The 57,311-nt window shown below is 73.5% G+C and carries 49 protein-coding genes, 1 tRNA gene and 1 pseudogene; 36 read left to right on the top strand and 15 right to left on the bottom strand.

Going from position 1 to position 57,311, the window contains the following annotated elements; all coding sequences use genetic code 11:
- The 15 genes from ACFVXJ_RS24055 to ACFVXJ_RS24125 all read left to right on the top strand — a co-directional run.
- Positions 1-635: phosphopantetheine-binding protein (locus ACFVXJ_RS24055; protein ID WP_389664571.1), on the top strand; the 635-nt coding region annotated here is incomplete at its 5' end.
- Positions 632-1,423, top strand: coding sequence for a thioesterase II family protein (locus ACFVXJ_RS24060; RefSeq protein ID WP_389664573.1), 792 nt, complete (start codon positions 632-634; stop codon positions 1,421-1,423). The genes ACFVXJ_RS24055 and ACFVXJ_RS24060, both read left to right, overlap by 4 nt.
- A 59-nt stretch (positions 1,424-1,482) precedes the next feature.
- Positions 1,483-2,523, top strand: coding sequence for a TauD/TfdA family dioxygenase (locus ACFVXJ_RS24065; protein ID WP_389664575.1), 1,041 nt, complete (start codon positions 1,483-1,485; stop codon positions 2,521-2,523).
- 5 nt (positions 2,524-2,528) lie between these two features.
- Positions 2,529-4,370 carry an amino acid adenylation domain-containing protein gene (locus ACFVXJ_RS24070; protein WP_389664577.1) on the top strand — a complete coding sequence of 614 codons (1,842 nt, stop codon included), beginning with the start codon at positions 2,529-2,531 and terminating at the stop codon, positions 4,368-4,370.
- Between the two features lie 10 nt (positions 4,371-4,380).
- Positions 4,381-9,594 (top strand): condensation domain-containing protein, encoded by a 5,214-nt coding sequence (locus tag ACFVXJ_RS24075; protein ID WP_389664771.1) that lies wholly within the window; start codon positions 4,381-4,383, stop codon positions 9,592-9,594.
- A gap of 221 nt (positions 9,595-9,815) precedes the next feature.
- A complete protein-coding gene (locus tag ACFVXJ_RS24080; RefSeq protein ID WP_389664579.1) occupies positions 9,816-16,904 on the top strand; it encodes an amino acid adenylation domain-containing protein in 7,089 nt (2,362 codons plus the stop codon).
- Positions 16,901-17,107, top strand: a complete 207-nt coding sequence (locus ACFVXJ_RS24085) for an MbtH family protein (protein WP_389664580.1) — start codon at positions 16,901-16,903, stop codon at positions 17,105-17,107. Before ACFVXJ_RS24080 ends, ACFVXJ_RS24085 begins: the two co-directional genes overlap by 4 nt.
- Positions 17,108-17,292: 185 nt before the next feature.
- On the top strand, positions 17,293-17,775 hold the full coding sequence (locus tag ACFVXJ_RS24090; RefSeq protein WP_389664582.1) for a cobalamin B12-binding domain-containing protein: 483 nt from the start codon (positions 17,293-17,295) through the stop codon (positions 17,773-17,775).
- Complete coding sequence (locus ACFVXJ_RS24095) at positions 17,772-19,094, top strand: methylaspartate mutase (RefSeq protein ID WP_389664584.1); 1,323 nt, start codon at positions 17,772-17,774, stop codon at positions 19,092-19,094. The genes ACFVXJ_RS24090 and ACFVXJ_RS24095 overlap by 4 nt, the downstream gene beginning before the upstream one ends.
- A gap of 68 nt (positions 19,095-19,162) precedes the next feature.
- Positions 19,163-20,146, top strand: coding sequence for an asparagine synthetase A (locus ACFVXJ_RS24100; protein ID WP_389664586.1), 984 nt, complete (start codon positions 19,163-19,165; stop codon positions 20,144-20,146).
- Positions 20,143-21,432 (top strand): glutamate synthase-related protein, encoded by a 1,290-nt coding sequence (locus ACFVXJ_RS24105; protein WP_389664587.1) that lies wholly within the window; start codon positions 20,143-20,145, stop codon positions 21,430-21,432. The genes ACFVXJ_RS24100 and ACFVXJ_RS24105 overlap by 4 nt, the downstream gene beginning before the upstream one ends.
- Positions 21,429-21,791 (top strand): hypothetical protein, encoded by a 363-nt coding sequence (locus ACFVXJ_RS24110; RefSeq protein WP_389664589.1) that lies wholly within the window; start codon positions 21,429-21,431, stop codon positions 21,789-21,791. Before ACFVXJ_RS24105 ends, ACFVXJ_RS24110 begins: the two co-directional genes overlap by 4 nt.
- Positions 21,792-21,889: 98 nt before the next feature.
- Complete coding sequence (locus ACFVXJ_RS24115; RefSeq protein WP_389664590.1) at positions 21,890-23,152, top strand: MFS transporter; 1,263 nt, start codon at positions 21,890-21,892, stop codon at positions 23,150-23,152.
- Between the two features lie 13 nt (positions 23,153-23,165).
- Complete coding sequence (locus ACFVXJ_RS24120; RefSeq protein WP_389664592.1) at positions 23,166-23,888, top strand: 4'-phosphopantetheinyl transferase family protein; 723 nt, start codon at positions 23,166-23,168, stop codon at positions 23,886-23,888.
- A gap of 391 nt (positions 23,889-24,279) precedes the next feature.
- Positions 24,280-24,594, top strand: coding sequence for a hypothetical protein (locus tag ACFVXJ_RS24125; protein ID WP_389664594.1), 315 nt, complete (start codon positions 24,280-24,282; stop codon positions 24,592-24,594).
- Positions 24,595-24,609: 15 nt separating this feature from the next.
- Here the strand turns inward: ACFVXJ_RS24125 and ACFVXJ_RS24130 are convergent, their stop codons facing one another.
- Both ACFVXJ_RS24130 and ACFVXJ_RS24135 read right to left on the bottom strand, forming a co-directional pair.
- Positions 24,610-24,840, bottom strand: a complete 231-nt coding sequence (locus ACFVXJ_RS24130) for a hypothetical protein (protein ID WP_389664596.1) — start codon at positions 24,838-24,840, stop codon at positions 24,610-24,612.
- Positions 24,841-24,983: 143 nt separating this feature from the next.
- Positions 24,984-26,966, bottom strand: a complete 1,983-nt coding sequence (locus tag ACFVXJ_RS24135) for an amino acid transporter (protein WP_389664597.1) — start codon at positions 26,964-26,966, stop codon at positions 24,984-24,986.
- Positions 26,967-27,193: 227 nt separating this feature from the next.
- Here ACFVXJ_RS24135 and ACFVXJ_RS24140 point away from each other — a divergent pair, with 227 nt between their 5' ends.
- Entirely contained in the window at positions 27,194-28,561 is a 1,368-nt protein-coding gene (locus ACFVXJ_RS24140) for an MFS transporter (protein WP_389664599.1), read from the top strand.
- On the opposite strand, the gene ACFVXJ_RS24145 is transcribed toward ACFVXJ_RS24140, so the two are convergent.
- Positions 28,502-29,383: a class I SAM-dependent methyltransferase gene (locus ACFVXJ_RS24145; protein WP_389664601.1), complete on the bottom strand. Its 882-nt coding sequence runs from the start codon at positions 29,381-29,383 to the stop codon at positions 28,502-28,504. The genes ACFVXJ_RS24140 and ACFVXJ_RS24145 overlap by 60 nt on opposite strands.
- Positions 29,384-29,681: 298 nt before the next feature.
- Here ACFVXJ_RS24145 and ACFVXJ_RS24150 point away from each other — a divergent pair.
- The 3 genes and pseudogenes from ACFVXJ_RS24150 to ACFVXJ_RS24160 all read left to right on the top strand — a co-directional run.
- A pseudogene (locus ACFVXJ_RS24150) lies at positions 29,682-30,298 on the top strand (serine/threonine-protein kinase); the annotation flags it as partial.
- 155 nt (positions 30,299-30,453) lie between these two features.
- Entirely contained in the window at positions 30,454-30,900 is a 447-nt protein-coding gene (locus ACFVXJ_RS24155) for a hypothetical protein (RefSeq protein ID WP_389664603.1), read from the top strand.
- Entirely contained in the window at positions 30,900-31,202 is a 303-nt protein-coding gene (locus ACFVXJ_RS24160; RefSeq protein WP_389664605.1) for a hypothetical protein, read from the top strand. Before ACFVXJ_RS24155 ends, ACFVXJ_RS24160 begins: the two co-directional genes overlap by 1 nt.
- Before the next feature lie 48 nt (positions 31,203-31,250).
- On the opposite strand, the gene ACFVXJ_RS24165 is transcribed toward ACFVXJ_RS24160, so the two are convergent.
- Positions 31,251-31,838, bottom strand: coding sequence for a TetR/AcrR family transcriptional regulator (locus ACFVXJ_RS24165; RefSeq protein WP_389664607.1), 588 nt, complete (start codon positions 31,836-31,838; stop codon positions 31,251-31,253).
- Positions 31,839-31,989: 151 nt separating this feature from the next.
- Between ACFVXJ_RS24165 and ACFVXJ_RS24170 the strand changes: the two genes are divergently transcribed.
- Entirely contained in the window at positions 31,990-32,952 is a 963-nt protein-coding gene (locus ACFVXJ_RS24170; RefSeq protein ID WP_389664609.1) for an alpha/beta hydrolase family protein, read from the top strand.
- A gap of 75 nt (positions 32,953-33,027) precedes the next feature.
- On the opposite strand, the gene ACFVXJ_RS24175 is transcribed toward ACFVXJ_RS24170, so the two are convergent.
- The gene (locus tag ACFVXJ_RS24175) at positions 33,028-33,846 is read right to left on the bottom strand and encodes a TrmB family transcriptional regulator (protein WP_389664611.1); all 819 of its coding nucleotides are present in this window, start codon (positions 33,844-33,846) and stop codon (positions 33,028-33,030) included.
- 250 nt (positions 33,847-34,096) lie between these two features.
- On the opposite strand from ACFVXJ_RS24175, the gene ACFVXJ_RS24180 reads away from it, so the two are divergent.
- Positions 34,097-36,079, top strand: coding sequence for a putative Ig domain-containing protein (locus tag ACFVXJ_RS24180; RefSeq protein WP_389664612.1), 1,983 nt, complete (start codon positions 34,097-34,099; stop codon positions 36,077-36,079).
- Between the two features lie 71 nt (positions 36,080-36,150).
- On the opposite strand, the gene ACFVXJ_RS24185 is transcribed toward ACFVXJ_RS24180, so the two are convergent.
- A complete protein-coding gene (locus ACFVXJ_RS24185; protein ID WP_389664614.1) occupies positions 36,151-36,561 on the bottom strand; it encodes a hypothetical protein in 411 nt (136 codons plus the stop codon).
- 473 nt (positions 36,562-37,034) lie between these two features.
- Here ACFVXJ_RS24185 and ACFVXJ_RS24190 point away from each other — a divergent pair.
- The 3 genes from ACFVXJ_RS24190 (at position 37,035) to ACFVXJ_RS24200 (ending at position 37,956) form a co-directional block, all read left to right on the top strand.
- Positions 37,035-37,109 (top strand) — tRNA-Trp (locus ACFVXJ_RS24190).
- 130 nt (positions 37,110-37,239) lie between these two features.
- Positions 37,240-37,560, top strand: coding sequence for a DUF6087 family protein (locus ACFVXJ_RS24195; protein ID WP_389664615.1), 321 nt, complete (start codon positions 37,240-37,242; stop codon positions 37,558-37,560).
- Between the two features lie 30 nt (positions 37,561-37,590).
- Positions 37,591-37,956: a MazG-like family protein gene (locus ACFVXJ_RS24200; RefSeq protein ID WP_389664616.1), complete on the top strand. Its 366-nt coding sequence runs from the start codon at positions 37,591-37,593 to the stop codon at positions 37,954-37,956.
- A 92-nt stretch (positions 37,957-38,048) separates the two neighbouring features.
- Here the strand turns inward: ACFVXJ_RS24200 and ACFVXJ_RS24205 are convergent, their stop codons facing one another.
- Complete coding sequence (locus ACFVXJ_RS24205; RefSeq protein ID WP_389664618.1) at positions 38,049-39,014, bottom strand: pirin family protein; 966 nt, start codon at positions 39,012-39,014, stop codon at positions 38,049-38,051.
- A 106-nt stretch (positions 39,015-39,120) separates the two neighbouring features.
- Between ACFVXJ_RS24205 and ACFVXJ_RS24210 the strand changes: the two genes are divergently transcribed.
- The 7 genes from ACFVXJ_RS24210 to ACFVXJ_RS24240 all read left to right on the top strand — a co-directional run bounded on the left by ACFVXJ_RS24210 (position 39,121) and on the right by ACFVXJ_RS24240 (position 44,124).
- Complete coding sequence (locus ACFVXJ_RS24210) at positions 39,121-39,510, top strand: tetratricopeptide repeat protein (protein ID WP_389664619.1); 390 nt, start codon at positions 39,121-39,123, stop codon at positions 39,508-39,510.
- Positions 39,511-39,638: 128 nt separating this feature from the next.
- Positions 39,639-40,868 (top strand): methyltransferase, encoded by a 1,230-nt coding sequence (locus tag ACFVXJ_RS24215; protein ID WP_389664772.1) that lies wholly within the window; start codon positions 39,639-39,641, stop codon positions 40,866-40,868.
- A 39-nt stretch (positions 40,869-40,907) separates the two neighbouring features.
- Positions 40,908-41,774 (top strand): MerR family transcriptional regulator, encoded by an 867-nt coding sequence (locus tag ACFVXJ_RS24220; protein ID WP_389664621.1) that lies wholly within the window; start codon positions 40,908-40,910, stop codon positions 41,772-41,774.
- 108 nt (positions 41,775-41,882) lie between these two features.
- Positions 41,883-42,545 (top strand): DUF6230 family protein, encoded by a 663-nt coding sequence (locus tag ACFVXJ_RS24225; RefSeq protein ID WP_389664622.1) that lies wholly within the window; start codon positions 41,883-41,885, stop codon positions 42,543-42,545.
- The gene (locus ACFVXJ_RS24230; RefSeq protein ID WP_389664624.1) at positions 42,536-43,033 is read left to right on the top strand and encodes a DUF6114 domain-containing protein; all 498 of its coding nucleotides are present in this window, start codon (positions 42,536-42,538) and stop codon (positions 43,031-43,033) included. The genes ACFVXJ_RS24225 and ACFVXJ_RS24230 overlap by 10 nt, the downstream gene beginning before the upstream one ends.
- A complete protein-coding gene (locus ACFVXJ_RS24235; protein ID WP_389664626.1) occupies positions 43,030-43,680 on the top strand; it encodes a hypothetical protein in 651 nt (216 codons plus the stop codon). The genes ACFVXJ_RS24230 and ACFVXJ_RS24235 overlap by 4 nt, the downstream gene beginning before the upstream one ends.
- A gap of 135 nt (positions 43,681-43,815) precedes the next feature.
- Positions 43,816-44,124: a DUF2087 domain-containing protein gene (locus ACFVXJ_RS24240; RefSeq protein ID WP_389664627.1), complete on the top strand. Its 309-nt coding sequence runs from the start codon at positions 43,816-43,818 to the stop codon at positions 44,122-44,124.
- Here the strand turns inward: ACFVXJ_RS24240 and ACFVXJ_RS24245 are convergent.
- The 6 genes from ACFVXJ_RS24245 to ACFVXJ_RS24270 form a co-directional block, all read right to left on the bottom strand.
- A complete protein-coding gene (locus tag ACFVXJ_RS24245; protein WP_389664629.1) occupies positions 44,097-44,861 on the bottom strand; it encodes a metallophosphoesterase in 765 nt (254 codons plus the stop codon). The genes ACFVXJ_RS24240 and ACFVXJ_RS24245 overlap by 28 nt on opposite strands.
- Before the next feature lie 100 nt (positions 44,862-44,961).
- A complete protein-coding gene (locus ACFVXJ_RS24250) occupies positions 44,962-46,392 on the bottom strand; it encodes a dihydrolipoyl dehydrogenase family protein (RefSeq protein WP_389664630.1) in 1,431 nt (476 codons plus the stop codon).
- Positions 46,393-46,434: 42 nt separating this feature from the next.
- Positions 46,435-46,857 (bottom strand): thioredoxin family protein, encoded by a 423-nt coding sequence (locus tag ACFVXJ_RS24255; RefSeq protein ID WP_389664631.1) that lies wholly within the window; start codon positions 46,855-46,857, stop codon positions 46,435-46,437.
- Between the two features lie 80 nt (positions 46,858-46,937).
- Positions 46,938-48,377 carry an aldehyde dehydrogenase family protein gene (locus tag ACFVXJ_RS24260; protein WP_389664632.1) on the bottom strand — a complete coding sequence of 480 codons (1,440 nt, stop codon included), beginning with the start codon at positions 48,375-48,377 and terminating at the stop codon, positions 46,938-46,940.
- Between the two features lie 169 nt (positions 48,378-48,546).
- Positions 48,547-49,746: a thiolase family protein gene (locus tag ACFVXJ_RS24265; protein WP_389664633.1), complete on the bottom strand. Its 1,200-nt coding sequence runs from the start codon at positions 49,744-49,746 to the stop codon at positions 48,547-48,549.
- 205 nt (positions 49,747-49,951) lie between these two features.
- Entirely contained in the window at positions 49,952-50,929 is a 978-nt protein-coding gene (locus ACFVXJ_RS24270) for a LacI family DNA-binding transcriptional regulator (protein WP_389664635.1), read from the bottom strand.
- 480 nt (positions 50,930-51,409) lie between these two features.
- On the opposite strand from ACFVXJ_RS24270, the gene ACFVXJ_RS24275 reads away from it, so the two are divergent.
- Positions 51,410-52,225 carry an MFS transporter gene (locus ACFVXJ_RS24275; RefSeq protein ID WP_389664637.1) on the top strand — a complete coding sequence of 272 codons (816 nt, stop codon included), beginning with the start codon at positions 51,410-51,412 and terminating at the stop codon, positions 52,223-52,225.
- A 147-nt stretch (positions 52,226-52,372) separates the two neighbouring features.
- Positions 52,373-53,068, top strand: a complete 696-nt coding sequence (locus ACFVXJ_RS24280) for an alpha/beta fold hydrolase (RefSeq protein ID WP_389664638.1) — start codon at positions 52,373-52,375, stop codon at positions 53,066-53,068.
- A gap of 311 nt (positions 53,069-53,379) precedes the next feature.
- Here the strand turns inward: ACFVXJ_RS24280 and ACFVXJ_RS24285 are convergent, their stop codons facing one another.
- Positions 53,380-54,132 (bottom strand): MerR family transcriptional regulator, encoded by a 753-nt coding sequence (locus ACFVXJ_RS24285; protein WP_389664640.1) that lies wholly within the window; start codon positions 54,130-54,132, stop codon positions 53,380-53,382.
- Positions 54,133-54,179: 47 nt separating this feature from the next.
- Here ACFVXJ_RS24285 and ACFVXJ_RS24290 point away from each other — a divergent pair, with 47 nt between their 5' ends.
- From ACFVXJ_RS24290 to ACFVXJ_RS24300, 3 genes are all read left to right on the top strand, one after another.
- Positions 54,180-54,626, top strand: coding sequence for a DUF6194 family protein (locus ACFVXJ_RS24290; RefSeq protein WP_389664774.1), 447 nt, complete (start codon positions 54,180-54,182; stop codon positions 54,624-54,626).
- Positions 54,627-55,075: 449 nt separating this feature from the next.
- Positions 55,076-55,537, top strand: coding sequence for a nuclear transport factor 2 family protein (locus tag ACFVXJ_RS24295; protein ID WP_389664642.1), 462 nt, complete (start codon positions 55,076-55,078; stop codon positions 55,535-55,537).
- 63 nt (positions 55,538-55,600) lie between these two features.
- Positions 55,601-56,077 carry a type II toxin-antitoxin system PemK/MazF family toxin gene (locus ACFVXJ_RS24300; protein ID WP_389664643.1) on the top strand — a complete coding sequence of 159 codons (477 nt, stop codon included), beginning with the start codon at positions 55,601-55,603 and terminating at the stop codon, positions 56,075-56,077.
- Between the two features lie 86 nt (positions 56,078-56,163).
- On the opposite strand, the gene ACFVXJ_RS24305 is transcribed toward ACFVXJ_RS24300, so the two are convergent.
- Positions 56,164-57,309, bottom strand: coding sequence for a hypothetical protein (locus tag ACFVXJ_RS24305; protein ID WP_389664645.1), 1,146 nt, complete (start codon positions 57,307-57,309; stop codon positions 56,164-56,166).
- Positions 57,310-57,311: the final 2 nt, after the last annotated feature.

Here is a 57,311-nt window from a genome sequence, read left to right on the forward strand (position 1 = left end):
CCGACACCCAAATCAAAATCCGCGGCTTCCGCATCGAACCCACCGAAATCGAAACCGTCCTCACCACCCACCCCCACATCACCCAAGCCACCCTGTCGACCCACCTCGACCACCACAACACCCCGCAGCTCAGCGCGTACGTGGTCGCCACGGACCCGGAGCTCGCCCCGCAGGACGTACGGCTGTGGCTGCGCACCCTGTTGCCCGACCACATGGTCCCGGCCTTCGTAGTCCTGCTCGACCGACTTCCGCTGACGCCCAACGGCAAGATCGACAAGCGGGCCCTGCCCGCCCCGCAGGCGGTGTTGAAGGCCGGCGGCCGCACCCCGCGCACTCCGCTGGAGCAGCAGGTGCACTCGTACTTCGCGGAGGCGCTGAACACCTCGGCCCCGCTGTCGATCGACGACGGCTTCTTCGACCACGGCGGCCACTCGCTGCTCGCCGCCCGCCTCACCAACCGCATCTCCACCACCCTCGGCGTCACCCTCACCCTCCGCGACGTCTTCCAGCACCCCACCCCCGCCACCCTCGCCGAGCGCATCGAGACCCTGCGCCGGTCGGCGCCGGAAACGCCCCGGCGGGCGAGGCCCGCGCTGCGCCGCCGCACCCCCGACCAGGAACGGAGTTCCTCATGAGCCACGACCAGTACCCCGACGCCACGCCCGCACCCGACGACGTGGTCTGGGACCTGCCGGGCGAGGGCCCGCAGCGCACCTCGCTGCTCGTCCTCCCGCACGCAGGCGGCAACGCCCACGCCTACGCCGAATGGCGCGCCCACCTCCCCTCGGACGTACGGCTGCTCATCGGCCAGTACCCGGGGCGCGGCGCCCGCTTCGCCGAGGACCTGCCGCGCGATGTCGCCGACCTGGCCGGGCCCGTCGTGGCCGCCCTGCCCGCCGGTACCACCGACGACCTGGTGGTCCTCGGACACAGCATGGGCTCGTTGGTGGCGTTCGAGGTCGTCCGGGCCCTCCAGGCGTCCGGCCGCACCCCCCGGGCGCTGGTGGCCTCCGCCTGCCGGGCCCCCTACCTGGCCAACCCGTGCGCCGTGTACCCGGAGCGGCTGGACGACGACGAGCTGGTGGCCGCCATCAAGCAGCGTGGCGGCACCGACGACGGCATCCTCGACGAGCCGGAGCTGCGCGAGATCATCCTGCCGTCCATCCGTGCGGACTTCGCCATCGACGACGTCTACCGCTGCGCGGAGTCGGCCGCCCGGGTGGACTGCCCGGTGACGGTGATCGGCGGGGACGCCGACCCGGTCGCGCCGGCCGCCTCGTTGGGCCGCTGGGCACAGATCACCGACCACGGGTTCGCCTCGTACGTCCTTCCGGGCGGCCACTTCTACTTCCAACAGCAACTGCCGCAGTTCTTCGCCGTGCTGGCCCGGGTGGTCGGCGCGCCGGCCCCCGCCGCCGTCTGACCGCGCCCCGCCCGGCCGCTCCGGTCGTCCCCGACTCCGCACCGTTCTAAGGACCTTCCATGACCACGTTCGCTGACGTCCCCACCGCGACCGGTATCGACCCGGTGCGCGAGCCCGGCAAGCCCGTCGTCGTCCACACGCCGGCCGGCGCCGACCTCGCCTCCGCCGTGGCCTGGCTCACCGCCCACCGGGCCGACATCCAGGCCGAGTTGCACCGTAGCGGCGCCGTCCTCCTGCGGGGGCTCCCGGTCGAGGACGCCGCCTCCTTCGCCGCGGCGCGTGACGCCCTGATCGAGCGGCGCGCCGGCTACAAGGAGAAGGCCACGCCGCGCACCGACTTCGGCGAGGGCGTGTTCTCCTCCACCGACCTGCCGGCCGTGCAGCCGATCCGGCTCCACAACGAGAACAGCTACACCCTCGACTTCCCGGGCGTGCTCCTCTTCGGCTGCGTGATCGCCCCCGAGGAGGGCGGTGCGACGACCGTCGGCGACATGCGCGAAGCGCTGCGCCTGCTGCCGCCGGAGCTGGTGGAACGCTTCGCGCGGGCCGGCTGGCTGCTCGTGCGCAACTACTCGGAGCTGGCCGGACTGCCCTGGTACAAGACGTTCGCGACTAAGGACAAGGCCGTCGCGGAGGCGTACTGCGAGGAGAACACGGTCGGCTACGAGTGGGTCGACGAGGACGACTCGATGATCACCCGGCAGCGTCGTTCCGCGATCGTCACGCACCCGGTGACCGGCGAGAAGACCTGGTTCAACCACTTCGCCTTCTGGAACAGCCGCACTCTGGACCCGGACGTCCGCGACGTGCTCGTGGAGACCTACGGGGAGGACGGCCTGCCGTTCAACACCTACCTGGGCGACGGCTCCCGGCTCACCGACGCCGAGGTCGACGCGATCAACGCCGTCTACGACCGGGTCACCGTACGGGAGACCTGGCAGCAGGGCGACCTGATGATCGTGGACAACATCCTGTGCGCACACGGCCGGGAGGCCTACAAGGGCGACCGGAAGATCCTCGTCGCCATGGGCGAGCCGGTCGCGCTGGCCGACTGCTCCCCCGAGACCCAGCCGTCCACCACCGTTTTCGCCGGGGAGTGACCACCGTGACCGCCGTACTTCCCGAGCGTCCCGGTACCTTCGAGGGCCCGGACGCCCCCGCCGATCTGCTGGCCCGCCTCGCGCTGGCGCCCGCCGCGCGCACCGCCGTCGTCGCCGGTGACCGTGAACTGACCTTCGGCGCGCTGCGCGCGGAGGCGATGCGCGTCGCCGGGCGGCTCGCCGCCCGCGGCATAGGGCCGGAGAGCGTGGTCGCGCTGTGCCTGCCCCGCGGCGCCTCGCTGGTCGCCGCGCTGATCGGCACCCTGACCGCCGGGGCCGCCTATCTGCCCGTCGACCCGAAGCTGCCCGCCGAGCGGCGCCGCTACCTGGTGGAGGACTCGGGCGCCGACCTGGTCGTCCTGGCGGACGCGGCGGACGAGCCGCCCGCGCCCGGCGTGCCGGCCGTGACGGTCGCCGAACTGACCGCGAAGGAGGGGGAGAACGGCCCGGACCGTGCGTTCGCCCCCGTGCCGGTGACCGGTGACACCCTCGCCTATGTCATCTACACCTCCGGCTCCACGGGCCGCCCCAAGGGCGTCGAGATCGGCCGGGCGGCGGCGTCCGCGCTGCTGGCCGAGTTGGAGGGCGCGGGCATCGCCGTCACCGAGGGGGGCCGGGTCGGCTGGAACGCCTCGCCGTCCTTCGACGCCTCCGTGCAGCAGTGGGTGCGCGTGTGCCGTGGCGACACGCTGGTGATGATCGACGACGAGACCCGCGCGGACCCCGCGCTGTTGGCCGCGCTGATCGACGAGCAGGCGCTGACCGATCTGGACATCACGCCCTCCCACGCCGATCCGCTGCTGGACCTGCTCAGCGCCGACGGCGGCCCGCGCCCGCTGACGCTGCTGGTCGGCGGCGAGGCGATCGCGCCCGCGCTGTGGCGGCGCCTCGGCGAGGCGGGTGCGCGGGGGGTGTTGCGTACGGTCAACCTGTACGGGCCCACCGAGTGCACCGTCGACTCCACGGCGGGCTGGGTGGACCCGGCCGACGCGCCGCACATCGGGAGCGTGCTGCCGGGCCTGCGGATGCGGGTGCTGGATGAGAGGCTGAACCCGGTGGGCGAGGGCGGGAGCGGCGAGCTGTACCTCGCCGGCCCGCGCGTCGGCCGCGGCTACCGGCGCCGCCCGGGGCTGACGGCGGAGCGGTTCGTGGCGGACTCCGGGGCGGGCGCCGCGTACGGCGGACGGATGTACCGTACGGGTGACCTCGTACGACTCCTGCCGGGCGGCCGGCTCGGCTATCTGGGCCGGGCCGACGGACAGGTCAAGCTGCGCGGCCACCGCATCGAACTCCCCGAGATCGAAGCGGCGTTGACCGCCATGCCGGAGATCGCCGAGGCCGCTGTCCTGCTCCGGGACGACGTCCACGGCGCGCCGGGCCTGGTCGCCTACCACCGCGGCCGGGTCACCGCGGGCGAACTGCGCTCCCGACTCGCCTCCGCGCTCCCGGCCTACATGGTCCCGGCCGCCTTCGTGGCCCTGGACCGCTTCCCCACCACCACCAACGGCAAGCTGGACCGGGCCGCGCTGCCCGACCCGACCGGGACCGCGGAGGGCGCGCCCACCGAGGCGGCGACCGAGGGCATGACCCGCTCGCAGGAGCTGATCGCCGCGGTGTGGGCGAGCGTGCTGGGCGCGTCCCGGATCGGTCCGGACGACAACTTCTTCAAGCTGGGCGGCCATTCGCTGCTCGCGATCAAGCTGGTGTCGCGGGTCCGCGCCGAACTGCGCGTCGCGCTGCCGGTGAAGGCCGTGTACGCCAACCCCCGGCTGCGGGACCTCGCCGCCCACATCGACACCCTCGTGGAGGCGACCGCGACGCCGGTCGCCGAGCGCCAGGACGGATGAGGACATGACCGTGATCCCGTTGTCGTTCGCCCAGCGGCGGCTGTGGTTCCTGGGCCGGCTGCACGGCCCGTCCGCCGCCTACAACGTCCCCGTCGTGCTGCGCCTCGACGCCGAGCCCGACGCCGACGCCCTCCGCGCGGCCCTCGCCGATGTGGTGGAGCGGCACGAGGTGCTGCGCACCGTCCTGCCCGCCGGCGCGGACGCGGAGCCGTACCAGCGGGTGCTGGACGCGGCCGTCGTGCCGGGGCTCGCCTCGGTGCGGTGCGCGGCGGCCGAACGGGACACGGCCGTAGCCGCCTTCGTCCGCGAGACGATCGACATCACGGCCGAACCGCCGCTGCGCGCAAGGCTGTTCACCTCCGGTGACGGGAGCCCGGTTCTCGTGCTGCTGATCCACCACGTGGCCACCGACGGGCTGTCCGTACGTCCTCTGCTGCGGGACCTGGCCCTGGCGTACGAGGCCCGGCTCGCCGGCCGGGCCCCCGGCTGGGAGCCGCTGCCCGTGCAGTACACGGACTACAGCCTGTGGCAGCACGAGCTGCTCGGTGACCCCGCCGACCCGGACAGCCTGGCCCGGGAGCAGCTAGACCACTGGCGGGCCGTCCTCGACGGCGCGCCGGCGGTGATCGACCTGCCCGCCGACCGGCCGCGCCCCGTCGAGCCCTCGGGCCGGGGCGGCCTGGTGACCGGCCGCGTCGACGCGGCGGCGCACGGCGGGCTGCTCGCCTTGGCCCGAGGTGCGCGGGCGAGCCTGACCATGGTGGCGCGGGCGGCGCTGGCCGGCGCGCTGTCCGCCTGCGGGGCGGGCGCGGACGTGGTGATCGGCGCCCCGGTGGCGGGACGCCCGGACGAGGACCTGTACGACCTGGTCGGGTTCTTCGTCAACTCCCTGGCGCTGCGTACCGATCTGTCGGGGGACCCGTCCGTCGGGGAGCTGGTGGGGCGGGTCCGGGACGCGGACCTTGCCGCGTTCGAGCATCAGGAGTTGCCCTTCGACCTGCTGGTCGAGCACTTGGCGCCCGAACGGGCCCTGGGCCACCACCCGTTCTTCCAGGTGATGCTCACCGTGGAGGCCGGCGACGGGGCGGCCGGGCGGGTGCCGCTCGGCGGTGGGGTCGGCGCCCGGCTCGCGGACGTCGGCCTGGACTCCGCCAAGTTCGACCTCACCTGGTACTGCGCCGAACGGCACACCGCGGACGGGCGTCCGGACGGGGTCGAGGTCTCCCTCCAGTACGCCCGCGACCTCTTCGACGAGGCGACGGCCCGGCTGCTGCTGGAGGTCTACGTCCGGGCCCTGGAGGGCTTCGCCGCCGACCCGCTGCGGCGGCTGGGCGGGCTGGGGCTGCCGGGCACCGAGGAGTCGGCGGTCCTGGCCCGGCGGCCGGCGCGGACGGCCGCCGTCGCCCGTCCGGAGACCGGCGCCCCGGAGCCGGCGCGGCGGGACGTCCGGTCGCCCCGCGAGGAGATCCTGTGCGGGCTGTTCGCGGAGGTGCTGGGCCGGGAGGAGCTGGCCGCCGACGCCAACTTCTTCCGCAACGGCGGGCATTCGCTGCTCACCGGCAAGCTCGTCAACCGGATCAGGGGCGTGCTCGGCCTGGAGCTCGGCATCCGCGACCTGTTCCTCGCCCCGACCCCGACCGCCCTTCACCGGCGCCTGGCCGAGCGGGGGGCGGTGGCCGCGGCCCGTCCCCCGCTGGGCGCCGTGCCCGACCGGCCGGAGCGGGTCCCGTTGTCCGCCGCACAGCGCGCGCTGTGGCTGGTGGGCCGGATCGAGGGCCCGTCCGCGACGTACAACGCGCCGCTGGTGCTGCGTCTGGACGGGGTCCCCGAGCCCGGAGCCCTGTCCGCCGCGCTGGCCGATGTCGTGGAACGGCACGAGGTGCTGCGCACGGTGTACGGGGCCGAGGGCGGGGAGCCGTACCAGCGGGTACTGGACACCCCGCGGGAACTGCTGGAGACCATCGGCTGCGCCCTCGCCGACGTGGAGCAGCTGGTGGCCCGCTTCGGCCGGGAAACCTTCGACCTGGCGGTACACATCCCGCTGCGGGCGCGGCTGTTCGTGCCGGGCGACGGCACCTGCGTGCTGGTCCTGCTGGTCCACCACATCGCCACCGACGGCTGGTCCCTGGCGCCGCTGCTGCGCGATCTGAACGAGGCCTACGAGGCCCGGTGTGGGGGCCGGTCGCCACGGTGGCGCCCGCTGCCGGTGCAGTACGCCGACTACGCGCTCTGGCAGGCCGACCTGCTGGCCGACCCGGCCGCGCTGCTGGACCACTGGAAGGCGGCCCTGGACGGGATGCCGACCCGTACGGCGCTGCCGGCCGACCGGCCGCGCCCCGCCGAGCCCTCGGGCCGCGGCGCCACCCTGACGGCCCGGCTCGACGCGGGAGCGCACCGGGGTCTGGCGGCGCTGGCCCGGACCCGGCGGGCGAGCCTGTTCATGGTGGCCCGCTCCGCCCTGGCGGCCACCCTGTCCGCCACGGGCGCCGGTACGGACCTGGCGATCGGGACACCCGTGGCCGGCCGGTCCGACCAGGATCTGCACGAGTCGGTCGGCTGCTTCGTCAACTCCCTCGTCCTGCGCGCCGATTTGTCCGGTGACCCGGCCGTCGGGGACCTCGTCGAGCGGGTCCGGGACGCGGACCTGGCGGCCTTCGACCACCAGGACCTGCCGTTCGCCCTGCTGGTGGAACACCTGTCGGAGGCGACCGGCCGGACCCTCGGCGAACACCCCTTCTTCCAGGTGATGTTGACGGTGCGGGAGGCGGCGGACGACGCGGTGCGGCTCGGTCCGGTCACCGGGCGCGCCACCAGCACCGATCTCGGCGCCGCGAAGTTCGACCTGAGTTTCCACTGCGCCGAGCGCCGCGACGCGGACGGCGGCCCGGGCGGCCTCGACGTGTACGTCCAGTACGCGCGGGACCTGTTCGACGAGCCGACCGCCCGGCTGCTGCTGGAGGTGTACGTACGGGCGCTGGCCGCCTTCGCCGCCGAGCCGGACGCCCGGCTCGGCGAACTGGGGCTGCTGACCGAGCCCGAACGGCGGGGGATCGCCGAGCGACGGAACCGGCTCGCCGCTGCCGCCGCGCCCGTACCCTGCCCCGACCCGGCTCCCGGCACGGCGGGACTCTCGCCGCGCGAGGAGATCCTGTGCGGGCTCTTCGCGGAGGTGCTCGGCCGGGACGGGGTGGGCCCGGCGGAGAACTTCTTCAAGGCGGGCGGCCACTCCCTGCTCGCCAGCAAGCTCGTCAACCGGATCCGGTCCGTGCTGGGCGTCGAGGCGGGCATCCGCGACCTCTTCCTCGCGCCCACCCCCACCGCCCTGCACCGCCGGCTCGGCTCGGCCGCCGGGCTCTCGCGGCCCGCACCCGCGCCCGTACCCCGGGAGCGGCGCCCCGAGCGCGTCCCGCTGTCGTACGCCCAGCGCCGACTGTGGTTCACGGACCAGTTGGAGGGGCCGTCCCCCACCTACAACATCGCGCTGGTGCGGCGGCTGGAGCGGCCGCTCGACCCGGCGGCACTGGCCGGGGCGCTGGCCGACGTGGCGGCCCGCCACGAGGTGCTGCGCACGGTGTACGGCGCCGAGGGCGGTGAGCCGTACCAGAAGGTACTGGAGGGCGCCCGGCCCCAACTGGAGCTGGGCCGGCCCGAGAACGTGCCGGCGGCGGTGGACGAGGCGGCCGGGTACGTCTTCGACCTCGCTCGTGAACTCCCGTTCCGGGCATGGCTGTTCCTGCCCGATGGGGACGGCCCGCAGACTCTGGTGCTGCTGCTGCACCACATCGCTGCGGACGGCTGGTCGGCGGGGCCGCTGCTCGCGGACCTGGCGGCGGCCTACACGGCCCGGCTCGCCGGGGGCGCGCCCCATTGGGAGCCGCTGCCGGTGCAGTACGCCGACTACGCCCTGTGGCAGCGGGCGCTGCCCGCCGGGCGGGAGTTCGGCTACTGGGAGCGGGCGTTGGCCGGCCTGCCGCCGCTGGTCGACCTGCCGACGGAGCGGGAGCGGCCGGCCGAGCCCTCGGGCCGGGGCGCCGTCACCGGTTTCGCGGTGACCTCCGACACGCACCGGCGGCTGGTCCGGGTGGCGCACGCGCACGGCGCCACCCTGTTCATGGTGGTGCAGGCGGCGCTCGTCGCGGCGCTGACCCGGCTCGGCGCGGGCACCGACCTCGCGGTGGGCACGGCGGTCGCGGGGCGGTCCGACGAGGCGCTGTCGGGGCTGGTCGGCTTCTTCGTGAACACGCTGGTGTTGCGCACCGACACGTCCGGGGACCCGGCGTTCGGGGAGTTGCTGGGCCGGGTGCGGGACGCGGACCTGGCCGCGTACGAGCACCAGGACCTGCCCTTCGACCGGCTGGTGGAGCGCCTCAACCCGCACCGCTCGGCCGCCCACCAGGCGCTGGTGCAGGTGATGCTCCAGGTGCACCCGGCCGGCGGGGCCGCACCCGCCGAAGCGGGCCCGCTGGCGGGCGAGGAGCTGACGTACCGGGCCGGATCGGCCAAGTCGGACCTCACCTTCGCCCTGACGGAGAACACGGACGGCGGGATGTCCGGGGTGTTGGAGTACGCGAGCGACCTGTACGGCCCGTCGGGGGCGCGGCGGCTGACGGAGCTCCTGGTGGCGGCGTTGGACCTGTTCGCGGCGGACCCCTCGCTGCGGGTGGGGGACCTTCCGGCGCCGGCCGATCGTCGGCCGGCCGAGCGGCCCCTGATCGGGGGCTACCGCATCGACCCGGGGCGCGTCGCGGCGGTGCTGTCGGAGCACCCGGCGGTGACCCGGGCCCGGGCCGAGGCGGTGGACGGCCGGCTCGTCGCGCACGCCCAGGGGGCCGTGACCGAGGCGGAACTCCAGGCCTGGGCGGCGGAGCGGCTGCCGGAGTACGCGGTGCCGTCGGCGATCCACCTGCCCGTGGTCGCACCGGAGCCGGCGCCGCCGGCGGACGAGGGGCTGACGACGGCCCTGCTGCGGCTGTTCGCGGAGGTCCTGGAGAACGGGCGCGTCACCCCGGACGCCAACTTCTTCAAGTCGGGCGGGCATTCGCTGCTCGCGGTCCGGTTGGTCAACCGGGTGCGGGCGGAGCTGGGCCGGGAGCTGACCATCCGCGAGGTCTTCCGCCACCCGACCCCGGCGAAGCTGGCTGCCCTGCTGGCGGCTGCCGCACCGGCCGCCGCACCCGCCCCGGCCCTGCGCCGCCGCACCCGATCGGGAGCGCGCGTGCGGTAGCCGGCACCGGGAGCCCGGGAGGAACGGCCGCGGCCTTCGCGTGTCCGGGGGCGCCGGGCGGCGGGCGGGCATCCGGCGCGGAGCCACCCGGCGGCAGTTGTGGGCGGCAGGACGGGGAGCGGGAGCTGCCGCGGGGACTGCCCGCCGGGCGGTCGCCCGGTACCTAGCGTGGGGGCCACGGAGTCCTCTCCGCACCCTTCCCCTCGCCTGGAGGCCCCGCGATGCCCTCGACCGCCCCCACCGCCTCCGCCGTCCTGGACGGCGGGCCGGCGATCACCCCGGCACCCGGTGTGCTCGACCGGATCGCCGCCCAGGACGCCGAGCGCGTCGCGCTGGTGCACGGCGAGCGCCGGTTGACCTACGGGCAGCTCGCCCTCGCGGTGGCCTTCCGCGCCGACGAGCTGGCGGCCGCGGGCGCGGGTCCGGGCCGGCTGGTGGCCGTGCACCGGCCCCGGGGCGTCGACGCGGTGGTGGGACTGTTGGCGGCGCTGCGAACGGGGGCCGCGTACCTGCCGCTGGACCCGGGCGCGCCGACCGCCCGTAACGCCTCGATCCTCGCCGACTGCGCCGGTGCCGAAACCCGGCTCGACGACGGCGAGTTCGTACTCCCGGGGTCGGGGGTGGCGCAGGACGCCGCCTACGTGATCTACACGTCGGGCTCCACCGGCACGCCCAACGGCGTCGTCGTCGGGCGCGGCGCCCTCGCCCACTTCGTCGCCGGGGCCACCGCCCGGTACGGCATCACCGCCGAGGACCGGGTCCTGCAGTTCGCGCCGCTGCACTTCGACGCGAGCGTCGAGGAGGTCTTCCTGACCCTCGGCGCCGGGGGCACCCTCGTCCTGCGCGACGAGGACATGCTCGACGTGCCCGGGCTGCTGGCCGGCTGCGCGGCACACGGCATCACGGTCCTGGACCTGCCCACCGCCTACTGGCACGAGCTGGCCCACGCCCTCGCGACCGGGGTCGCCGAACTTCCGCCGACGCTCCGTACCGTGGTCATCGGCGGTGAGGCGGCGCTGCCCGAGCGGGTCGCGCAGTGGTGCCGGGCCGTGGACCCGGACCGGGTGCGGCTGCTCAACACCTACGGACCCACCGAGGCGACCGTGGTGGCGACCGTCGCCGACCTGTCCCGGTACACGGGCGGTCCGGTGCCGATCGGCCTGCCCCTGCCGGGTGTCCGGGCTGCCGTGGTCGACGGCGAACTGTGGTTGCTGGGCGGTGCGTTGGCCGACGGGTACCTCGGCCGGTCCGAGTTGACCGCCACCCGCTTCGCCGCGCTGGAGGGACAGCGGGCCTATCGGACCGGCGACCTGGTCCACGTGCGGGAGGAGGACGGGCAGCTCGGCTTCCGCGGTCGCGCCGACGACGAGGTGAAGATCAACGGGCACCGGGTCGATCCGGCGTCGGTGGAATCCGTCCTCACCGCCCACCCGGGCATCCGCGAGGCGGCCGTCGTCCCGTGGGAGACGCCCGACGGCGTCAAACGGCTCGTGGCGTTCGTGGTCGCCGACACCGGGGTGAGCGCCGCCGCCCTGCGCTCCCACGTACGGTCCGAGCTCCCGGCGGCGGCCGTGCCGAGCGCGGTCAACCTGGTCGAGGCCCTCCCCCGGACGTCCTCCGGGAAGATCGACCGCAAGCTTCTCAAGTCGCCCGCGGCCACCGGGGCCACCGACTGCGAGACCGTTGAGGGCGAGGCCGACAGCGGCGCCGTCCGCGTCTTCGACGGCGTGGTGCTGCCCGCCGAGGACCGGGTACCGCTCTCCTACGCGCAGCGCCGGCTGTGGTTCCTGGCCGGCCTGGAGGGACCGTCGGCCACCTACAACCTGCCGCTCGTCCTGCGCCTGGACTCCGTGCCCGACCGGCCGGCCCTCGCCGCGGCCCTCGCCGACGTGGTGGAGCGGCACGAGGTGCTGCGCACCGTGTACCCGGCCGTGGACTCCGAGCCCTACCAGCACGTCCTGGCCGCACCCGAGGTGCCGCTGACCGTACGGGCCTGCGCGCCGGCCGAACTCGCCCCGCTGGTCGCCCGCTTCACCGCCGGTACCTTCGACCTCTCCCACCACTTGCCGCTGCGGGCCCGGCTGTTCCTGCCCGGCGACGGCTCCGCCACGCTCGCGCTGCTGACCCACCACATCGCCACCGACGGCTGGTCGGTCCCGCCGCTGCTGCGCGACCTCGGGCGCGCCTACGAGGCCCGGCTCGCCGGCGGCGCGCCCCGCTGGGAGCCGTTGCCCGTGCAGTACGCCGACTACACGCTGTGGCAGCAGGACCTCCTCGCCGATCCCGCCCCGTCACTGGCCCACTGGCGGGACGCGCTGGACGGGATGCCGACCGTCCTCGACCTGCCGGCCGACCGGCCCCGGCCGGCCGAACCGACCGGCGAGGGAGCCACGTTGGTCGCCCGGCTGGACATGGACGCCCACCGGCGGCTGGCGGCGCTCGCGGAGGACCGCGGGGCCAGCATGCTGATGGCCCTCCAACCGGCCCTCGCCCTGGCCCTGGCCGCCGTCGGGGCCGGTACGGACATAGCGATCGGCACCCCGGTGGCCGGGCGCGGCGACGAGGCCCTCGCCGATCTCGTCGGCTTCTTCGTCAACACCCTGGTCCTGCGCACCGACGTGTCCGGCGGAGCCGCGTACGCGGAACTCGTGGACCGGGCGCGTGACGCGGACCTCGCGGCCTACGCCCACCAGGACCTCCCCTTCGACCTGCTGGTGGAGCACCTCAACCCGGAGCGCGGCCTGGCCGTGAACCCGTTCTTCCAGGTGATGCTGACCGTGCAGGAGGAGGGCGACCGGGCGCTCGCCCTCGGCGGCGGCCTCACCGGAAGCTTCGTCGAACCCGGCCTGGAGGCGGCCAAGTTCGACCTCAGCGCCTCGTGCGTGGAGCTCGCGGACGGCGGACTGGAGGTGTGGTGGCAGTACGCGGCCGACCTCTTCGACGCCCCGACCGCGCGGCTGCTGCTCGACCTGTTCCTACGGGTCCTGTCCCGGGCCGCCGACGAGCCCGACGCGCCGACCGGCGCCGCCGCGCCCGCGCTGCTCACCGAGGAGGAGGCCCGGGGCGTCGCGGAGCGCCGGGAGCGCCTGGCGCGGGCCCGCGCCCTGGAGCCCGTCCCGGCGGCCCCGGCCGGGGACCCGGCCGCCACGGCGGTGCTGTGCGGGCTGTTCGCCGAGGTGATCGGGCTCGACCGGGTGGCTCCCGACGAGAACTTCTTCTCGGTGGGCGGGCATTCGATGATGGGGGTGCGCCTGGTCAACCGGATCCGGGCCACGCTCGGCGTGGAGGCCCGCATCCGGGACCTGTTCCTCGCCCCGACCCCCGCCGAGCTGGCGGGTCGCCTGCTGCGGGAGGCCGCGCCCGCCGGGCGGCCCGCACTCGTCCCCGTACCGGCGTCGGAGCGGCCCGAGTCGATCCCGCTGTCGTACGCGCAGCGCCGGCTGTGGTTCGTGGACCAGTTGGAGGGGCCGAGCCGCTCCTACACCATCCCCTTCGCGCTGCGGCTGGAGCGGCCCCTGGAGCCGGTGGCGCTGGCCGAGGCCCTCGCCGATGTCGCGGGGCGGCACGAGGTGCTGCGCACCGTGTACCCGGCCGTGGACGGGCAGCCGTACCAGCGGGTCGTGGAGCCGGCCCGACCCGTGCTGGACCTGGTCACCGCGGATCCGGACGGGCTCGACGCGGCGGTGGACGCCGCCGCCGGGCACGTCTTCGACCTGGCCGCCGACCTCCCCTTCCGGGCGTCGCTGATCACCGCGGGTCCGGTGCACGTCCTGGTGCTGGTCGTCCACCACATCGCGGCCGACGGCTGGTCCACCGGCCCGCTGCTGGCCGACCTGGCCACCGCCTACGAGGCCCGGCAGGCCGGGGCGGCCCCCGCCTGGCGGCCGCTGCCGGTGCAGTACGCCGACTACACGCTGTGGGAGCGGGCCGCGCTGGACGGGGAGGCCGCCGCCGAACACCTCGCCTACTGGCAGCGGACCCTCGGCGACGCCCCGCCGGTGCTGGAGCTGACCTCCTCCCGCACCCGGCCCGCCGACGCCTCGCACCGGGGCGCGGCCACCCCCCTGGACCTGGACGCCGCGACGCACGCCCGGCTGGAGCGGCTCGCCCTGGAACACGGGACCACCTTGTTCACGGTGGTCCAGGCGGCCTTCGCGGCGCTGCTGACCCGACACGGCGCGGGCACCGATCTGTCGCTGGGCACGGTCACCGCCGGCCGCGACGACGAGGCCCTGAGCGATCTGGTCGGCTTCTTCGTCAACACCCTCGTGCTGCGCTGCGACACCTCCGGCGATCCGCGCTTCTCCGAACTGCTGCGCCGGGTCCGGGACACCGACCTGGCGGCCTACGCCCACCAGGACGTGCCCTTCGATCTGGTGGTGGAGCGGCTGAACCCGGTGCGCTCCACCGCCCACCACCCACTGGTCCAGGCGATCGTGCAGGTGCATCCGGCCGAGCCGGAGACCCCGCCCGGGGCCGCGTTGGCCGGGACCGCGCTGGGCACGGCCTCCGGGTTCACCAAGTTCGACCTCACGGTGTCGCTGCGGGAGGTGCGGGGCGCGGACGGGGCGCCGGGCGGGCTGGTCGGCGTACTGGAGTACGCGACGGACCTCTACGACGCGGGCACCGCGGCCCTGCTGGCCGAGCAGTTGGCACGCACCCTGCGGGCGGTGGCCGAGGACCCGGGTCAGCGGATCGGCGACGTACGGCTCTCGACCGACGTGGAGGAGTTCCGGCAGGTCGTCGAGTACAACGACACGGCGACCCCGCGGGCCCGGTGCGGGCTGGTGCACGAACGGTTCGCGGCGCAGGCCCGGCGGACCCCCGATCGGATCGCGCTCTCGTACGAGGAGGAGACCCTCACCTTCGCCGAGTTGGACTCCCGCGCCAACGCGCTGGCGCACCGGCTGATCGAGGCGGGAGTGGCGCGCGACGGGGCGGTCACCGTGCTGATGGACCGCACCCCGCACCTGCTGGTGGCGGCGCTGGCCGTGCTCAAGTGCGGCGCCGCGTACGTACCGTTGGACCCGCGGCTGCCCGACGCCCGAATCCGGATGATCAGTGCGGACGTGGCGGCGACGGTCCTGCTCACGCAGGAGGCGCACCTGGACCGGCCGGCGGTGGAGCGGGAACGGGCCGCCGGCGTGCGGGTGCTGGCGGTCGACGGCCTCGTCCACGAGCCGGACTCCCCCGACCCGGGCATCGCGGTCGGCGAGGACGCGCTGATGTACGTGATGTTCACCTCGGGCTCGACCGGCCGGCCCAAGGGCGTCGGCGTCACCCACCGCAACGTGGTCGAGCTCGTCACCGACCGGTGCTGGAACCTCGCGCACCACCGCCGGATGCTGGTGCATTCGGCGATCGGGTTCGACGCCTCCACCTACGAGCTGTGGGTGCCGCTGCTGAACGGCGGGCAGCTCGTCATCGCCCCGGGCGACGGGACCGACGTCGCCGAACTCGACCACACCATCCGCACCTACGACGTCACCGCCGCCTACTTCACGATGGGCCTGTTCCACATCATGGCCGACGAGGGACTGGACACCCTCAAGCTCCTCGACGAGGTCTGGACGGGTGGCGACGTGGCCTCGCCCAGCGCCCTCCAGCGGGTCCTGACCCACTGCCCGGAGACCGTGCTGGTCCACTCCTACGGTCCGACGGAGACGACCTTCGCCTCGCACCAGCAGCGCTTCCCGACGGCGCAGCGCACCCTGCACGGGGTGTACCTCGGTGCGGCGCTCGACAACACGCGGATCCACGTACTGGACGAGCGGCTGCGGCCGGTACCGCCCGGCGTCGCCGGGGAGATGTACATCGCCGGGACCCAGGTGGCCCGCGGCTACATCGGCCGGCCCGGCCTGACGGCGGAGCGGTTCGTGGCCGACCCGTTCGGCGGCGACGGCGGCCGGATGTACCGCACGGGCGACCTCGTGCACTGGACGGCGGACGGCGAACTGCGGTTCATCGGGCGGGCGGACGGCCAGATCAAACTGCGCGGCTTCCGGATCGAACCCGGCGAGATCGAGGAGACCCTGGCCCGGCATCCGGGGGTCGGACAGGTCGCCGTGGTGGTCTTCGAGGACGGTCCCGGAGGCAAGCGGCTGGTCGCGTACGCGGTCCCGCGCGCCGGCCACACCCTCACCGAGGCCGGGCTGTCGCGCTGGGCGGCGGACGAACTCCCGGAGCACATGGTGCCCTCGGCGGTCGTCCTGCTCGACGCGATCCCGCTGACCGTCAACGGCAAACCCGACCGCACGGCCCTGCCCGCGCCGGCCCCGGCCGCACGACCCGCGGGACGGCCCGCGCGCACCCCGCGCGAGGAGGTCCTGTGCGGGCTCTTCGCCGAGGTCCTGGGCGTCGAGGGCGTCGGCATCGACGACAACTTCTTCGGGCTGGGCGGCCATTCGCTGCTCGCGGTGCGCCTGGTCAGCCGGATGCGGACCGTACTGGGCCTGGAGCGGGGGGTCCGCGACCTGTTCCGGACGCCGACCGTGGCCGGGCTGCTGGGCGACGAGCCCACCGGCTTCGACCCGATGGGGGTGTTGCTGCCCCTCAACGCGCGCGGCTCGCGGGCCCCGCTGTTCTGTGTCCACCCGGGTACGGGCGTGGGTTGGCCCTACGCCGGCCTCACCCGGCACCTCGGGCCCGACCAGCCGCTGTACGCGATCCAGGCGCGGGCGCTGAGCGAGCTGGGCCACTCCCCCGAGTCGGTGGAGGAGATGGTCGAGGACTACCTGCCGCTGATCCGGGAGGTCCAGCCGCACGGCCCGTACCGCTTCCTCGGCTGGTCCTTCGGCGGGACCGTCGCGCACGCGCTCGCCGTCCGGCTCGCCGAGCTGGGCGAACGCACCGACCTGCTCGCCATGATGGACGTCCACCTGCTGCCCACCGAACCGGTGCGGCGCCGGATGACGCCGGCGCAGAAGCGGGACATGCTCGTCGGCGACGCCTCGGACGAGCCGGCGGACGCGCCCTTCGACGTCGACGCGCTGATCGACCTGGTCCGGTTGAAGGACCCGGTGCTCGGGGCCTTCTCCGACGCGGAGATCCGGTCGGTGATCGGCGCCTCCGTCAACCACGCCGAAATCATGAACCTGTACGCCCCGCGCCCGGTCGCCACGGAGCTGCTCTTCCTGGCCGCCATCGAGGACGGGGAAACGGAAAACACGCTCGCGCAGCACTGGATTCCTTATATCGAGGGCCGCGTGGAGAATCACGTGATCGGGGTTCCGCACACCAGAATGGGCGAACCGGAACCGCTCGCTTTGATCGGCCGTATCCTTTCCGAAAAATTGAGGAGTCTGTCATGACCAATCCTTTCGACGACACCGAGGGCACCTTCCACGTCGTGGTCAACGCCGAGGGCCAGCACGCGCTGTGGCCCGTCTTCGCCGCCGTTCCCGCAGGCTGGGACGTGGCGTGGGGAGAGGGGACGCGGGCGGACGCGCTCGCGTACGTGGAGGAGAACTGGACGGACATCCGTCCCAAGAGCCTGGTCGCGCAGTACGCGTGAACCAGTACGCGTGAAACAGTGCGCCTGAACCGGTTCCGGCGAACCGGGAAAAGCGGGAAGCCGTGGTCCGCAGTGCGGGCCGCGGCTTTCCGCTTTCCCGGCGTGGACCCCGCGCCGCCGGAATTCCTCCATACTGCCGCCGGAACTTCCCCTCGACCGGTCCGGCGCTTTCTATATTTCTCGGTATGCGACGACGGAATATGAACATCCTGCTGACCGGAACGGCATCCGATTCCCATACCTGGAATCTCGTCTACCTCCAGCTCCTGCTGGAGGAGTCCGGGCACCGGGTCCACAACCTGGGCCCCTGCGTGCCGGACGACCTGCTCGTCGGCGTCTGCGCGGACCGGGACCCGGACCTCGTCGTGGTCAGCAGCGTCAACGGTCACGGCTACCGGGACGGACTCGGCGCGGTGCGGGCCCTGCGGGCCGCCGGGCTGACCGTGCCCGTCGTCATCGGCGGGAAGCTCGGGGTGGCCGGCGAGGTGGACCCGCGCCGGCGGGCACGGCTCCTGGACGCGGGCGTCGACGCCGTCTTCGACGACGGCGACATCGGGCGACTGCGCGCGTACCTGGGCTCCCTGGCCGGCACCCGCGTCGAGGTCCGCGTCGGTGCGGCTGCCGGCGTCAGCGTCGGTGCGGGTGCCGGTGGGCAGGCCGTCGCATGACGGCCGCCACGCTCGCCGCACCGAACGTGGCCAGGCTCTTCCCCACCGTCCCCGCCGGCGGCACCGCCTCGTTCGGCGCCTTCGTCGGCGCGTGCGCCGCCGCCGGTCAGCTCGTCGTCCAACCCCGGATGGGTTTCAGCGATCCGCGCCGGATGCGGGACGGCCTGGAGCGGACCAAATCCGCCGTCGCCACCACCGTCGGCACCCTCACCATCGACAGCTACACCCGGGTCGGCGCCCACGCCGCCGCACGCGCGGCCGTGGCCGAGGGGACCCCGCTCAACGGCTACCCGATCGCCACCCACCGCACCGAACGCACCCGCGCCCTCCTCGACGGGGTCCTCGACGCCGGCTTCCCCGTCCAGGTCCGCCACGGCTCCTCCCGCCCCGAGGCCATCGTCCGCGCGCTCACCGCCGTCGGACTGGACGCCACCGAGGGCGGCCCCGTCTCCTACTGCCTGCCCTACGGGCGGACCCCGCTGGCCGAGTCCGTGGACAACTGGGCCCGCTGCTGCGAACTGCTGGCGGCCCTGGCGCCGCCCCCGCGGACGCCCCACCTGGAGAGCTTCGGCGGCTGCATGCTCGGCCAACTCTGCCCGCCCGGACTGCTGGTGGCACTGAGCCTGCTGGAGGGCATGTTCTTCGCCCGGCACGGCATCCGGTCCGTCTCCCTCAGCTATGCCCAGCAGACCGATCCCGCCCAGGACACCGAGGCGGTGCGCGCCCTGGGCCGGCTGGCCGAGGAGTTCCTGCCGCCCCAGGTGGACCGGCACATCGTCCTCTACACCTACATGGGGGTCTTCCCGCACACCGCCCGCGGCGCCACCCGCCTCCTGGAGGCTTCGGCGCGACTCGCCGTCCGCTCCGGGGCGCAGCGGCTGATCGTGAAGACGGCCGCCGAGGCGCACCGCATCCCGACCGTTTGGGAGAACGTACGGGCGCTGGAGACGGCCGCGGCGACCGCCGCGCTGACCGAGCGACCCGCGCTGTCCGGGGATCCGGCGGACAGCGAGGTCTACCGGGAGGCGCGTGCCTTCGTGGAGGCCGTGCTGGATCTCGGCGAAGACCTCGGGCGCTCGCTGCGGACGGCCTTCGCGCGGGGCGTGCTGGACGTCCCGTACTGCCTGCACCCGGACAACGCGGGCCGCTCGCGCAGCTTCGTCGCCCCGGACGGGCGGCTGCGCTGGTCCGAGGTGGGCGCCATGCCGGTCGCCCGCACCGCCCTGCGCGCCGGCCGTGCCCCGCTGACCTCGGACGGGCTGCTCGCGGCCGTCCACGCGATGGCCCGGCGCTACGACGCGGACGAGGCCGCCGGGTGAACCGGCCCGCGCACGGCCCGTCCCGCCGCTCGACACCCCAACGCAACTCGCTCTCGACAGGAGTCGACATGGAGCTTCACACCCCTCCCCCGCTCGGTGAGCACCTGCGCTCGCCGCAGTTGCGCTCCGCGATGCTGGTCCAGCAGGAAGCCCTCCACGCTGCGCGGGAGTTCCTGCGCGGCGAGGGCTTCGTGGAACTGCTCCCGCCGCTGGTCGGCCCGGTCACCGATCCGGGCGGCCGGGGCGCCAAGGCCCTGGACGTCGACTACTACGGCGAGCCGTACAAGCTGATGACCAGCGCGATCCTCTACAAGCAGGCGTCGCTGCGGGGCTTCCCCCGACTGTTCTACATCGCGCCGAACGTGCGCGTGGAGCCGCCGGAGACCGCTTCAACCGGCCGACACCTCGTGGAGTTCCACCAGATCGACGTGGAGATGGCCGGCGCCACGCGCCACGACGTACAGGAGATCGTGGCAGGTCTGCTGACGCACGTCGTGGACCACGTGTGGGCGACGGCAGCGGACGTCCTGCGCGGACTGGGCCGCGACGAGACGGACTTCACCGAACTCCGGCAGGGCAAGTTCGACTCCCGCACCCACGAGGAGGCGGTGGCCCGCCTGATCGACCGGGGCCACCCGCAGAGCCCGGACGCGGAGATCGACTGGGCGGGCGAGAAGGTGCTCTCCCTGGAGGCCGACCGGCCGTTCTTCATCGACGACTACCCCAAGGGCTCACGCGGCTTCTACGACCGCGAGGATCCCGAACGCCCCGGTGTGCTGCGCAACTTCGACCTGATCGCGCACGGCGGGTACGGGGAGCTGGTCAGCGGCAGCGAACGCGAATCGGACTACGCGACGATCGTCACGCGGATGCGGGAGAGCGGCGAGAACCCGGCCAAGTACGCCTGGTACCTGGAGCTCGCCCGCGAGGGCATCGAGGCCAGTGCCGGATTCGGGATGGGCCTGCAGCGCCTGGTCCGCTTCCTCACCGGGCTCGACGCCCTGTGGCAGGTCAGCGCCTACCCGAAGCCGCCGGGGGTGATCGCGCCGTGAGCGGGGCACTGGACGCGGCGGGCTTCCCCGAGCAGGCGGTACGGGCCCGGGCCCGCGCGGGCACGGCCGAGGTGTTCCCGGCCGCGGACTCCTACGGTGCGCGCCTGTACGGGGCCGCGGCGCAGGAGCCGGCAGGGGACCCGCTGGACGAACTGCGACTCGTGCCGCCGGTGTTCATGCCGAGGCGGCTGGAGAAGCTGATCGAGCTGGGCCGCGAGCCCTCGTACGAGGACGTGGACCTGCGGACGGGCGTCGGTGGATTCGCCGCCGAACTGCCCCTCTACCTCTCGGCGTTCGGGTCCACCCGGGCGGGCAGCGGAGACCTCGGCGTGGCGGCCGGCCGACAAGCGGCACTGCTCGGGATCCCGATGGTGATCGGCGAGAACATGGTGCCGGTGCACGGGTACGCCCGCGGCGGCGACGGTACGCGGTCGGCGCTGCTGGAGCGGATCGCGGCGTACGCGGAGAGCGTCCCGGACGGGGTCGGCGGTGTGGTGGTGCAGCAGTCCACCGAGGACGCCGACTCGGAGGTCTGGAACCTCCTCTACAGCGACCCCGGCACCCGGACCCTGCGGGACTCCGGCCGGCTCGGCTTCGAACTGAAGGTGGGCCAAGGGGCGAAGCCCGGGCTCGGCGGGATGACGGTGGTCGGCGCCGCCGAAGCCGAGCGGCTGGCCGGGCGGTTCACCGTACGGGACCTGCTGGGCGACGGGGAGCGGCTGCTGCGTTGCGCGACCCCGGGCACCTTCACCGAGGAGATCGTCCGCCAGCAGCTCCGGTTCATGCGGAACAACTTCCCGCTGGCCCGCACCTGGGTCAAGTTCCACCCCGGCCGGGACATCGCCCGGGCCGCCGTCACCGCCTGGGCGGCGGGCGCCGACGCGGTGACGGTGGACGGCGCCGAGGGCGGCACCGGCTGGGCGCCCCGTGTCTTCCTCGACCAGGTCGGCCTGCCGCTCGGGGAGTGCCTGCGCCGCATCGGCCCCCCGGCCGGGAACCTGCTCGCCACGGGCCGGATCTGGGAAGGCGGCCGGGCCGTGCGGGCGCTGGCGCTCGGGGCGACGGCCGTGGGCCTGGGCCGGGCGGCGCTGCTCGCGGTGGACGAGGATCCGCGCGAGGGTCTGGTCCGGCTGGTGGGGGCGCTGGCCCTGGAGATCCGGCTCCTGGTGAGCGCCGTCGGCAAGTACCGGGCAGCGGATCTGGGGCCGGAGGACCTGTGGTCGCCCGGCGCCGCCGAACAGGGGGCGCCGGCCCCGGCGGGCGTCCCGACCGGGGCCCGGTCGTGACGGCCCGTCCGGTCCCCGCGCCCCGGCCCGGAGGGGGGCCCCGGCTGCGGCTGCGGTTGCGGCCGGGCGGCCGTTCCGGGGCCGCGACCCGACCCCGGCGCGGCCGGCCGGTCGGGCGCGGACCCCGCCTCGTCCGGGCCCGGTTCCGGCTCTCCGACCTCCCCGGAATCACGGTCACCCCCGCCGCCCCGGGCGCCGACGGGGCCGGCGCCGCCGCCTCGCGGGCCCTGACCCGGGCGGGGCTGGGCCACCTCGGTGGCCACCTCGTCCTGCGCGGCCCCGGCGGGCCGCCACGCGTCGCCGATCTGGCCCGGGCCGCGGAACGCGCCGTCGCCGTCGCCCTGCGGCGCACCCGCTGACCCGGCCCCGCCCCGTGGCCCCGTACCGCCCGAGCGGTCACATACCGCCCACGCGGTCCCGTACCGCTCACCCGTCCCTCACCGAGAACAGGTTGACCATGGAAACCCCCGTACAGACGCCCGCCGCGGCTCCCACCGTCCAGTGGGGCCGCGTGAGTTCCCTGGTCGGCGGCCAAGCCGCAGTCCAGCTCGGCAGCTTCGCGCTGCTCATCGCCATGAACTGGACCGCCGTCCAGCTCGGCGGTACCGGCGCGGTCACCCTGTTGACCCTGGCCGCCACCGTCCCCCGGGCCCTGATGCTGATCTTCGGCGGGGCGGTGGCCGACACCTTGGGCCCGCGCTTCGTCCTGCTGCGGACCACCTCCGCCCGCGTCGCCGTGCTCGGCGCCGGGGCGGTCGTCACCGCGACGACGCACCTGCTGTGGCCGCTGGTGGTGATCGCCTTGGTCGAAGGGGTCCTGCTGGGCCTGGCGGGACCCGCCTCCGGGGTACTGCTGCCGATGTTCGCCCGCGGTGACCAGCTCGCCCGGGCCAACTCGCTCTACTCCATGGTGCTCCGGGTCGCGCCGATCCTCGGCGCCCCGGCCGGCGCGTTCCTGATCACCGTCGGGGAGCTGTGGCTGGCGATGCTCGTCGGAGCCGTCACGGGCGCGATCTGGCTCGGCTGCCTGCTGCACGTCACGCACGGCTTCGCCCGACCCGCGCCCGAGCCCGGCGTCTCCCTGGTCAAGCGCTCCGGGGACGGCTTCCGGCTGCTGGCCCGCCACCCCCGGCTGCGCTGGATGTTCGTGGCGGCCCTGTGCCTGGACATGGCGTTCAGCTGGCCGGCCGAGGTGGCGCTGCCGCTGCTGGTCTCCGAACGCGGGTGGGGCGTCAGCGCGGTCGGGGTGGTCCTGGCGGCGTTCAGCGTGGGCGCGCTCGGCTCCAGCGCGGTCGGCGCGGCCATGGCGCACCGCATCCCGATGTTCGTACGGCTCGTCGTCACCGGCGCCGGACTGGCCGCGGGAATCCTGGTGATGGCCCTCATGCCGTCCGTGGTCTCCCTCACCGCGGTCGCCGCCGGCGTCGGCCTGCTCTCGGGCCTGAACGGGCCGGCCATCGTCACGCTGTACCAGCAGTCGGCGCCCGAGGAGCGGATGGGCGCCGCGATGTCGACGCTCTCCCTCGCCGGTATCGGCACGGCCCCGATCTCCATCGCCGTGTTCAGCTCGCTGTCCCTGGCCCTCGGCGTCCAGACCACCTGGCTGCTGTGCGGGGCCATCGCGTTCGTCTCGCCGCTCGCGGCCGTCCTGGCGCTGCGGCACCCCGCCAAGGCGGCGGAGCCGGCGCCGGTGCGGCTCCCCGTCCCCGCGGCCGTGTGAGGAGGTTCCCGCGATGAATCCGGGCACTGTTCACCTGCTCGTACCGACCCCGCTGTCGGGGCCGGGGCCGGGGCCGGGAGCGGCCGAGGCCGTGTTGGTGGCGGCGAGTCCGCAGTTGTGGCTCGTCGACACGACCGCCTACCGGGCGCACGCCTCCCGGCACGCCCCCGGCACCCTGGACGCCCAGGAACTGGCCCGCGCGGCCGAGTTCGTCCGGGCGGCGGACCGCGACAGCTACGTCTGCGCCCACGTGGCGCTGCGCCGGCTGCTCGGCGCCTACCTGGGCATGCCGGCGCGGGAGGTGGTCGTGGAACGGGCGCCCTGCACGCACTGCGACGAGCCGCACGGGCGTCCGGTGCTTCCGGGCGGGTCCCTGCACTTCTCCCTCTCGCACTGCACGGGGATCAGCCTGCTGGCCTTCGCGACCGCCCCGGTCGGGGTGGACGTGGAGGAGTTGGTCCTGCCCCAGTCGATCGCGGAGACCGCCGACGTCCTGCACCCGAGGGAGGCGGCGGAGCTCGCCGCCCTCCCGGCGGCGGACCGCTCCCTGGCCTTCACGCGGGTGTGGACCCGCAAGGAGGCGTACCTCAAGGGTCTGGGGGTGGGTCTGTCGGAGAACCCGGCGGCGGACTACGTGGGTTCGGGCCCGGTCCCGGCCCGCCTGCCGGGGTGGACGCTGACCGACGCCCTGGTCCCGGACGGCCACTGCGCCGCCGTGGCCCTGCGGGACCCGTGACCGGCGACGGCCCTGCCAGTACCCGTCACCCCGCATCGGTGATCAAGGCGACTGACGACGGCCGGAGTTCCCCGGCCCGCCGAGAGACCACCTCCCGGCCGCGGAGCCGGGCGGGCGATCCGGCCGTGGACGGTGACGCGGTCCGGGGGGTCCGGCCGGGAGGCTCCGGCGGGCTCGCCGCCCTGTGCTGCGTACGGGCCGGCCGGCCCCCCGGCCGTGGCGTCGCTCGCCGAGCGGTACGCGAGCACCCCCCTGCCGGCCGGCGAGACCGCCGTCGCCCCACGGGCGGAGTTCGCGACGTATGCGCAGGACAGCGCGGCCCTCTGCCACCGAGCGCGCCGACCACCCCTGGGGGGCGTGTCCGGTGGGACGATGAATCGTTTTCGCAGGCATGACGACGACGCACTCCTCGCCCACCACGGCGCGGCACCGGGCCGCGGACGACGGCGTCCGCAGCTTGTTCGTGCCGCGCCAGCCGTCGCACGCCGCCGGGTCCGCCCCGTTGTTCGACGAACTCGCCCGGGAGTGGGCGGCGCGCGGCGCCACCGTGCCCAACCGGCCGGACCCGACCTGGCTGCGGCTGGTCTCCTGGGAGCACTTCCAGCGCGAGACGGCCGCCACCATCAGGGACCTGCACCTGCGGGGCCCCGAGCCGACGCCCGGGCCCGCCATGCCGGACGGCCGTCCCCGCCGGCAGCGCGTGTGAGTCGGTGAAGCCCCGCTACGCCAGGGCGGCACCGCCGAGGGCAACGGCGTCCAGCTTGCCCGCCTTGGCGTCCTCGACCAGTGAGCCGAACTGGTCGGCGCTCATCTCCACGCGCTGCCCGAAGTCGTCGGTGATGACGATCCGCCGTTCGACGGGCGCGGTCTCGTCGACGAACAACTGCGGGCAACCACAGTCGCATTTGCCGCAGAACGTCGCCACGGGTTCCAGGGAATGGTTGTCGGTCACAGTGCCTTCCTTCCACATCCCGTCCGGCACACGGCCTCCCGCCACCGGTCACCAGGGACATGCCCGCACGGCGACCCCCGCAAGCCCCCGGGCCGAAGCACGGGGCGCGGTCGGCGTGCGCCCCGAACGCGCCCCGGTGGCCCTCAGTCGCCGACGTGGATGCCCGGGCGCCGGTCGGCGCGGGGTTCGTGCTTGCGGATGATCTCCCGGGTGACGGGCGCGGTGTCGCCCCGGCCGAGCAGGAAGTAGCGGAACATGTGCCGCAGCGGGCTCCCTTCCGCCCAGGCGAAGTAGCAGTGCGGCCGGACGCCGGTCGTATCGCGCAGGGCGAGGAGGATCGCGGCGATGGCGTTGGGCGCGGCCGGTGCGTCGGCCCGCAGGACGCGGTACCCGTCGACCTCGACACCGCGCACGGTGAGGGTCTCGCTGAAGTCGGAGGGGTCCACGACGTCGATCTCCAGGAACAGGACGTCGGCCGGTCCGGGGACCGGGTTGGTGCCGCGCTGCTCCCGTTCCTTGCCGGCGTACTCGTCCCGGTCCCCCGCCTCACGCCGGTTGGCGATGATGTTGATGGCGTTGTCGTGGGCGAGGGTGTCGGTGACGAATCGGCGCGCCGCGTCGTCGAAGACGATCCGGTCGGCCCGCAGTTCGGTGGTGCGCGAGACGCGGGAGACCAGGGACACGATGACGATGCCGGCGATGAACATCCCCGAGATGGTGATGCCGTCGGGCTTGTCGACGATGTTGGCGACGAGCGCGTAGAGCAGCACCGCGGTCAGTACCGCGAATCCCGCGGTCGCGGCCCGCCGGCGGCGGCGCAGGGCCGAGACGGTGACGGCGAAGGCGCCGGAGACCATCATGGCGAGGATGCCGGTGGCGTAGGCGCCGGCCTGGGCGTTGACGTCGGCGCCGAAGGCGATGGTGAGGGCGACGCACAGGACGGTGTAGACGAGGACGACGGGCCGTACCGCGCGGCCCCATTCGGGGGCCATCCCGTAGTCGGGCAGGTAGCGGGGCACGATGTTGATCAGGCCCGCCATGGCCGAAGCGCCCGCGAACCACAGGATCAGGATGGTGCTGATGTCGTAGACGGTGCCGAAGGCCTCGCCGACGTGTTCGTGGGCGAGCCAGGCCAGCGCACGGCCGTTGGCCGCGCCGCCGGGTTCGAACTCCTTGTGCGGGATGAGGACCGTGGTGACGAAACTCGCCGCCAGCAGGTAGACGCTCATCACGAGCGCGGCCGTGGTCAGGAGCTTGCGGGTGTTGCGGACCCGGGACCGCAGGCGTTCCTCGGGGTCGGCGCCCTCGGCCGCGACGAGCGGCATCATGCTCACGCCGGTCTCGAACCCCGACAGGCCGAGGACGAGCAGGGGGAACGCCAGCAGTGCCGGTCCGGCCAGGTCGCCGAGGCTGCCTCCGCCCGCGGCGAGGGCGTCCGTCCAGGCCGACCACGCGCCGGGGGTGGTGAACACGTCGACCGTGCCGACGCCGATGGTCACCGCGTTGAGGAGCAGGAAGACGGCGACCAAGGGGATGGCGACGCTGACCGCCTCGCTGAACCCGAGCAGGAACACGCCGCCCAGGAGCAGCAGCATCCCCACCGTGATGGCCACCTCGTGACCGTGGAGCGATTGGGGGAAGGAGGGGTTCTCCACGACGTGCACGGACGCGTCCGCCGCCGAGAGGGTGATGGTGATGACCCACGAGGTGGCGACGAAGCCCAACAGGACCAGTACGAACAACTTGCCGCGCCAGAAGGGCAGCAGGTCCTCCAGCATGGCCACCGAGCCGGCACCGTGCGGACTCTCCTTCGTCACCCTGCGGTACATCGGCAGCATGCCGAACAGGGTCAGTGCGACGATCACCAGCGTGGCCAGGGGCGAGACCGCGCCGGCCGCGAGCGCGGCGATCGCCGGTACGTAGGCCAGGCTGGAGAAGTAGTCGACGCCGGTCAGACACATCACCTTCCACCAGGCGTGCGGCTCGTTGTGCCCCTCGCCGGCCGCCGGCCCGACCGGCTGTACCCGGTGGCGCAGCAGCCACCGCGCCAGCCCTCCACTCGGTTGTGGTCGCAGGGCGGGGCTGTCCACCACTTCCGGCACGGCCAGTTCGTTCATTTCCTTCATGTCCCCCATCAACCCTTCCGGAGCGAGCGCGGAGCGCGGCCACCGTCGCGGCCACGTCTGCGCGACGATCACCGAGTATGCGGCCTGCCGCGCACGCCGCCCCGGGCGGGGGCGCTCCGGCGCCGGGAACCCGGGTTGACCCCCGCTCCGGGGTCTGCCTATACATCACCATGTCTTCGAACGCAGAGCCGCAGACCGTCGGTGACCCCCCGGAATCCGCGAAACCCGTGAGCCCCCTCCACCCCCCGGAATCCGCGCGATCCGCGCCCCCGGCCCCACGACCCCTCGGGAAACCGAGGGGTTTTCGCTTTTTCCTCCTGTCCAGGACGGTCTCCGCACTGGGTTCGTCCGTCACCGCGGTGGTCCTCCCCGTCCTGACGTACCAGCGGACGCGGTCGCCGCTCCTGCTGTCCCTCGTCGCCGCGTCGGGGACCCTTCCGTACCTGCTGTTCGGGCTGGTGGCCGGCGTGGTGGCGGACCGTGTCGACCGCCGTCGCCTGATGGTGGTCTCCGACGTGCTGAACGCCCTCTGCCTGGGCTCCCTCCCGGTGGCCGCCGCGCTCGGCCTGCTGACCGGGCTCCAGTTGATCCTGGTGGCTCTGCTGTCGTCGTGCCTGGCACTGTTCTTCGACGCCGGGGTGTACGGGTTCGTTCCCGAGACGGTGGGCAAGGAGAACCTCGCCCGGGCCAACGGCCTCGTCCACGGCGCGGAGTCCCTCGTCCGGATCACCGGCACGGCGGTCGCGGGCGTCCTGATGGTCCTGCTGGGCCCGGCCGACTCCCTGGCCGTCGACGCGGTATCCTTCTTCGCCTCGGCCCTCCTGATCGGGGCCGTCGTTCGCACGCCGGGCGGGAAGGCTCCGGCCCTCGGGCGGGCTCCGGCCGTCGACCGTCCCGGTGTCAGGGAGTCCGTCGCCGAGGGGCTGCGGTTTCTCGTGGGGCACCGGTTGCTGCGCACCATGACCGTGGTCGGCACGCTGCAGTCCTTCGCCGGCGGCGCCATCGTCGGCCAGCTGGTCGTCTACGCCGACCGGGTCCTCGGGCTCCACGGCACGGACGCGCGGATCGGATACCTGTACGCGGCGTGGAGCGCCGGCGGGATCGGCGGCGCGCTGCTCCTGCCCCGGCTGCGGCGCCGGCTGGACGCCTTCCGCGTCCTCCTGCCGGTGCTGCCGGCGGGGGCGCTGCTGGGGCTCGGCGTGGTGTCCGTCCACGACTGGCGGGTCGCGGTGCCGGCGCTCGCCCTGTGGGGCTCGGTGTATCTGGTGGTGCTGGTCAACACGATGACCTACGCGCAGGAGGTCACGCCGGCGGAGCTCCAGGGCCGGGTGAACACCACGCGTCGGATGCTCTCCTCGGGACTGGGCGTGCCGCTCGGCGCGCTGGTGGCGGGGGCCCTCACCGTACGCTTCGGTGTCCGTGTCGGGATGTCCACGGCGGTCGCCTCGGTCGCGTTGGCGGCGCTGCTGGTCTGGTCGGTGCGGGTGCGCCGGCTCGTACGGGGCCCTCGCCGCGTGGGTGGGGACGCGGCGGCCTCAGCCCGGCCGGGTGTCGGCGGCGGGCCGGCGGCCCCACGCGGTGATCATGCCGGGTGAGAGGGCGGCGCAGCCGGGAGAGTCCAGGTAGCGGATCGCCGCGTCGATGTCCGCGTCGTCCACCAGTCCCGTCCCGGTCATGGCTTCTCGGGCCCGGTCCCAGGTGTCCGCCCAGAACCGGCTCAGCGCGGAGCCGGGGACGAGCGGCGGGACGTGGATCTCGGCGGCCACGGTTTCCAGTCCGAGACCGCGCAGCAGGTGCGGGTAGCGCGGTGTCCAGGACACGTCGGTGCCGATGGTGTCGTGCAGGCCCTGCCACATGGCTTGCACGGCCCGGCTGTACGGGCTGGGGGGCGCGGTGTCGGAGGCCGGATCGATCGCGTCGCTGAGGACCAGCAGCCCGCCGGGGAGCAGCAGTTCACGCAGGCGCGCCATCAGTCGGTAGCGGGTGGGCAGGTGCATCAGCACGAAGCGGGCGTGGACCAGGTGGAACCGCCCGGGATCGAAGCCGGGGTCGGTGAGGTCCGCCTCCAGGAAGTCGAGGCCGGGCCGTGGGTGGGCGGCGAGGAAACGGGTGTCACGGTCGACCGCCAGCACCCGCGTGACACCGAGTTCCCCCAGCAGGCGCCGGGCCACGCTGCCCGTGCCGGCCCCCACGTCGAGGCAGGTCCAGCCGGGCCCCGCTCCCAGCTCCCGCAGCCGGGCGATGGTGGTGTCGTCGTAGGCCAGCGCACCGAGGTCGATGCGCTCGTCCTCGCCGGCCTGCCCGGGCCGGAACACCGCCTCGCCGTACCGGCCGGAGCCGGGCTCGGGGCCGGGGAGGCCGGGGCCGGGGTCGGGGCCGGCGGAGCCCGCGGGTGTTCCACCGTCGGTCGGATGCATGCGCCCACCGCCTCCCGTGCCCGTCGGGCGGGACGCCCGAAAAAGCCCGTTGCTACCAGTATCGACCACGCGGGCGGGGAACGCGGCGGGGAGACCGCCGCCGGGCCGCGCAACCCCGGGGCCGGGCCACGTACCCCAGAGGTCAGGGGAAGCGTTTCGGATACGCTCGCCCGGCACATGGAGATCGACGAGCGGGGGCTTGGACATGGCGGCGGGCACGGCACCGGAGCAGTTGCGGGGGGACGATCCCCGGGAGATCGCCGGATACCGGCTGCGGGCACGGATCGGCGAAGGCGGCATGGGGACCGTCTACCTCTCGCACACGCGCGGCGGTCAGCCCGTGGCGCTCAAGGTGATCTGCCGCGAGTTCGGGCGGGAGCCGGACTTCCGTCGTCGCTTCGAGCAGGAGGTGCAGGCGGCCCGGCGCGTGCGGGGGTACCACGTCGTCCCCGTCGTCGACCACGACACGAACGGTGAACTGCCCTGGCCGGCATCGACGTTGTGCCCGGCCTCGCGCTCCACGACGCGCTCGCCGGATACGGGCCGCTGCCGCAGGCCGTCTTCCAGCTCGTCGGATGCATCGCCCGCGCCTTGAGCGCGATCCACTCGGCGGGAGTCGTCCACCGCGACCTCAAGCCCGGCAACATCCTGCTGGGCGCCGACGGCCCCTACGTCATCGACTTCGGGATCGCCCGGGCCGCGGACGCCACCCAACTCACCCACTCGGGACGGTTGGTCGGCACCCCCCAATACATGTCACCCGAGCAGGCGCTGGGCGAGCGCGTCGGGCCGGCCGGCGACGTGTTCTCGCTCGGCCTGATCGCGGCGGTCGCGGCCACCGGCCGGCACCCCCACGGCGACGGCGGCGCCATCACGCTCGCCGCGCAGATCGCCAACACCGCTGTACGGCCGCCATGCTGGAGGTCACCGGCATCACGCAGGGCGCCGACGAGGACCTGCCCGACTACGCGACCAAACTGACCCTGTGGGAGAAGCGGTAGGCACACCGCCCCCGCCTCCAACCGTCGCCCCACCCCCACCCGACCCCGACCGGCCCCGGACTGGTACCGATGACCACGAACGCCCCCGCCGCCACCCCCGCCGTCTCACCCGCCTGGCGCCGCCGCGCGCTGCTCCCACCGCTGCTGTGGGCGGTCTCGGCGGCGCTGTTGGTCGCACGCATCACCTTCGACTCCGACACCTTCCGGCACTGCCGTTACCTCGGCCCTTCCCCGCGGATGTCCGTCACCTCGTGGGCCGGCCTCGCGTGCGCGCTCGGCTCCGTGATGGTGTACGCCGCCCTGCGCCGCGCCGCTCGCCGGTACGGACCGTCGGCATGGTCGACGTGGCAGGGGCGGTGCGCGACGGTGTCCGTCCTGATCACACCGATATCCCTCGTGCTCCTGCTCCTGGCGACCTACTGGTTGTACACCCCGGATCCGAGCGGCGGGTACGACTGCGCCGGGCTCTCCCACACCCAGGCTCGCCGGCCGGCGCCGTCAACCAGTTCTGGCTGATGCCCCGCATCGTGCAGGCCCGGGCGGAAGACGACACGTCCTCCCTGCTGCGCCTGACCTTGCGGCACTTCCCGAAGGTGGTCCGGGACGAGGTCGCCCTGGGGGTCGCCGTCCTGGCCGTGGTCCCCTTCCTCAGCGGCTCCGCCCGCTCCGAGGCCGGCAGCCCGCCCGCCGTGTCCGACGGCAGTGTCTTCGCGGTGGGCGCGCTGCTCGTCCTCACCCTCGCGGCATCCCTCTACGTCACCGCCCGGACCTCCGACACCCTCGCCCGCCGCGCCGTTCCGGCCACGGCAACACCCTGAGGGCCGAAGTCCTGACGCGTCCCGCGCCCACGCCGTCCTCCCGGGCCGCTACCGGGACCCCAATCCCCTGAGGAGCAGTTCGACCAAGCGTCGGGGGTCGTAGCGGGGATCGCTGTCGCGCCCGATGCAGAGGTTGCCGATGCCCCGCATCAGTTCATAGGCGTGCGTGCCGGGCCCGATCTCGCCGGCCTCGACCGCGGCGTCGAGCAACCGTGCGCAGACGGGCACCAGGCGGTCGAGGAAGTGGGCGTGCAGCGCGTCGAAGCCACTGCTGTCCGATTGCAGCGCGTTGGCGAGTCCGTGCTTCGTGACCAGGAAGTCGACGAAGAGGTCGACCCACTGGCGAAGTGCCGCGAGCGGGGACGCGGAGTCGGCCAGCAGCGTCGGACCGGCCTCGGCGCAAGCCTCCACCTGGTGCCGGTAGACGGCGACGACGAGATCGGCCCGCGTCGGGAAGTGGCGGTAGATCGTCCCCATCCCGACGCCGGCCCTGGCCGCGATCTCACGGATCGGCGCGTCGACGCCGGAGCTGACGAACACCGCGGCCGCGGCCTCCAGCAGCGTCTGCTGATTGCGCACGGCGTCGGCCCGCTTGCTGCGGGACCGGCCTTCCCCGGGCGGGCTTGATGCGGGCACCACGGACCCCTTCGACGGTCGTTGACAAAACGGAACAGCGCTCCGTATATTAAGTGGAACAACGCTCCGTTTCGAGTATAGGCGACGCACACGTTCCCCGTCGCCCGGTCGCCCGAGCGGCAGCAGAGGCCATGGAAGGGAAATGCGCACCATGAGTACATCGACTCACACACCGATCGACGGCTTCGGCCCAGCCACTCCCGTACTTTCGGTGAGTCCGGTCGTGTTGTCCGCTCCCGGCCGGGCCGTGGACCTGGAGGTGCGGGTCTCCGCGCCGGCGACCGGGGCCCGGCTGCCGGTCGTCCTCCTCTCCCACGGCATGGGCCACTCGAACCACCTCTCCTCCTTGAACGGCTACGCGCCGCTCGCCGACTTCTGGGCGGCGCACGGCTTCGCGGTCATCCAGCCCACCCACCTGGGCTCGGCGACGCTGAGCCTGGCCCCAGACACCCCCGGCGCTCCGCTCTATTGGCGATCGCGGGCCGAGGACATGACGCGCATCCTCGATCAGCTCGACGTGATCGAGGCCGCCGTCCCCCAGCTCCTCGGGCGCCTTGACCACACCAGGGTCGCCGTGGCCGGGCACTCGATGGGCGGGCACACCGCGAGCCTGCTCCTGGGCGCACGGCTCACCGACCCGGACGACGGAACGGAAGTGAACCTGGCCGAGCCCCGGATCAAGGCGGGCGTGCTCCTTGCCGCGCCCGGCAGAGGCGGCGACGCCCTCACCGAGTTCGTGAGGGACAACTACCCCGCCTTCTCGACCACGGACTTCTCCACGATGACGGCGCCCGCACTCGTGGTCGCCGGCGACAAGGACACCTCTTCGCATCTCACGGTTCTGGGCCCGGACTGGCACACCGATCCGTACTCGCTCTCGCCGGGCCCCAAGGCGCTGCTCACCCTGTTCGACGCGGAGCACGGACTCGGCGGGGTCTCCGGGTACGACGTCGCCGAGACCACGGACGAGAACCCCGAGCGCGTGTCCGTCGTACAGCGGCTCACCTGCGCCTACCTCCGCAGCGAGCTCTACCCCGGGGACCCCGCCTGGCAGGCGGCGTGTGCCGCGTTGGCGGCCGGACCCGACCCGCTCGGCCGGGTCGAATCCAAGTAGGTCGACCGGCGCAGTCGGCCTCGGCGCCCTCGCTCCGCCCGCGGCCCGGGTGTGACCGGCCGGGCCGGCGGGACGCTAGCGCGAGCCGAGGTCGGCCACCGTCTCGGCCTGGTCCCAGACCGTCAGGAACGACATCCGCAGGCAGGCCGCGAGGGCCGGGTGCTCGATGTAAAGGGCGGTGGTGGCCCGCGTCTCGGCCATCGGATCGGGCATGTCACACAGCACCATGGAGGCGTCGGCGACGATCAACTTCAGGGGCAGCTCCCGGGTGAAGCGGGACTCCTCCCCGGCCGCGCCGAACCGATTGACGTTCTCCAGGACTTCCGCGTCACCGAGAGCCTCGTGGGTGTAGACGGCACGCGCCCTGCCCCCGGCCCGACGCAGCCTGCGGACGGCCTCGATCCCCTCGTCGTTGGCCGCCGGGGCGACGAAGGGGGGCTTGCAGAAGCTGAGCAGCTCCTGCGTCGCCTGCTCCTGGATGCCCGCGAAACGCTCGGCGATCGCCTTGGGATCACGCAGCACTTCGATGTAGTCGAGCGGGTCGGTATGCGTCTGACCGGCGGCCCAGACCGGGGCCAGCGCCGCGGCGAGGGCGGCCGAGGCGCGGTCCATCCGCTCCAGCGACTCCCGTTGCAGGGCCATGAGCCGGGCGAGGGCCGGCTCCGGCGCGACGGCGGAGAAGGTGGCCACCCGCCCGGGGCGCAGGACGGCGAGGTTCCGGCGTACCAGCGCGTCGAGCACGTCGTACACCCGCTGGCGGGGCACGTCCGCGGCGCGCGCGACCTGCGCGGCGGTGTACGAGTCGCGCCTGACGAGCGTGAGGTAGACCCGTGCCTCGTAGCGCGAAATACCGAGCGCCACAAGGTCGTTGACGGTGCTCTCGTCCAACTCCATGGCAGCACACGGTATACCCGGAGATGACTGACCGAAAGCAATCCTTTGCCCTTGCCGGGTAGCCCCTTGGGACCGGCGTCACTAGGTTCTGCGGTGGCCACCACAGCACGTGGTGGCAGTTCGCCAGATCAATGAACCCGTGCCACTCGTCAGCCGCGGCGTTCCTCGTGGTCAAAGATGACATGTACCTGCCATCCATGAGGACCCCATCCCACGCCGTGGTGACCCACCCCCCATGGAGGGCCGTTCATTGCACTCGAAATCCGTCACCCGCGTCAGAAGCCTGGTCGCGGTCGCGGCCCTGATATCCGGCGGCTTACTCGCCGTCGCCTCGCCGTCCACGGCGTCGACCGGGCCCGCGTCGACCGCCTCATCGGCCGTGCACACCCAGCGGCTCTGCTCGGAGCCCGTGAAGGCCGGCTTCATGGCCTGCCACGCGCTGGCCCGCACCGACGTCAAGCAGCAGCTCAGCCTCGCGCCGAACATCCTGCCGTCCGGCTACGGACCCACCGACCTGCAGAGCGCGTACGCCCTGCCGGCCTCCGCCGGCGCCGGCGCGACGGTCGCCATCATCGACGCCTACGACGACCCGAACGCCGAGTCCGACCTGGCGGCGTACCGCTCCCAGTACGGCCTGCCGGCCTGTACCACCGCCAACGGCTGCTTCGAGAAGGTGGACCAGAACGGCGGCACCTCCTACCCGACCGCCGACTCCGGCTGGGCCGGCGAGATCTCCCTCGACGTGGACATGGTCAGCGCCGTCTGCCCCTCGTGCCACATCCTGCTCGTCGAGGCGAACCAGCCGTCCATGGAGGACCTCGGCGCCGCCGTCAACCGCGCCGTGACCATGGGGGCGAAGTACGTCTCCAACAGCTACGGCGGCGGCGAGGACTCCACCGACCCGACCTCCGACTCCTCGTACTTCAACCACCCGGGCGTCGCGATCACCGTCAGCTCCGGTGACAGCGGCTACGGGGTCGAGTACCCGGCGGCCTCCCAGTACGTCACCTCCGTCGGCGGCACCTCGCTGACGCGGGCGAGCGGCACCTCCCGCGGCTGGTCCGAAGCCGTCTGGGGCAGCAGCGCCGGCGGCAACGGCGCGGGCTCCGGCTGCTCCGCGTACACCACCAAGCCGTCCTGGCAGCACGACAGCGGCTGCGCCAAGCGCACCGTCGCCGACGTCTCGGCGGTCGCCGACCCGGCCACCGGCCTCGCCGTCTACGACAGCTACCAGGCGAGCGGTTGGAACGTCTACGGCGGCACCAGCGCCTCCGCGCCGATCATCGCCTCCGTCTACGCCCTCGCCGGAACCCCGGCGGCGGGAAGCTACCCGTCGTCGTACCCGTACGCGCACACCGCGTCCCTCAACGACGTGACCAGCGGCGCCAACGGCTCCTGCGGCAGCAGCTACCTCTGCACCGCCAAGTCCGGCTACGACGGCCCGACCGGTCTCGGCACCCCCAACGGCACCGCCGCCTTCACCGGTGGCACGACCGGCGGCAACACCGTCACCGTGACCAACCCCGGCAACCGCTCCACCGCCGTCAACACGGCCGCCTCGCTCCAGATCCAGGCCACCGACTCCGCGAGCGGCCAGACCCTCACCTACAGCGCCACCGGGCTGCCGCCGGGCCTGTCCGTCAACGCCTCGACCGGCCTGATCAGCGGTACGCCGACCACCGCCGGCACCTACAACGTGACCGTCTCCGCCAAGGACACCACCAACGCGGCCGGCGGCGCCTCCTTCACCTGGACCGTCACCCCGACCGGCGGCGGCTGCACGCCCACGCAGCTCCTCGGCAACCCCGGCTTCGAAACCGGCAGCGCCACCCCGTGGACCGCCTCCACCGGCGTGGTCGACAACGGCAGCGGCGAGCCCGCCCACTCCGGCTCCTGGAAGGCGTGGCTGAACGGCTACGGCTCCACGCACTCCGACTCGCTCTCCCAGTCGGTGACCATCCCGGCCGGCTGCCACGCCACCCTCAGCTACTACCTGCACATCGACACGGCGGAGACGACCACCACGACCGCCTACGACAAGCTGACGGTCCAGGCCAACTCCACCACCCTGGCGAGCTACTCCAACCTCAACAAGAACACCGGCTACGCGCAGAAGTCCTTCGACCTCTCCTCCTTCGCGGGGCAGACGGTGAGCATCAAGTTCAGCGGCACCGAGGACTCCAGCCTGCAAACCTCGTTCGTCATAGACGACAGCGCCGTCAGCACCAGCTGACCCGCACGTGAAGGGGACGGGCCCGGACCGCAGGCATCGGTCCGGGCCCGTCCGCCCGTGCGGCGACCACCTCACTTGACCACCACGGTGACCTGCCACAGCACCATCGCCAGGCAGCCGACCGAGCCGGGCGCGGCGGGAGTCGGCTCCGGGCAGTCGCGGACCGCGGACGTCAAGACGGCGGTACCGGCGGACGCGCCCCGGAAGACGTGGTCGGAGACCTCTGCCAATGCCGGTCCCGTCACCGATACGGGGGGCGCGGGGTTTCCCTCCAGCGACACCCGGACCGTGCCGTGCCGATCCAGGCAGATGCGCCGGCCGTTGTCCCCTTCCGTGACGGTGGCGTCCGCGCCGTGCACACAGCCGGCACCGGCGGATGCCACGACGCCGTCCGTCACCCCCGGCCCGGGGGCCGTCGCGCCCGGGCCGCAACCGGCAGCGCACAGCAACACCGCGAGAACCGTCCCCACGCGCACACGCATCGCCGACCTCCCCGCAGCGGATCATTGGTCGGCGGTTGGACGCGGTCGGCGCGATCCGGGTTCCCACCGCAGCCGGTGCGGGTCGAGGAAGCACGGTCCGGGCCCGGGCGCGCTTCGGGGGGAGCCGGACGCGCCCCGAGCGGTCCAGGACGACGAACTCGCGTTCGCTGACCGATTCCGCGCCGTGCCCGTCGCTGACCAGCCGGCGCGGGCCCTCGCCGCTGGTGCGGCCGTCGCGGGCCGCCACGGCGCGGCGGACCTCGCGCCGCGCCGGGGGCCGGCACCGCGCGAGCGCGTCGGCGGGGCGACGTTCCGCGCGGCCGTCAGGAACGGCAGCTGGTCGCGGGCCGGCCCGGCCCGGCCCGGACGAGGAGGCAACCACTGGGGGTAACGCGGTGGTTGCCCACTCGCGGGAGCGGAAGCCGGACCCCGGGGCCGCCGGGCCGCTGCCCGGGCGTAAGGTACCGACCGGCGGAGCCGTAGCGCAGAGGTCGACGCGCGCGGTCTCCAAAACCGTGAGGACGCCGGTTCGAATCCGGCCGGCTCCGCCGCCCGGACCGCCCGGCACCCACAGCGAACTCCTTTGACACCCGGGGCCGTTGCACGCTCATGGAGTCGCAAGGCATCCGCCCTCGTGTCGTCCGCGTCCCCGCACCCGTGCTGGGCAAGGATGACCGCATGGCCATCGAACCCGACAACCCGGCCGACGAGCCGCTGGAAGCATGGGCCGCCCGCCGGGAACGCCGCAGACGCACGGTGGGTGAGCTCCGCGCCGTACCGCTCACGGCCGGTCCGGCACGGGGCGAGCACGTCCGGCCGGACCGCCCGAGAGTCATCGTCCGCTGGGACGGCTTCACCTGGGAGCCCGTCGCCGTCGCCCCCGACCACGCCGCCGCCCGGCGCCTCATCGACCCGACCGCCCCGGCCGCGTCCGTCCCGGTGCCCGGCTACACCCCGGCGCCGCTGCGCGCCGGACGCGGCCGACACCGCCGTACCTGAGCCACCCGACCAGAATCGAGGCAGGACCCCGTGGACGACGTGTGGAAGACCATCGGCGAGCTCGCCCGGAGCTTCAGGGAACGCGACGACGAACGGAAGGTGCCCACCGAGCAACAGTGGACCCTGCAAGTCCTCAAGATCGGGGAGGAATTCGGCGAGGCCGCCCAAGCCGTGATCGGCGTGCACGGCACCAACCCGCGCAAGGGCACCTCGCACACCTGGGAGGAGGTGCAGGCGGAGGTCGCGGACACCGCCATCACCGCGCTCGTCGCCCTGGCCCGGATGCGACCGGACGCCGCCGAGTTCTTCGCCCGCGTACTGGCCGACAAGTCGAGCCGGTTCCTGGTCCCGGCCCAGCCTTCCCTTGACGAGGCCGAGGCCGCGGAACTGCTCTGACCCGGCGGTCGGCGAACCCTCGCCAGGCCGGGGGTTCGCCCGCACCTCGCCCGCACCCCCTCAAGCGCGGCATCCCGTGGCCGCGCCTTTTCTCAGCGCACCCGACCCCGCGGCTTCAGGCGGGTCGCGGGGAGTTCCGGAGCGGGGATCGGGGCGCCGTCGTAGCCCTTGACGTCGCCGTACCGGGTCCCTTCCATCCAGTCCTGGCGGGCTTGGACGATCTCCTCGTTGGAGCGGCCGATCCAGTTCCAGAACATGACGATCTCCTCCTCGAACGGTTCGCCGCCCAGGAGCATCACGCCCGCGTCCGAGGCGGCGCGCAGGGGGAGTTCCGTGCGCCCGCAGCCCAGGTAGAGCATCGAGCCCGGCAGCAGCGGGACGCCGTCGACGTGGGTTTCGCCCGACATCGACAGGACCGCGTACTCGAAGTCCGGGTCGAGCGGGAGCCGGGTTTCGGTGCCGGCCGTCAGGGCGAGGTCCGCGCCCACGATGGGGGTGTAGGCGGTGCCGGGCGAGGTGGCCTCGTCCAGGGTGCCCAGGATGACCGTCGCGGTCAGGCCCGGGGCCGTGACCCGGGGCAGGTCCGCGTGGTGCTGGAAGTGCGGGGCCACGTCGCGGTGGGCGTCCGGGAGGGCCACCCACAGCTGGGCGCCGTGCAGGAGGCGGGCGTGCGGGCGCGGACTCTCCTCGGAGTGGCTGATGCCGTGGCCCGAGGTCATCAGTCCCAGCTCGCGCGGGCGGATCGTGGCGAGGCTGCCCACGCTGTCGCGGTGCAGGACCTCCCCCTCGTGCAGCCAGCTCACGGTCTGGAGACCGGAGTGCGGATGGGGCGCCACCTGCATGCCGGGCTCGTCGGCGATGTCGTCGGGGCCGTAGTGGTCGACGAAGCACCAGGCGCCCACCATCCGGCGCCCCAGGTTCGGCAGCAGCCGGCGGACCTCGGTGGACTCCCCGAGCTTGACCGTACGCGGGCTGAGGAGCTCGCGTACCGGGTCGGCCACGACGAAGCCGCGGCCGCCGCACACGGAGAGAGCGGGCTGGCGATCGAGATTGCTCATACCCCACAACCTAATACCGTCGGGGCCGCTTCGTTCCGAGGAATGCGTGGGGGAGCCACTGTGTTGGAGGGACCGACACAGCACCCGAACGGCGGAAGGAGCGGCCATGGACGCCGAGGAGGCCCGGGAGACCCAGGACGCCGTGGACCAGGCGCGCGAGGCGTACTACGGACACGGGACGGCGGCCGAGCGCTGGGAGCGGGCCGGTCTCTTCTTCGAGGCGAAGGAGTACGCGAGCGCGGCCCGCGTCCTGGCCACCCTGACCGCCGAGGTCCCGGAGCAGCTCGCGCCCCGGCTGCTGCTGGCCCGCGCCTACTACCACTCCGCCCAGCTCTCGCGCGCCGAGGCGGAGCTGCGGGCCATCCTGGAGCGCTGGCCGGTGGAGGATTACGCGCAGCTGATGCTCGGCCGGACCCTGGAGCGCCGGGGCCGCGCCGCCGAGGCGGCCCCGTACCTGCGGATCGCCGCCGCCATGGCGGGCGAGCCGCCCGCGTAGGACGCCACGATGGCGGGGCGGGATGTCCGCGCGGCGGTCCGCCGGTGGCGCCCGACGCCCGGCCGCCCGGCCCCGTCCATTGCGGGCCGGGCGGCCGTCTCGGATAGCCTGGGGCCAATATGAACCGTCTGACCACGCCTTTCGGCTCCTACGAGCTCACCCGCTTCCCCCAGGACCCGCGCGACCGGCTGCGCGCCTGGGACGCGGCCGACGAGTACCTGCTCCACCACCTCGACTCCGGGACCGGGGACCGCGGACCGGTGGACCTGGGCGGTGGTCGGCAGATCACCGTCCTCGGCGACCGCTGGGGCGCGCTGACGACGGCCCTGGCCGCCCACCACCCGACGCAGATCACCGACTCCTCCCTGACCCGCTCGGCCACCATGGCCAACCTGGATCGGGCCGGGGTCGGCACCGCCAAGGACACGGTGACCCTGCTGACCACGCAGGACGAGCCGCCCGCGCGGATCGACGTGCTCCTGGTCCGGGTGCCCAAGAGCCTGGCGCTGCTGGAGGACCAGCTCCACCGGCTGGCGCCGCGGCTGCACGCGGACAGCGTCGTGGTGGGCGCCGGCATGGTCAAGGAGATCCACACCTCCACGCTGCGCCTCTTCGAGCGGATCCTGGGTCCGACGAAGACCTCGCTCGCCGAGAAGAAGGCCCGCCTGATCTTCTGCACGCCCAGTGCGGCCGGCACGGCCGGTGTGGCGGGCACCCAGGGCTCCCGGACCGCCCAGGGTGCGTCCGCCGACCCCTGGCCGGTGACCTACACCGTCGACGCGGAGGGCGGCTCGGGTGCCGGCCTGACCGTGGTGAACCACGCGGGCATCTTCTGCGCGGACCGGCTCGACGTCGGCACCCGCTTCTTCCTGCAGTCCATCCCGAACAACACGAACGGTGCCCGGGTCGTGGACCTGGGCTGCGGCAACGGCGTGGTCGGCACCGCGGTGGCGGTCGCCGACCCCCGGGCGGAGGTCGTGTTCACCGACGAGTCGTACCAGGCGATCGCCTCGGCGAAGGCCACGTTCCGCGCCAACGTGACGCACGACCGCGACCGGGCCGACTTCCTCGTCGGCGACGGCGTGGCCATGCTGGACCCCGCTTCGGTGGACCTGGTGCTGTGCAACCCGCCGTTCCACTCCCACCAGGCGACCACCGACGCGACCGCGCTGCGGATGTTCGCCCAGTCCCGCAAGGTGCTGCGACCGGGCGGCGAGCTGTGGGTGGTCGCCAACCGCCACATGGGCTACCACACCCACCTCAAGCGGTTGTTCGGCAACAGCGAAGTCGCCGCGAGCGAACCCAAGTTCGTGGTGCTGCGGGCCGTCAAGCGGATGGAACGGGAAGGGCGCCCGTAGAGCCCATGTGACCTGCCGGTACGTCCTACACTCGGCCGGGTGGGCAGCCAGGGGGAAGTACGGGACGGCCGAAGTGGCGACGACCGGGGGGACAGCGGGCGGAGCGGCGGCGGGCGCTACCGTCGCGAGGACGTGGCGCGGGCGGCCGGCGTCAAGGTCCGCAACCTGCGCTACTACCAGGAGCGCGGGCTGCTGCCCCCGCCGCGCCGGGAGGGCCGGGTCGCCTGGTACTCCGACGACCACCTGACGCGGCTGCGGCTGATCAACGACCTCCTGGGCCGCGGCTACTCCGTCAACGGCATCGCCGAACTGCTCGACGCGTGGGAGCGGGGCGGCGGCCTGTCCCAACTGCTCGGCCTGGAGCGGGCGATGACCGGCGACTGGGAGCAGGAGGAGCCGGTCACCATGACCACGGCCGAGCTGCGCGACCTGTTCGGGGCGGCGGCGACCGCCGAGGACACCCGGCGGGCGGCGGAGCTGGGGTACCTGCGGATCGACGGGGACCGGATCACGCACCGCAGCCGGCGGCTGCTGGAGGCGACCCTCACGCTGGTGCGCCAGGGCGTGCCGCTCGCGGAGATCCTCGACGCGGGGGGCTTCGTACAAGACCAGGCGGCGGCGCTCGCCGACCGGTTCGTGGGGCTGTTCCGGCGGCACGTGATCGGACCGGACGGGCTCCTCGGACCGAATGGGCACCTCGGACCGGACGGGCTCGTCGCTCCGGACGGGGCAGAGCGGCTTTCGGCCACCCAGCTGGATCACATCTCCGAGGCGGCCGCGGCGCTGCGGCCGGTGGCCGGCGAGGTCGTGGCCGCCGAGTTCGCCCGCGCGATGGCCCGCCGGGTCGAGGCGGAGGTGGCGGAACTGCTCCGCACCGAGGCCACGGAGCGGCGTACGGGGCAGTAGGAGTCGGCCGAAAAGGTACGTTCGAGCAACCTTGCCAACCTCCATTGGCACTCTTACATTCAACTCGTCGGTAACAAAGGTGCACAGCCGAGATACAGGGACGATCTCATGGCAAGCTCACCGAACTTATCCGAACCGCCCGGCACCGAGGACCCCACCGGCGAGGACGACCGAAGCGGCACCGGACGGGTCCGTTGGCGGCGGTTCGCCCTGCTGACCGTGCCCGCCGTGGCCGTGACCGCGGGCCTCGGGATCGCTCTCGCCCAAGGCGCGCTCGCCGCCTCCTTCGCCGTCTCCGGACAGCAGTTCAAGGTGTCGGCGAAGAGCCTGGAGGGCGAGGGCTTCGCCCAGTACGGCAGCGTGGACGTCAACGCCCGGCAGGACCTGATCCCCGTGGCGGTGACCGCCATCAAGGAGGCCAAACTCCACAGCCTCTGCCAGTCGGTGGTGACCACGCTCCCCCTCATCGGGGACATCTCGCTCAATCTCACCGCGGGACAGAAGAACCCGGTCGAGGCGAGCAACCTGTTCGTCGACGCCACCCAGCTCTCCGGCGACGCCGTGTTCAGCAACATCGAGATCGGCCGCGACGCCTCCACCCTCGACAAGGGGCCGGCGGAGGCGGTGGGCATGCAGGACCTGTTCGCCCAGCAGGCCGACACCGTCGCCATCACCGATCTGCGCCAGACCGCCTGGGCCACCAACGCGGGCACCTTCAAACTCTCCGGGCTGAGCATGGACATCAGCAAGGGGAAGAAGGAATGCTTCTGAGCCGTCACCGGCCGTCGTGGCGCGGGTGGCGGCGTTGGCGGCGCGGCAGACCCTTCTGGGGCGGCCTGGCCGCCGTCGCGGCCGGGGCCTGGATCTGCGTCCTACCGCTGGCACCGTTGAAGATCATGCTCCAACAGGGGGTGGCGGGCATCCCGTCCGTCCTGATGGGGATCATCATGATCGTCCTCGGGCTCACGGCCTGGTTCGCCCCCCGACAGCGCACCCTCGCGGGCGTCCTCACCACCCTGATCGCCACCGCCGCCCTGGTGCTGTCCAACCTCGGCGGCTTCCTGATCGGCACCCTGCTCGGCATCCTCGGCGGCGGCCTGATCTTCGCCTGGCAGCCGTACGCCGCCCCGCGCGCCCCGGACGCCACCGAGGCCGCGGACCCCACCGCCTCCCGGGAGCCCATCCCCACCCGGGACGCGCCGGCGGACCCCACCCGCTCCCCCACCCCGCACCACGATTCCCAAGGAGTACAGCCATGAGCCGTACGCGCACCGCGCTCGCCCTCGGCATGGCCGCCGCAGCCGCCCTGACGATGGCCTCCGCCTCCGCGACCGCCGCGCCGTTACCGCCGGCCGGTTCGACCACCGTCACCCCGGCCGGGCACGCCTTCAAGGCCACGCTCAGCGGCAAGGCCACCCTCAAGGCCGGGTCGGTCACCGTGACCTGCTCGGTCTCCGTCTCCACCGGTACGGTGCCGGCCGCCCCCGGCAACCACAACGCCGCCGGGGCCGTCTCCTCGCCGATCTCCGCTCCCACGTACAGCTCCTGTACGTCGAGCATGCCCGGCGTGACCCCGACGGTCACCACCAGCGGCGCCTGGACGGTGTCCATGCAGAACGACTCCCCCGTCACCGCGACCATGACCGTGCCGACCGGCGGCCTCGTCGTCCACACCACCGGCTTGGCCACCTGTACGGTCACGGCCGCCCCGGGCGGGCCGGCGAGCGTCGGCGGCACCTGGGCCAACGGCGCCCCGTCCGGTCTGACCTTCACCAACGCCTCGGTGCCGGTCACGGTCACGGGCGGGTTCGGCTGCCCGACGAGCGCGACCTCCTCCACCTTCAACGCCGTCTACAAGGTCACCGACACCACCGACCCCGCGCAGCAGATCACCGTCGTCCCCTGAGCCCATGCGTCCCTGAGCCCCACGCAAGCGGCCCGCCGATCCCGGAGGACGTCCGGGACCGGTGGGCCGTGGGGCCGACTCCCGGCACCGACAATCGCGTTGCGCGCCCGACACAGCCGCGCAAAGCTGCACGGCATGTCACAGAGCACGGTACAGAACTCATCGCAGAGCACCCGAACCACACCGCGCGGCGTCGAGGACCTCTTCTCCCACGGCCGCCTCGCCGCCATTCCGCGCAAGGCGGCCCGGCGCGAGCAGTTGCTCGCCCACCTCGCCCAAACGCTCTTCACCCCCGGTCGCGAGTACACCGAGCCGGAGGTGAACGACGCGCTGCGCACGGTGCACGAGGACTGCTCGGCCCTGCGGCGGTACCTGGTCACCTCGGGCCACCTCACCCGCGCCCGGGACGGCAGCGGCTACCGGCGGTCCACGACGACCCGGTAGTGGGTCGTCAGCCGCCCGTCCTCGCCCAGGACATGGAACGCCACGACCGGCGGCTCGTCGAGGTGCACGTGCTCGTCGGCACCGCTCTGCGCCTCCCACGGCAGCCGTGTCGTGGACACCACGCCCGGCGCCACCAGCAGCGGCCGGCCCGCGAAGGTCGTGGCGGCCCCGGTGTGGGCGTGCCCGCACAGGAACGCCCTGAGGTGCGGGTGCCGTTCGGCGAGCGCCGCGAGGCGCTCCTCGCCGAACTGGCGGATGCCGTCCACGTACGGAATGTGCAGGGTGACGGGCGGATGGTGGAAGGCCACCAGGACGGGTACGTCGCGCGGGGTGTCGGTCAGGACCCCGTCCAGCCATTCCAGCGTCGACTCCCCAAGGAAACCGTGGTGTTCGCCCGGGACGGAGGAGTCGCACACGGCGAGGACGAAGCCGTCGCCCCGCACCACCTGGTCCACCGGCTCCGCGGTCGGCTCCGACTCCCCGAAGACGCCCCGCCGGAAGGCGAGCCGCTCGTCGTGGTTGCCGGGACAGACGACGAGCGGGTGGCGCGAGCGCAGCACCTTGCGGGCCGCGTCGTACTCCTCGGGCGCGGCCCGGTCGGCGATGTCACCGCTCACGAGCACCGCGTCGAGGTCGTACGGCAGGCCGTCGAGGTACTCCATGACGAGGCGGGCGCGGTCGGTGGCCCGCGCGTCGCCGTCGAAGTGGACATCGCTGAGGTGTGCGATCACTATCACGGACGGTGGCTCCTTCGTTCGTCGGTGCCGCCATTCAACCGGCCCCCGCCGACCGCCTCCAGGGCCAATCGATCACCGGCGGCTCCCGACTCCCCCGCTGTCAGCCCCGGTACGTCTCCAACAACCGCAGCCAGATCTCGCTGACCGTCGGGAAGGCCGGGACCGCGTGCCACAGCCGGCTGATCGGCACCTCCCCCGCGACCGCGATGGTGGCCGCGTGCAGGAGTTCCGCCGCGCCCGGGCCGACAAAGGTGGCGCCGAGCAGCACCTCGCGGTCCAGATCGACGACCATCCGGGCCCGGCCCGGGTACGGGTCGGCGTACAGGCCGGCGCCGGAGACCTTCCCGAGGTCGTAGTCGACCGCGCGGACGCGGTGGCCCGCCTTCTGCGCCTCGGCCAGGGTCAGGCCGACGGCCGCGGCCTCGGGGTCGGTGAACACCGCCTGCGGGAGGGCGGCGGTGTCGGCGGTCGCGGTGTGCGCGCCCCACGGGCCGGTGTCGGCCGCCTCCCGGCCGGCCGCACGGGCGGCGATGACCGCGCCGGCGATCCGGGCCTGGTACTTGCCCTGGTGGGTGAGGAGCGCGCGGTGGTTGACGTCACCGACGGCGTAGAGCCAGTCGTGGCCGGGGACCCGGCAGCTGTCGTCGACAGCGATCCACTCGCCGGGCACCAGGCCCACGGTGTCCAGCCCGATGTCGTCGGTGCGCGGGGCGCGGCCCGTCGCCATAAGCAGTTCGTCGCCCTCGACGGTCTCGCCGCCTTCCAGCACGACGGTGACGGGCCCGGTCGCCCCGTCCCGTACGACCGCCTCCACCGCGACATCCGTACGGATCTCCGCGCCGGCCTCGCGCAGCGCCTCGGCGACCAATTCCCCGGCGAACGGTTCCATGCGCGGCAGCAGTCCCGAGCCCCGTACGAGGACGGTGACGCGGGAGCCGAGGGCCTGCCAGGCGGTGGCCATCTCGGCGGCGACCACCGAGCCGCCGACGATCAGCAGCCGCCCCGGCGCCTGACGGGCGGAGGTCGCCTCCCGGCTGGTCCACGGGCGGGCCCCGACGATCCCGGGAAGCTTCGGGATCACGGCCCGGGTACCCGTCGCGATCACCACGGCGTGCCGCGCCGTGAGGACGTGGTGTTCGCCCTCGGGGCTGGTGACGGCGACCTTGCGGATGCCGTAGAGCCGGCCGTGGCCGCGGTACACGTGGGCGCCGATGGAGTCGAGCCAGTCGATCTGGCCGTCGTCCTTCCAGTTCCCGGTCCAGTAGTCGCGGTGCGCGTACACCGCCTCCGCGTCGAGGGCGCCCCCGACGGCTCCCGCCAGGCCGGGGACCCTGCGCGCGTCGGCCCGGGCCAGCACCGGGCGCAGCAACGCCTTGCTCGGGATGCAGGCCCAGTACGAGCACTCGCCGCCCACGAGCTCGCTCTCCACCAGGGCCGTGGTGAGCCCGGCGGCCCGGGTCCGGTCCACGATGTTCTCGCCCGCCGGTCCTCCGCCGAGCACCACCACGTCGTACTCCACCGCTTCAGTCATGCGGCCAGTGTCGCCGCGGGGCGGGAGCGGCGGCGGCAAATGTCAGACCTCCGGCGTGCCGGACGTTCCCGGCTCATCCGCCCCCTCGTCGCCCTGTGCCTCGGGGCGGTCCGACGGGGCGATCTTCGCCCGGACCTCGTCCATGTCCAGGGCGCGGGCCTGCGCGATGAGGTCGGTCAGCGCCGCCTCGGGGAGCGCGCCGGGCTGCGCGAAGATCGCCACCTGGTCCCGGACGATCATCAGCGTCGGGATGGAGGTGATCTGGAAGGCCCCGGCCAGCTCCTGCTGCGCCTCGGTGTCCACCTTCGCGAAGAGCAGGTCCGGGTTGGCCTCCGACACCTTCTCGTAGACCGGTGCGAACTGCAGGCAGGGCCGGCACCAGCCCGCCCAGAAATCGATCAGCACGAACGGGTTGTCGCTGACCGTCCGATCGAAGTTCTCTTTGGTGAGCTCGACTGTCGCCACGGTGTCCAGACCTCCTGCTAGCCGGTTGTCCTGCGTGAACGAACAATCCGCCCCGTGCATTCCGCGACGGGGACGGGCCGCTAGAACGGGTGGGCGGGCGCCGTCGAGCGGACCGTGGTCCAGCGCAGTTCGGTGAAGGCGTCCAGGTTCGCTTCGCCGCCGAAGCGGGCCCCCGTGCCCGACGCGCCGACCCCGCCGAAGGGGGCGACGGCCTCGTCGTTGACGGTCTGGTCGTTCACGTGTGCGATACCGGTCGGGATGCGCCCGGCCAGGTCGAGCCCGTGCGCGGCGTCGCGCGTGACGATCCCGAGGGAGAGCCCGTACGGTCCCGCCGAGGCCAGCGCCACCGCCTCGTCCTCGGTCGCGAAGGACCGCACGGGCGCCACCGGGCCGAAGACCTCCTCCGCGTAGGCCGGGCAGTCGTCGGACACCCCCGCCAGCACCGTCGGCCGGTAGAACAGGTCCTGGTGGGTGCCGCCCGCCACCACCTTGGCGCCCTGCTCGGCACTCGCCTCGACCAGGGCGTGGACCCGCTCCACCTGGCCCCGGTCGATGAGCGGCCCCAGGTGCACCCGCTCGCGGTACGGGTCACCCACCGCCAGCGCCTCCGCGCGCGCGGCGAGCCGCTCGACGTACTCGTCGTACAGCGAGGCGTGCACCAGGTGACGCCCGGCCGTCATGCAGATCTGGCCCTGGTGGAAGAAGGAGCCCCAGGATGCCTGCGCCACGGCGGCCTCGACATCGGCGTCCTCCAGCACGACGAGCGCCGAGTTGCCGCCCAACTCCAGGTGGGCGCGCGTCAGGTGACGGCCCGCCAGTTCCCCGACGGACCGCCCGGCCGCGGTCGAGCCGGTGAACGACACCACCCGTACGCGGGGATCGGCGACGACGGCCGCTCCCGTCGCGGCCCCGCCGGGCAGCACGTGCAGCAGCCCCGCCGGCAGCCCCGCGGCGGCGAACACCGCGGCCAGGGCGATGCCGCCGCAGACGGCGGTGCGCGGGTCGGGCTTGAGGAGCACCGCGTTGCCCAGCGCGAGGGCCGGCGCCACCGAGCGGATCGACAGGATCAGCGGCGCGTTGAACGGGGCGATGACCCCGACGACCCCGGCCGGCACCCGGCGGGTGAAGGAGAGCCGGGGCGCCTCCCCGGCCAGGACCTGACCAGTGGGCCGCGACGCGAGGGCGGCCGCCTCGTAGCACTCCTGCGCCGCGACATGCAGCTCGAAGTCCGCCTTGCCGGGTATGGAGCCCGACTCCCGCACCAGCCAGTCCCGCAGCTCGCCGGCGTGGGTCCCGAACAGGTCCCCGGCGCGGCGCAGCACGGCCGCCCGTTCCAGGTGGGTGGCCCGCGCCCAGTCGCGTTGCGCGGCCCCGGCCCGTACCGCGGCCTCCGCGACGTCGACGGGCGCGGCGAGGTCGAGGGTGGCGAGGGTACGGCCGGTCGCGGGTTCGACGACCGGGGCGGTGCCGCCGGTCAGGGTGGGTCCGTCCTGCCAGAGCGTCGGGTCGAGGAGCGGCATGGCGCGGGGCCTCCGGGTCTGGGTGCGGCGGGGGGCGGGGCAGCGGGGGGCGGCAGCACGCGCCATCGTGCCAGACCCGGGGCGGCACTTCTGTTCAGTTATTGGGCAGTTGAGGCACTATCTTGACCGGAAATGATCGCCGGGCGGCCCGGCACGAGGGTCAGCAGGATCAGCGCTCCAGGACCAGCGCGATCCCCTGCCCGACGCCGATGCACAGCGCCGCCATCCCCGTACCGGAGCCCGCCGCCGCGAGCTGGTGGGCGACCGAGCCGGCCAGCCGGGCGCCCGAAGCGCCGAGCGGGTGCCCGATCGCGATCGCACCACCGCGCGGATTGACCACCGCCGGGTCCAGCTCCGGCCAGGCCGCCAGACAGCCCAACGCCTGTGCGGCGAACGCCTCGTTGAGTTCCAGCACGGACAGGTCGGTCAACCCCCGGCCGGCCTTGGCGAGCGCCCGCTGGACGGCCTCCACCGGACCGAGCCCGAAGAGCTGCGGCTCGATCCCGGTGACGGCGCTCGCGCTGATCCGGGCCAGCGGCTCCCGGCCGGTGGCGGCGAGCCCCGCCTCGTCCGTCAGCAACAGGGCCGCCGCCCCGTCGTTCAGCGGCGAGGCGTTGCCCGCGGTGACGGTGCCGGAGCCGTCGGTACGGAACGCGGGCTTCAGCCGGGCCATCGCCTCCGGGGTGGAACCCTCGCGGATCGACTCGTCCCGTACCAGGTCCACGCCCGGGTACCGGACGACCTCCGGCTCGTAGCGCCCCTCGGCCCAGGCCGCCGCGGCCTTGCGGTGGCTCTCCAGCGCGAACAGGTCCTGCGCCTCGCGCGTGACGGCGTACTTGTCCGCGACGAGTTCGGCTCCCTCGCCGAGCGAGCCCGTCCATTCGGCGGGCATCCGGGGGTTGGTCATCCGCCACCCCAGGGTGGTGGACCACATCTGCTGGTGCCCGGCCGGGAAGGCGCGCTCCGGCTTCTGCACCACCCACGGCGCACGGGACATCGACTCCACGCCGCCCGCGATGGCCACGGAGGCGTCACCGAGCGCGATGGCACGGGCGGCCTGGATCACGGCCTCCAGGCCGGACCCGCAGAGCCGGTTCACGGTGACCCCGGGGACGGACACGGGCAGTCCGGCGAGCAGCACCGCCATGCGCGCGACGTCCCGGTTGTCCTCACCCGCCCCGTTGGCGTCGCCGAAGACGACGTCGTCGATGCGGGCCGGGTCGAGGTCGGGCGTACGGTCCACCAGCGCGCGCACCACGTGGGCGGCCAGGTCGTCCGGGCGGACGCCGGCGAGCGCCCCGCCGAACTTGCCGATCGGGGTGCGGACGGCGTCGACGACGTAGACGTCGCGGACGGTGCGGATGCTCATGGGGTCTCTCCTGGGCGGATCCGTACGGGCGGGGCCGCGGCGGCGCCGGTGTCGACGCCGGCGCACGGCGCCGGGCACGCCCGGATGGGGCGCGCCCGCAGTCTCCGTCCGCCGATCACCGCCTGTCAACGGCCTGCCGGGCGGCGAGGGGGGCCGAGGGAGGGGTGGGAGAGGTGCGGAAGGGGTGGGAGGGAGGCGGGGCGGCTCAGGTGGACTCGCGCCGGACCGCCACGGCCGCCATCAGATCGTGCCGCTCGGTGATCCGGGAAGGGTCCCGGACCACGCGGTCCACCAGGGCGGCCAAGTGGTCGCCGGTGGGCATCTCGATCTGCACGGTGCTGAGCCGGGGCCGCAGCAGCCGCCCGAGCAGCAGGTCGTCGGCGCCCATGACGGCCACGTCCTCGGGCACGCGCAGACCCGCGTCCTGGAGGGCCCGCATCAGCAGCATGGCGTACTCGTCGTTGTACGCGAAGGCCGCGTCCAGCCCGAGCGTCCGCCAGCGGCCCGCGAGCGCCGCGGCCGACTCCTCGGTGTAGGCCAAGGGCAACGGCTCCACCTCGGCGGACGCCACCGACCGGGCGCCGGCCAGCCGGGGGCCGGAGAACAGCCCCAGCCCCTCCTCCTCGGGGACGATCACCCCGATCCGACGCCGGCCCCGCTCGACCAGGTGGGCGGCCGCCCGGGCGCCGACCTCCGCCTGGTCCATGACCAGCGCGTGCGCCCCGGGAACCTCCTCGGGCCCCAGCGTTATCACCGCCCGGGCCCCGGCCCGCTTGAGCGTGGCGACGTTGTACGCGGAGAGGGCGATCGCCCCGAGCGAGATCACCGCGACCGGGCGCAGCTCGGCCCAGGCGCGGGCGGCCTCGTCACCGGTGAGGCCGAGGCTGCCGTACTGCACCACGGTGTAGTCGAGGCGCCGCAGGGCCCACTGGAGCTCGTTGAGGAACGCGCTGTAGAGGGGCCCGACGGGCACGTCGGAGGTCGGCAGCAGCACGATCCGGGTGTGCCCGGCGCGCAGGCTGCGCGCGGCGGCGTGCGGGACGTATCCCAGCTCCTCGGCGGCCTCGCGGACCTTGCGGCGGGTCGGCTCGCTGATGCGCACGGCTTCCGCGTTGTTCAGCACGTACGAGACCGTCGCGCGCGACACGCCGGCGAGGCGGGCGACGTCGGCGCTGGTCGGCACGGGGGCGGCCGGACCGCCCGCCGAGGGGATGCCCGCTGATGGGGTGCCCGCCGTGTGCGCGTCCCCTGACGGGGTGTTCGCTGATGGGGTGTTCGGTGATGGGGTGTTCGGTGACTGAGGCATTGCCCTGGAATCTTTCCAGACCGGTCGGAGCCGGGGGCCGGCGGATGGCGTGAAACGAATGCTACACAGTGGTTACACGATTCAATGGCACGTGTAACCACCCCTTGCCCAGGACTGCCCAGGAGGGCACCGTGGCCCTTTCCTCCCCCGGCACCGGCAACGCCGCGGCCGATCCCCGCACATCGACACGGCCCGCTCCACAGCGCGGCCTGCTGCCCCTGCTGCTCGTCGGCAACACCGCCATGTACTCGCTCTACACCGGTGTCGCCGGCATCCTGCTCGCGCTCCAGGTCGAGGACATCGACCCGGCCCGCAAGGTCGCCGACTTCGTCCCTCACCTCCGTGGTCCCCGACCAGGTGCCCGTTTCCGCTCGCGGCAAGGCGTCCGCGGCCGTGGGTCTCGGCCTGCCCTTCGGCTCGACCCTCGGCGCGCTGCTCGGGGCCGCCTTCTCCGACCACTACCGCACCGGGTACCTCGTGTCCGGCGTCCTGGTGGCGGGCGCGGCGGTGCTGTTCGCCTCCTGCACCCGTGAGCAGCGGCGCCCGGCGCCGGCGCCGCTGCCGGTCCGGGCGCAGCTCGCCGCATTCGCGAGCGCACTCGGGAACCACGACTTCCGCTGGGCGTTCATCGGGAGGGCGCTACTGGTCCTCGGCTATTTCGCGGTCAGCGGCTACGAGCTCTACATCCTCCAGGACCACACCGTGCTGCCCGACGGGATGGAGCCGGAGGCGGCGGTCGCGCTGCTGCTGCCGCTGACGAGCGTGGCGATGATCGTGTCCACCGTCGTCGGCGGGTGGCTGTCCGACAAGTTCGACCGGCGCAAGCTCTTCGTGGGCGTCTCGGCGTCGCTGTCGGCGCTCGCGCTGATGGTCCCGGCGGTGTCGACCAGTTGGGCGGCGATGCTCGTCTTCGCCGTGGTCAACGGGCTCGCGTTCGGTTGTTACATGGCCGTGGACACGGCGCTGGTGACGATGGTGCTGCCGGCGGCGGAGGACGCCGCCCGGGACATGGGCGTGCTCAACATCGCGAACGCCGGGCCGCAGATCGTCGCGCCGTTCCTCGCCTCCCTGATCGTCTCGGTGAGCGGCGGTTACACCGCCCTGTTCGTGGTCGCCGCCGTGTTGGCGGTCGCGGGGGCGCTCGCGGTGCGGCCGATCCGGGGGGTGCGGTGAGTCTCCGCGGTCCGGCCGTCGTGCCGTGCTGCCTTGGTTGACGAGGTCCACTTCCGACGTCTACGACACTGCCGGCTGACGGCTGACTGACGCGACGACAAGAAACCGACGACAAGAAGACCGACTAGCAGAAGGCTGAGCACCACCGTGAAACTGCACACCCGGACATGGGGCGACGGCGACCGGACCGCCCTCCTCATCCACGGCATGATGGCCGACCACCGGACCTGGCGCCGCGTCGCTCCCGCCCTCGCCGATCGTGGCTATCGGGTCATCGCCGTGGACCTACGGGGCCACGGTGCCAGCGGGCGGGGCGAGTACAGCCCCCGCCTCTTCGCCGATGACGTGGTCGAAACCCTGCCCACCGGCGCGGACCTCGCGCTCGGCCATTCCCTCGGTGGCCTCACGTTGTCACTGGCGGTGGACCGGCTCAAGCCGAAGCGTGCCGTCTTCTCCGACCCGGCCTGGTACTTGGCTTCGGCGGCGGGGTTCGGACCGGAGGTGTTCGCGCGGTTCAAGACGCTGGCGAGCAAGGAGCGGGTGCGGGAGATGAACCCGCGTTGGGACGAGGTCGACGTGGAGATCGAGCTGGAGACCCTGGCGGCGTGGGACGACGCCACGGCCTCGGCCCTGGCGGAACTGTCCACCAGCGACCTCCTCCCGGTGGCCCCGGTCGTCCCGTCCCTGGTCCAGATCGCCGACCCGAGCTTCTTGATCTCACCGGAACGCGCGACGCTCCTCCGGCAACGCGGCTTCGAGGTCCGCCCGGTCCCGGGCGCGGGCCACACCATCCACCGGGACGACTTCGAGGCGTTCATGGCGTCGCTGGAGGGGTGGATCTAGGGGGGAGGAACGGTCGGTGGGTCGTGTTCCAAGGTCTCGGTCTCGGAGATGCCCGACCGACGCCCCGGCAAATTCAGCCCCGCCGGCGTTTGAGGCGCGGGGTCTGGGGCGGAGCCCCAGGGAGCCCCGAGCGCAGCGAGGGGGACCCACCCACGGCGCGACAGATCGCTACGCGCTCCCCTCCGCACAGCGTCTGCGACCCGTCCGGGGCTGGGCATGGGCCGCGATGGATCACGGAACGGCTGACGTGCTCCGGCGCCGAAAGGACCGTCGTGGGCCGGCAACGGCACGGCGACGGGTCGTACGGCCGGTCAGCGAACCGCCGGCGCGCCCTGGGCCGATGTCACGACGGCGGCCAGATCCGCTCCGGCCCGCAGCAGCGCAACGGTTCGGTTGGCGATCCGGTCGAGGCGTCCGCTCAGGACGCGCCGCGCCTCCTCCGGGCCACCGGTCCGGTGGAGGGAGCCCATGACCTCCCGGACTGCGGGAATGCCGTAGCCCGCCCCACGGAGGGCCGCGACGATCCGGGCGGCCCTGATGGCCGGAAGGCCATAGCGGCGTGCCCTTAGCGAGGTCACGCGCTCGGGCGCGACGAGCCCTTCCTCTTCCCAGAACCGGAGGGTCGAGGTACGTACGCCGAGGGCTGCGGCGAGCTCGGTGATCGTCATCGCGTCACCCTCCTGCTCGTGATCCGTGCCGCCTGCCTCCGCTTCGATGGCGCCCAACGCCTGGAGGGCGCGCAGCGCCTCGTCCCGTTCCCGCGCGAGCCGTACGTGTACCTCGTTGACGGCCGAAGCGGCTTGTGTGATCGGCGCCGTGCGAAGCTCCGCGAGCATCCGCCGGGCCGCCACGGGTCCCGTGGCCAACGCGAGTCCACGGTAAGCGCGCAGCGCTTGCACGTGGAGCGGGGTGTAGGAGCGGAAACCGTTGGCCGTCCGGGTGGCTGGGGGAATGACACCGAGCCGCTCCAGGTCTCTGACCTGCTGCACCGAGTAGTGCGACTCCCTGGCTAGGTCGACGGTGCGCAGGACGCCCCCTCGTGAGCCGTTCGATCGCTCTCCCATCGGCAAACCCCACATAAGCACTTGAAGGTGATGCTTGAACCATGAGTATGGAACAGATCATCGCGACCGTGCGTGGCTTCGCCGGCGCGCTCGTTGTCGTCGCCGAGCCGGACAGCGGTGCCCCCGAGGTGGCCTGGGGCGATGCGTTCTTCTTCTACGCCCCCGAAGGGCGGGTGCCGGGGAACGTCCAGCCGTACGGGACCATCGTCAGCAAGAACTATCCGGACGACACCGCTTCCGACCTCGATCCTCCGGACCGCCGGCGGGTGAACGTCCACGTCGACCGCGCCGCGTACCGGGAACTCATCGGTGAGGGGCCGCACGACTACACCGCCGTCGACCAGGTGTTGCCACACCCGGTGTACGGCGCGCTCGGCTGGATCTGTGTCGTCAATCCCGGCGAGCGGACGACGGGCACGCTGCTGCGGCTGCTGCGCAGCGCGCATGACGCTGCGCGTTGCAGATTCGAGCGGCGGCGAGCGGCGAGCGACTGACCGCGTGGACAGCGGGCCTCTCCGCGCCCCAGGCGGGCCGCAGACGCTGTGCGGAGGGGAGCGCGTAGCGGTCTGCGGCGCCGGCGGGTGGGCCCCCTCGCTGCGCTCGGGGCTTATTGGGACTCCGCCCCGGACCCCGCGCCTCAATCGCCGGCGAGGCTGGGTTTCGATGCCCCCCGACCGTTCCCTTCCCCTGGGGGCTTTCCGGCAGTCTTTGGCGTTTCGGGGCGGGACGGACAGTCAAGGGTGGCCGAAGGCCATCGCATCGCGACGCGACGAAGGAGCGCCCTGGACGGGCCGGCACGACACGAAAGGACAGTGGACTGACGGGTCGCCCCCAGCACCACCCCGACACCGCCCCGCTAGATCCAGCCCCCCAAAGCCCCCACCCCGGCGACCCGTTGGCCATGATGGTCGCGACGACCCATCACATCGAGGAGTGTGTACCCATGGCACCCGCGACGCCCACGACACCCGCGGCACCCGCCGACCGCTTCCGCTCAGCCGTCGACGACCGCGACCTGACCGCCCTGGGGGAGTTGCTCACCGACGACGTACGGCTCTACAGCCCCGTGAAGTTCACGCCGTTCGAAGGCAAGGCGATGGTCCTCGCGCTGTTCGGTGTACTGCTGCGCACCTTCGAGGACTTCCGCTACGTCGGCCGCCTGGACGGCGCCGCCGAGAGCAGCGCCCCCGAGCCGGCCGGAGCCGGCGACGCACCCGCCGCGGTGTTGGTCTTCCGGGCCACGGTGGACGGGAAGCAGATCCACGGCATCGATCTGCTGCACCTGGACGCGGACGAGCGGATCAAGGAGATCACGGTGATGGTCCGCCCCCAGTCCGCGGTGCAGGCCCTGGGCCAGGCGGTACTGGCCGGGCTGGTGGCCGACGGTCTGGTCCCGGCCGTATAGGGCGTGGGGCGCGGCGACCGCCGGCGTGCTCACCCCGGGGCCCGAAGCAGTAATCTCACCCGCATGACGGCACTTTCGCACCACGCCGGCGGCGCCGGCAACGATCAGGTGGACCAGCCCGGCCGCGCCGGGCTCACCGCCACCTCCGAGGCCGATCCGCACGCCATCGGCCCGGTCCGCACCGAGTACGCCCCCGACAAGGACGGCGACCCCGACCCCGGCGAGATCGTCTGGACCTGGGTCCCCTTCGAGGAGAACGACGGGCGCGGCAAGGACCGGCCCGTGCTGGTGGTCGCGCGTGAGGCGGGTCGCCGGACGTTGCTCGCGGTGCAGCTGTCCAGCAAGCGGCACGACCACGACCGCGAGTGGGTGCCGATCGGCACCGGGCCGTGGGACGGCGCGGGGCGGGAGTCCTGGGTGGATGTGGACCGGGTGCTCCGGGTGCACGAGTCGGGCATGCGCCGGGAGGCGTGCGCGTTGGACCGGGGCCGGTTCCAGCTCGTGGTGAACCGGCTGCGGGAGCGCTACGGCTGGCGGTAGTCGGGCGGGTCGTCAGGTGACACGGGGGCCCCGTCCGTTGCTCGGGCGGGGTCCCCGGCCGTCCGTCGGAGCCGATGCGGTTGCGGTCAGCCGGCGCAGTGCGCGACGTTGCCGGCGCAGTTGGTGGGCAGGTTGTGGTTGAGCTTGGTGTCCTTGAGCTCCACGACCGCGTTCAGGGCGTTGTTGATTCCGCCGCCGTCCACCGCCGCCCGGTTCTCCACGACGAGCGAGCGGCTGAGGGAGAGCCGGACGGCGGGTACGCGCGCGCTCCCCGGTCCGTTGTTGATGCCACCGCCGTTCCGGCCGGCGGAGTTCCGCTCGACCTTGACCCGCTCCAGGGTGGCGACGCCGAGGTTGTTGATCGCACCGCCGTCGCGGCCCGCCTTGTTCAGCTCGAAGACCGTCTCGCGGGCCTCCAGCGACGCACTGGGGTTGTTGTTGACGGCGCCACCGTCGTAATCCGCCCAGTTGGCGACGAACCGGCTGTCGCTGATCGTGGTGATGCCGTCGTTGTTGATGGCACCGCCGTCGTGTTCGAACGCCTCGTTGTGCGTGAACACGCTGTGCTCCAGGACCCTGAGCGTGCCGTCGTTCTCGATGCCGCCACCGTCGGTGTTGGCCGTGTTGCCCGCGACGGTGGTCTTCCGCAGGGTGACGTTGCCGTTCGCGGCGTTGTAGAGGCCGCCGCCCTGGAGGGTGACGGCGATGTTGTTCAGGATCCTGCTGTCGACCGCGGTGACGTGGCCGTTGTTGTTGTAGATGCCGCCGCCGCTGAGGGCGGCGTGGTTTCCGGAGACGGTGGTGTCCTCCAGCAGCAGTGTGCCCGAGTTGTAGATGCCACCGCCCTCGTCCGAGCTGCCTCCGTTGACGACGATGCCCTTCAGCGTCAGGTAACCGTTCGGCGCCACCTCCAGCAGCCGGAAGGCAGGTACGATCGTGGACCGCATCAGGGTCGAGTCCTCGCCCTTGATGGTGACCCGGCTGGTGATGGGCGGCAGCGCGTCGACACCGGGGACCACGGCGGCCGTGAATCGGTAGACGCAGCGGTGGGCCAGTGAGATCGTGCCGCCGTCGGGATTGCTGTTCGCCTGTGTGATGGCGGTGATGAGTCCTGCGATGTCACCGCACCGCACGTTCAGGGTCAGGGGCTGGGCCACCGCCGGAACTGCCGCGATGCCCAGGCCCAGGCTTGCCACCACAGCGGATCCGGCGAGCACGAGACGCTTCTTCATTC

This window comes from Streptomyces sp. NPDC058279 (genome assembly GCF_042881255.1).
GTDB lineage: Bacteria > Actinomycetota > Actinomycetes > Streptomycetales > Streptomycetaceae > Streptomyces.

Bases quoted from the DNA above. Each gene is read 5' to 3' on its own strand.
- ACFVXJ_RS24205 (WP_389664618.1), bottom strand. From the start codon at position 39,014: ATGAGCAATCTCGATCGCCAGCCCGCTCTCTCCGTGTGCGGCGGCCGC.
- ACFVXJ_RS24090 (WP_389664582.1), top strand. From the start codon at position 17,293: ATGCGACGACGGAATATGAACATCCTGCTGACCGGAACGGCATCCGAT.
- ACFVXJ_RS24265 (WP_389664633.1), bottom strand. From the start codon at position 49,746: ATGAGCATCCGCACCGTCCGCGACGTCTACGTCGTCGACGCCGTCCGC.
- ACFVXJ_RS24125 (WP_389664594.1), top strand. From the start codon at position 24,280: ATGACGACGACGCACTCCTCGCCCACCACGGCGCGGCACCGGGCCGCG.
- ACFVXJ_RS24135 (WP_389664597.1), bottom strand. From the start codon at position 26,966: ATGAAGGAAATGAACGAACTGGCCGTGCCGGAAGTGGTGGACAGCCCC.
- ACFVXJ_RS24170 (WP_389664609.1), top strand. From the start codon at position 31,990: ATGAGTACATCGACTCACACACCGATCGACGGCTTCGGCCCAGCCACT.
- ACFVXJ_RS24085 (WP_389664580.1), top strand. From the start codon at position 16,901: ATGACCAATCCTTTCGACGACACCGAGGGCACCTTCCACGTCGTGGTC.
- ACFVXJ_RS24080 (WP_389664579.1), top strand. From the start codon at position 9,816: ATGCCCTCGACCGCCCCCACCGCCTCCGCCGTCCTGGACGGCGGGCCG.
- ACFVXJ_RS24120 (WP_389664592.1), top strand. From the start codon at position 23,166: ATGAATCCGGGCACTGTTCACCTGCTCGTACCGACCCCGCTGTCGGGG.
- ACFVXJ_RS24065 (WP_389664575.1), top strand. From the start codon at position 1,483: ATGACCACGTTCGCTGACGTCCCCACCGCGACCGGTATCGACCCGGTG.
- ACFVXJ_RS24155 (WP_389664603.1), top strand. From the start codon at position 30,454: ATGACCACGAACGCCCCCGCCGCCACCCCCGCCGTCTCACCCGCCTGG.
- ACFVXJ_RS24305 (WP_389664645.1), bottom strand. From the start codon at position 57,309: ATGAAGAAGCGTCTCGTGCTCGCCGGATCCGCTGTGGTGGCAAGCCTG.
- ACFVXJ_RS24260 (WP_389664632.1), bottom strand. From the start codon at position 48,377: ATGCCGCTCCTCGACCCGACGCTCTGGCAGGACGGACCCACCCTGACC.
- ACFVXJ_RS24160 (WP_389664605.1), top strand. From the start codon at position 30,900: ATGCCCCGCATCGTGCAGGCCCGGGCGGAAGACGACACGTCCTCCCTG.
- ACFVXJ_RS24210 (WP_389664619.1), top strand. From the start codon at position 39,121: ATGGACGCCGAGGAGGCCCGGGAGACCCAGGACGCCGTGGACCAGGCG.
- ACFVXJ_RS24250 (WP_389664630.1), bottom strand. From the start codon at position 46,392: ATGACTGAAGCGGTGGAGTACGACGTGGTGGTGCTCGGCGGAGGACCG.
- ACFVXJ_RS24290 (WP_389664774.1), top strand. From the start codon at position 54,180: ATGGAACAGATCATCGCGACCGTGCGTGGCTTCGCCGGCGCGCTCGTT.
- ACFVXJ_RS24060 (WP_389664573.1), top strand. From the start codon at position 632: ATGAGCCACGACCAGTACCCCGACGCCACGCCCGCACCCGACGACGTG.
- ACFVXJ_RS24175 (WP_389664611.1), bottom strand. From the start codon at position 33,846: ATGGAGTTGGACGAGAGCACCGTCAACGACCTTGTGGCGCTCGGTATT.
- ACFVXJ_RS24195 (WP_389664615.1), top strand. From the start codon at position 37,240: ATGGCCATCGAACCCGACAACCCGGCCGACGAGCCGCTGGAAGCATGG.
- ACFVXJ_RS24285 (WP_389664640.1), bottom strand. From the start codon at position 54,132: ATGGGAGAGCGATCGAACGGCTCACGAGGGGGCGTCCTGCGCACCGTC.
- ACFVXJ_RS24225 (WP_389664622.1), top strand. From the start codon at position 41,883: ATGGCAAGCTCACCGAACTTATCCGAACCGCCCGGCACCGAGGACCCC.
- ACFVXJ_RS24100 (WP_389664586.1), top strand. From the start codon at position 19,163: ATGGAGCTTCACACCCCTCCCCCGCTCGGTGAGCACCTGCGCTCGCCG.
- ACFVXJ_RS24115 (WP_389664590.1), top strand. From the start codon at position 21,890: ATGGAAACCCCCGTACAGACGCCCGCCGCGGCTCCCACCGTCCAGTGG.
- ACFVXJ_RS24095 (WP_389664584.1), top strand. From the start codon at position 17,772: ATGACGGCCGCCACGCTCGCCGCACCGAACGTGGCCAGGCTCTTCCCC.
- ACFVXJ_RS24300 (WP_389664643.1), top strand. From the start codon at position 55,601: ATGACGGCACTTTCGCACCACGCCGGCGGCGCCGGCAACGATCAGGTG.
- ACFVXJ_RS24235 (WP_389664626.1), top strand. From the start codon at position 43,030: ATGAGCCGTACGCGCACCGCGCTCGCCCTCGGCATGGCCGCCGCAGCC.
- ACFVXJ_RS24230 (WP_389664624.1), top strand. From the start codon at position 42,536: ATGCTTCTGAGCCGTCACCGGCCGTCGTGGCGCGGGTGGCGGCGTTGG.
- ACFVXJ_RS24145 (WP_389664601.1), bottom strand. From the start codon at position 29,383: ATGCATCCGACCGACGGTGGAACACCCGCGGGCTCCGCCGGCCCCGAC.
- ACFVXJ_RS24240 (WP_389664627.1), top strand. From the start codon at position 43,816: ATGTCACAGAGCACGGTACAGAACTCATCGCAGAGCACCCGAACCACA.
- ACFVXJ_RS24295 (WP_389664642.1), top strand. From the start codon at position 55,076: ATGGCACCCGCGACGCCCACGACACCCGCGGCACCCGCCGACCGCTTC.
- ACFVXJ_RS24185 (WP_389664614.1), bottom strand. From the start codon at position 36,561: ATGCGTGTGCGCGTGGGGACGGTTCTCGCGGTGTTGCTGTGCGCTGCC.